Genomic DNA, 57,671 nt, shown 5'->3' with positions numbered 1-57,671 from the left:
CACGTTGTCGGTGATTGAATCATGGAGATGCAGCCCTTGGGTTTTCCGGTCTTCCGTCACCAGCGCGATGCCGAGGCGGCGGGCATCGAGCGGTGAGCGGATGTCGACCGGAGTGCCATCGAGGCTGATCTCGCCGCCGCGCCGGCCATTGCTTGAACCGAAGATCGTTTCCAGGATCTCGGTACGCCCTGCCCCAAGCAGCCCGCCGATGCCGAGGATTTCGCCCGCGCTGACGTCGAAGCTCACGCTCTTCAATACGTCGCGCCAGCCATGCCGACTGGAGGTTGAAAGCGAAAGGCCACGCACCGACAACACGGGGTCGCCTTGTGTCGATCGGTCGAGCCTCTGGGCATCGAGCAGGCTGCGCCCGACCATGGCGGCGATGACCGTCTCTTCATCGAGGTCGGCCCTCGGCCGGGTCCAGACATGGCGGCCATCGCGAAAGACGGTGATGCGGTCGCTCAAGTGCATCACCTCGTCGATTCGATGGGAAATATAGATGATGCCGACGCCATCGGCAGCGAGCTGGCGCATGATCTTGAAAAGCCGCTCGCACTCGCCGGGTGAAAGCGCCGAGGTCGGTTCGTCCATGATGAGAATGCGCGCCTCAAGCGAGAGTGCCTTGGCGATCTCAACAAGCTGCTGCTCACCGACCCTCAGCTGACCCACGCGCGCCTCGGGATCGAGTTCGATGCCGAGACGGCGCAGCAGCACGCGCGACGCATCGAGGCTTGCCTTGCGATCGACGAAGAGGCCGGCGATCACACGTTCGCGGCCGAGAAAGATGTTGTCGGCGACGCGGAGCTCCGGAACAAGATTCAGCTCCTGATGGATGATGGCGATCCCGGCCGCCTCGGCGTCCCTGACTGTCGAGAAGCGCACCGGCGTGCCATCGACGCGCACGAGACCGTCATAATCAGGATAAACGCCAGAAATGATCTTCATCAGCGTCGATTTGCCGGCGCCGTTTTCGCCCATGAGGGCATGGATCTCGCCGGCGCGCAGATCGAAGCGCACATCCTTGAGCGCCGCGACACCCCCGAAGGATTTGGAAACGCCTTCAGCCGTCAGGACGGCACGCTCAGCGCCGCTGTGCGGATCAGAATGAGGCGAGATCGCATTATCATCGCGCATGACATTGGCGGCCTCCCCACCACCGATATCCGACGATCATTTTCGTATGTTTTCTGCAGCGTATTCTAAACGTTTCGAGCGTGTCAAGCGGCTAGAAATCCCGCCGCAGCGCACCTATTGCACAAATTCGCCGGCTCACATAAGGTTTTTCCCAGCCGCATTTCGAAACGTTTTGATCAACGATGCAACGCCGCCGTTCACGAAAATCCACCGCACCCACGATGCTCGACGTGGCGAAGGCCGCGAGCGTCTCCGTGGCGACGGTCTCTGCGGTTATAAACGGGTCTGCTCCCGTCAGCCCCGAACTGCGCAGCCGCATAGAAGAGGCGATCCAGGTCATCGGCTACAAGCGCAACGCGATCGCCCGCAGTCTCAAGCTCGGCACCACGCGCACGGTCGGGCTGATGGTGGCCGACATCACGAACCCATTCTTCACCGACGTCGTGGCAGTGATCCAGGACGTTCTCCATCGCGCCGGCTATGCGGTCATGCTCTGCTGCAACGACGAGGACGTCGAGATGCAGGATGAACAGATCGAGCTCTTGATCGATCGCAGCGTGGACGGCCTGATCATCGCGCCCGCGGGAGACGACGAGACCCTGAAGCGCATTATTGCCGGCGCCAATCTGCCGACCGTCTTGATCGACAGGCTCTTGGACGGAATCGACACCGATGCCGTCGTGCTCGACAACCGCCGTGCGGTTCACGATGCGACCCTCTACATGATCGGCCTCGGCCATCGCCGCATCGGCTATATTTCAGGCTCGCTCGAGACATCGACGGGTCGAGAGCGACTTGCCGGCTATAAGGCCGCATTGGAAGCGGCCGATCTGCCCTACGAGGAAGACCTCGTGCGGATCGGCAATTTCCGAGAGAAAGACGCCTACAAGGCGACGATGCAGCTGCTCACGAGCGCCGAAAGACCGAGCGCGATCTTTTCCGCTAATAACCTGATGGTCATCGGCGTGATGAAGGCGATCCGCGATATCGGTCTTAAGTGCCCGGAAGACGTCTCCGTCGCAAGCTTCGACGATTTCCCCTGGGCCGACGTTTTCCAGCCGCATCTGACGACGATCGCCCAGCCGGTTCAGGCGATCGGTGAGCAGGCAGCGCAACTCATCCTCGACCGTCTTTCAGGCAAGAGCCCGGAGACACCGCGCCGGCTCGTGCTGCAGGGACGCCTGATGATCCGCGAGTCCTGCCGGCCAATCAGCCTTACGCCGCGCGCGATCGCGTAGTGCGTGTCACCCAAAGGCGCAGCGGTTTGCGTGACACCACAGGCCCAAGAACCAGAGACATAAAGTGCATTCGCGTTGACGCGACGCGCTTCACCGCTATCAATCCTCATGCAGCGCACGGGCGATTGGCGGGCCGACGCTAAAGTCGCGGAAGTTTGCCTCGAAGCCTGCGCGTTCCGGAGAGCAGGCCATGACGCCGATCTCCGCATCCGCCGCCGAAAACGGGCAAAGCCGCGCCATCTGCCAGGGCGCATCGCCAAAGCGGAACTGCACCCGCACCGCGTCGCCATGGCGCGTCAGCCGCACCTCGACCGCGTCGGATGGCGTGGCCTCATGGAGAGGGATGACCGACCAGTCCGAAACGCCGCGTGTAACGACGACACTGAAATGCATCAGCCCGTCGGTGTATTCGATGCCGCACTTGATCCAGTTCTCCTCGTCGAGCCGCAACATCAGCCCGGCCTGGTCGTAGAGTTGCTCGTATGCGCCCGTGATCGTGGCGGATGCGGTGAAATCGCCGGAAACCGGTCGGAGATAGGCGTGGCCGCTGTCGCGAACGAACCCGTAGAAGGTCTCGCGCCAGAAATCCGTATTGCCGTCCGTCTTGAGCGACAGCGCCTGTTCGTCGCCTTGCCAGCTTGCCGGCTCGTTCAACCAGCGATGGTTTTCTCCCATCTCTGCCCTCCCCTCCCTCAATGTTCAGCGCGTGCTTACCGCGTTGGCTTCAACGTCATATTGCGGGTTCGCCCTATAAGCCATAGCGTAGGCACATGGCGACGTCGAAGCTACAGGTCTATCGCACGAAAAGGGACTTTTCGAAAACGTCGGAGCCGCCCGGCAGGCTTGCCGGCGAGAGCGGCAACCGCTTTGTCGTCCACAAGCATCATGCGACGGCCGACCACTACGACCTAAGGCTGCAGGTGGGGGACGTGCTCAAAAGCTGGGCCGTCCCGAAGGGGCCATCGCTCAATCCGGCGGACAAGCGGCTCGCGGTCGAGACGGAGGATCACCCGCTGGAATACATCGACTTCGAGGGTGTCATCCCCGAGGGCGAGTATGGCGGCGGCCAGATGATCGTCTGGGACACGGGCGTGTGGGCACCGATGGACGACATCGAGAAGAGCTTGCGGACGGGCGCCTTCAAGTTCCGCCTTGCCGGCGAAAAACTCAATGGTGGCTGGATGCTGGCGCGCCTGCAACCAAAGCCGGGCGAGGAAGACCAGCGCAACTGGCTCCTGTTCAAGGAACGCGACCTGGCGGCCGACACGACTGTCGACATCCTCGCAGCGCGCCCCGAGAGCGTCAAATCCGGACGGCGGATCGAAGAACTGGTCGAGAAGCCGAAACCACCGGCGAAGCCCGCCAAGCCGCTCAAGCTCAATCCCGGCGCACTACCGGGCGCCGTGAAAGGTACAGCGCCCGCCCGCATCGAACCGCAGCTCGCGACGCCTGCTGACAGGCCGCCAGGTGGCGGTGCCACCGAGAGTGGTGACTGGTTGCATGAGATCAAGTTCGACGGCTACCGAACGATGGCACACATCTCCGACGGTGACGTACGTCTCATCACCCGTGGCGGCCTCGACTGGACGAGGCGCTACGGCGACCTGCCAGAAGCCTTTCGCCGGCTGCCATGTCGCGAGGCCATTATCGACGGCGAAATCATCGTCCCCGACGAGAAAGGAATCAGCCGCTTCGCGCTTTTACAGGAGGCGCTGTCAAGTGGCGCAGGCAACAAGCTTGTCTTTTATGCTTTCGATCTTCTGCATCTCGACGGCTGGAATCTCCTGGCCGTTCCGCTCGAAAAGCGCAAGGCACTGCTGGCGCAATTGCTGTCCGCGCATGTATCGGCGCGCTCGGCCATTCAGTTCAGCGACCATGTCCCAGGCGACGGGCGGGCGCTTTACGACCGGGTCTCGGAATTGGGGCTTGAAGGCATCGTCTCCAAGCGCGCCTCGGCATCATACCAGAGCGGACGGTCGAAAACCTGGACCAAGACCAAGGCCTTGCAGCCGGACGACTTCGTGATCGCCGGATACACCACCTCCGAGGCGGCAGAGGGCCTTGCCGCGCTTGCGCTCGGCGAATGGGTCGAGGGCGAACTGCAATATCGCGGCAAGGTCGGAACCGGCTTCGACGCGCAGACGGCGCAAGAATTGCTCGCGCGATTGGAGCCGCTTCGCGCCGGTGCGGCAAAGCTCGAGGGCGCGCCAAAGGAGATCGTCTGGGTCCGGCCGGTGCTGTGGGCGCATATCCATTATGGCAACCGCACGGCCGACAATGTGCTCCGCCATGCCGTATTCAAGGGGCTTCGCGAAATCGAACTGTCGACGCCCGCCGCGCCGCAGCGAAAGCGGCTGATTTCCGATGCCGATCTCGCCAGCATTTCGATCACCAATCCGACGCGTCGCCTGTTCGGCAAGTCCGGCCCCACCAAGCTCGACATCGCCGTCTACTATGCGCTCGTCGGCGATTTCATGCTGCCGCACATCCTCAACCGCCCGGTCTCGCTGGTACGCTGCCCGACGGGAAGAGCACAGGATTGCTTCTTCCAGCGCCATCCTTTCACCGGCATGCCTTCCTCGGTCGAAACCTTTCAATCGACCAACTCGGAAGGCGAGACGAAATCCTACCTTTCGGTGGGAGAGGCCAAGGGATATCTCGCGCTTGCGCAGTTCGGCGTCGTCGAATTTCACACCTGGGGGACCGTTTGCGAGCGGCTTGAAAAGGCCGACCGCGTCGTCTTCGACCTCGACCCCGGTGAAGGCATCACCTGGCGCGAGGTGGTCGAGGCTGCCGTCCATGTGCGCGGCGAGCTGGAAGCGCTCGATCTTGTTCCCTTCGTCAAGACATCGGGCGGCAGGGGCGTGCACGTGGTCGTGCCGATCGTGCCGAAACTCAACTGGAAAAAGGTGCATCAGGCAACAAGCGCGATTGCCACCCGTCTCGCCGCGACCGCGCCCGAGGTCTTCACGACCACGATGGGCAAAGAAAACCGCATTAAGCGGATCTTCATCGACTTCCATCGCAACGCGCGCGGCCACACGGCAGCCGCCCCCTACTCGCTTCGCGCGAGGACGAATCTGCCGGCCTCAACCCCGGTAAGCTGGAGCGATCTTGAATCTATCGACGCTCCGGAGGATTTGAACTATTCTTCGCTGCCTGGCCTCCTGGTCACGTCCGGCGATCCATGGGCGGAAATAGATGCTTTCGCCAGGGATCTGCCGCTGTTGTCCGAGGCGGGGAAGTAGTTTCGTGTTGCCGCGCAGGAGACGATCATGGCGCCCAGGGCAAGTTGGAAAGGTTATCTCAGGCTTAGTCTCGTAAGTTGTCCCGTCAGGCTTTACCCAGCCACCAGTTCAAGTGAACGCATCACCTTCAACCAGCTTCACAAGAAGACCCACAACCGGATCAACATGAAGCCGGTGGATCCGGAGCTCGGGCTGGTCGAGCGGTCCGATCTGGTGAAGGGCTACGAGTACGAGGACAAGAAATACATCATCATCGAGGATGCCGATCTCGAAAGCGTCAAGATCGAATCCAACCACACGATGAACATCGAGGCGTTCGTCGACGAAGGATCGGTGGACGTCATCTACCAGGATGCGCCCTATTATCTTGCACCGGACGGCGCGATGGCGGAGGAAACCTTCATCGTGTTGCGCGAAGCGTTGCGAAAGTCCGGCAAGCTGGCGATCGCGCGCCTCGTGCTTTCCAGCCGCGAACGGGTGATTACCATTGGTCCGCGTGAGACCGGCATGTTCGTCTGCACGCTCCGGAACCCGAACGAGGTGCGCGGCACCGCGGAGTATTTCGGCAATATTCCGGTCGGAAACCCTGACCCTGAAATGCTGCAGCTTGCCGAAGCGCTCATCGAGCAGAAGCTCACGACCTTCGATCCCAAGAATTACGAGGATCGCTACGAGATCGCGCTGATGCAGATGATCCGCGAGAAGCTCAAGGGCCACAAGCCGATCATTGCGGCGGCGCCCGAGCGCGGCAACGTCATCAATCTCATGGATGCTCTGAAGGCGAGCCTTTCTCAATCGAAACCGCCCGCCAAGAGCAAGCCCAAGGCCGAGCCGGCGGCCAAGCGAACGGCGAAGCCAGCAACGACCAGCGGCAAGCCGGCGGCCAAGAAAAAAGTCTGATGGCGGTTGCAGGGCAGACATTCGGCATCGTCGGCGCACTTGCCGCGTTCCCCCGCCGATTGGCGGCGCGCGAGGTCGAACGGCAGTTCGGCCACCTGAGGCGCGGCATCACACGCCAGACATCGCACCTCGTCTTCGGCCGCAGCCTGCTTTCAAAGGCGGGCGAGGCGGAGATCGAAGCCCGGTTTGACTCCGAGATACGCCAAAACAGACGTCCTCTTAGCGAGAACGGCTTTCTTAGGCTGCTGGGACTGATGACCGCACCTGAAGCCTCGGCCTTGACGCGGCAGTCGCTGCTCGATCAATCGCGGCTTGCGGCACGCACCTTCGACCTACTTTCGCTGTTCGACGCCTTCGAGCATGACAGCGAACCCTATTCCTTCCGCGACCTGATCCTCGCCCGGAAATATGCCGGCCTGGTCGAGAGCGGCGCCAGCTGGAGTGCGATCGCACGGTCAGTGCACCGCTCGGGATCCGTGGCGGCGCTCACCGCGCTCTCGCTCCATCACGAAGGAGCGGACACGATCTACGCTCGCCGCGCCGAGGGCCTCAGCGAACTCGACGGCCAGTTATTGTTCGATCTTGGAACGTCCAGCGATGCGGAGCTTGAGGACCTCTTCGTTCGGGCGGAAGTCGCCGAGGAAGAAGGGCTCTATGACGAAGCAGCCGCACTCTATCAGCGCTGTCTCGCCATCGATCCGACGGACTCCGTCGCCGCCTTCAACCGCGCGAACTGCCTGAAAGCAGCGGGCCGACAGGTGGAAGCGGCACATGATTACATACGCGCGCTCAAGCTTGACGCGAGCTTCGTCGAGGCCTGGTTCAACCTTGCCGGGCTCATGAGCGAACGCGGGCGGATCGATGCTGCGCGCCGATATCTGCAAAAAGCCATCGAATTCGACGGCGACTATGCCGACGCTGTCTTCAACCTGGCGAAACTCGAATTCGACGCGGACAATCTCGCCAAGGCGCGACGCTGGTGGAGGCGTTATCTCGAGCTCGACAAGGATTCCGAGTGGGCACGGGCTGCCGAACGCGGCGTGCAGTTCGTCGACCTCCATCTCCTTCCAAGGACGGCTGGCTGAAATGGGCGAAAAATTCCTGTTCGACGGACCGGACGACGCCGCAGTCACCATTCTGCTGGCGCACGGCGCAGGCGCACCGATGGATTCGACCTCGATGACCGCGACCGCGAAGGCCCTTGCCGACGCCGGCTTTCGCGTCGCCCGTTTTGAGTTCGCTTACATGGCGGCTCGTCGGACCTCGGAAGGCCGCAAGCCCCCGCCGCGGGCCGAGACGCTGAAGCCCGAATACGAAGCCGCCGTCGCCGCGCTCGGCGCGACCGGCCCGCTCGTCATCGGCGGCAAGTCGATGGGAGGGCGCGTTGCCAGCATGATTGCCGACGACCTTCACTCGAGCGGAAAAATCGCCGGGCTGCTTTGCCTCGGCTACCCGTTTCATCCACCGGCCAAGCCGGAGCAGCTTCGCACGAAGCATCTCGCCGACCTGAAGACGCCGACATTGATCTGCCAGGGAACACGCGACGAGTTCGGCACCCGCGAGGACGTCGCCGGCTATACGCTCTCCGAGGCGATCGAAATTTTGTGGCTCGAGGATGGCGACCACGACCTCAAACCGCGCAAGAGCGTATCGGGCTTTTCCGCTGCCGACCATCTGAAGACGGTGTCCGAAGCAGTTGCCGCCTGGATCGGCCGGCTGGTGCGCTGAGCGCATGAAGATCGCGACCTTCAACATCAATGGCGTCAACCGTCGGCTCGAAGTCCTGCTCGACTGGCTCGCCACGGCCGAACCAGACGTCGTCTGCTTGCAGGAACTCAAGGCGACGGACAGCCAATTCCCGAAGACTGCAATCGAGGCGGCCGGCTATGGTGCCGTCTGGCGCGGACAGGCGGCCTGGAACGGCGTTGCGATCCTGGCGCGCGACAGCGAGCCGATCCTGACCCGGGCCGAGTTGCCCGGTGATCCGGCTGACACGCAAAGCCGGTACATCGAAGCGGCGGTAAACGGCATTCTGATCGCCTCGCTCTACGCCCCCAACGGCAATCCGCAGCCCGGACCGAAATTCGGCTACAAACTGGCTTGGCACGAACTCCTGAGATTGCATGCTGCCGAACTGCTGGCGACCGGTCTGCCGGTGGTGCTTGCCGGCGACTACAACGTGGTGCCCGAGCCGCGCGACATCTACCCGACCCGCTCCTACGACGACAACGCCCTCGTCCAACCCGAAAGCCGCGCCGCCTTCCGGCGCCTTCTCGACCAGGGCTGGCTGGACGCCCTCCGCAAGATTTATCCGGAGGAACAGCTCTTCACGTTCTGGGACTACCGCCGGAACCGCTGGCAGCGCGACGCCGGACTGCGTCTCGACCATGTTCTCTTGAGCCGGAAGCTCACACGCCGACTGAATGGTGCAGGTATCGACCGAGACGTTCGCGGCGTCGATGGCGCAAGCGACCACGCACCCGTGTGGATCACGCTGCGGGATTAAAACGCGTCGCGTTCAAACGAGTTCATGCAAGACGCTACATCTTTGTTTTGTTTGGCGATGCGTGCTCAATCGTGCAGGATAGCGACGACCGGACATGACCAACGGCAGGGAGGCGACCAATGACGAAGGCGAATGTGGGTTTCATCGGGCTCGGGCTGATGGGTCAGGGCATGGCGACGAACATCGTGAAGAAGGGCTGGCCGCTTGCGGTTATGGCGCATCGCAATCGGGCGCCGGTCGAGGCGCTCCTCGCCGAGGGCGCGACGGAAGTCAAAACGCCGCGCGAGATGGCGGAGCGATGCGACATCATCGTCCTTTGCGTCACCGGCTCCCCAGAGGTGCTGTCGATCGTCGAAGGCGCGGACGGTATCACAGCCGCGGACAAGCCGCTCACCATCGTCGACTGCTCCACCTCCGATCCCTCCGTCACAACGAAACTCGCCGAGGATCTGGCCCGAAAAGGCATCACGCTCCTCGACGCGCCGCTCAGCCGCACGCCGGCCGATGCCGCCGCCGGCACGCTCGATGTCATGGTCGGCGGCGCTGACGACGATGTCCAGCGTGTCTGGCCGGTGCTCGAATGCTTCGCCGGCCGCATCGTCCATACCGGCCCGACCGGCACCGGCCACACGATGAAGCTCCTCAACAACTTCCTGGCGATGGGCTACGCCGCGCTCTATTCCGAGGCTTTGATGCTCGGCAAGAAGGCCGGCCTCACCCCAAATGTCTTCGACAGCGTCATCCGCGGCGGGCGGATGGATTGCCCGTTCTACCAGACCTTCTTCCGCTGGGTGCTGGAACGCGACCCGAATGCGCACAAATTCGCCATCCGCAACGCCTTCAAGGACATGAGCTATCTCGCGGCCTTCGCCAATGCGTCGGGCGCCGCCAATCCGATTGGCGCGGCTGTCCGCAATTCCTTCGCGCAGGCCGTCGGTACCGGCCACGGCGAAGACTATGTCCCGATGCTCTCTGATTTCATCGCCGAAGCGAATGGGATCAAGTGAACCCAAGGAGAATTGATTGAGGAGGCCGAACGATTACCCGCTAGGCCCGCTGGCTCCCGTTGCGCTGACGACTACCAGAAAACTCCGTAGAAGGTGACATACCCTATCACCAGGAGCGAAACTACGAGTGACGATCGCACCATGAAGTCAACAAGCCTGAACTGATATCCGAAACGTCCGATATGCGATTTCATCATTTCTCTCCCTTTTCTTTTTTGCTTTGCGACCGGCAGCCGCTGGCCCTGCTACGAGGCCGGGGCATCGCCTATTCTGCGCCGCCAGGTTCCCGTTCCTGTTCGCGGCAAAACTCGTGAGCGGCGGTCAACAGCGCCTCTTCATCCAATGGCCCGCGGCGGAACTCGCTCATGAGGAATTGCGCCAGCCGTTGAATTTGTTGGCCCTGCCGCGATATTCCGTACCTGGCGCAGATCGCTTCAAATACGCGCCGGAGCACCTCAATTTCAGCCTTGCTCAGTGCAGCCACGATATCATCGGGGAACCCGCGCATAAGAACCTCCTTTCACCTCTCGGATATTTCTGGCGCCGCTGGAGCGCTTAGCTCTTTCTGTTCAGAACAAGAGCGCGGCGCGATCGCCGTCGGCCGCAGATTTCCTTCACATTCTCATGCCGATGAGATGTCACAGCAGCCTGCTGTGCTTGAAGGATCGATGATGGGTGCGTTTGGCGGGGCTAGAGCTTCGGGCGAAGCAAAAAAGCCAAGCTAGCCTAAGAACGATTTTTAACTTCTACCTGACAATCGCTGACTTACCAAGCTATTTTAGGTCGATAAGCCATTTACTAAAAAAATAAGCTGCGAGCGTGCGTTGATTTTCTACCTATAGGCACAATAAAAAATCGCAAACGTAGCGCAACACGCGAGATCAATATATAAAATATATTTTTCTGCAAACATTGCGGATTGGTTGTTTACATTAAATGTTTTATAGCGCAGGATCAAAAATCTGGATTGCCATTGGCTCATGGTCCGAGCGCGGGCCCGCAACGATCCCGATAATCAACCTGATTAGAGGGAATGAAATCATGACATTCGATCAAATCCTTGAACGGACAAAACCCTATGCGATTGGTTTTGTCGTAGGGGCCTTTGCCGCGCCGATCATCGCTTTCAATGCTGGATGGGTCACGACAACCAGTGCCAGCACAATTGCGGCGGAGACGGCCAGAGTGGATGCGTTGACAGGCGTCTGCTCAAGTGCCGCGGGACGAATGGCTACCGCCAGCAGCACGGACCTTGCAGCTTTGAAAGGCTATGACAATCGTGCGAAGCGCGATGAGCTCGTGGCGTTGATATTGGCCGATATTCAAGTTCCTGCGGACATCGTCAGCAAGGTCGGAACGAGCTGCAGCCGCACATTGTCCTGAGATCGCAAACATCTAGCCGCTACTGCATTCCTTAAATCGGAGTCGATTCAAGGACGACCGCATGCAGCGAAGCAAAATGTCGCAGCTTTGTGCGCCTGATGAGACGCACAACGCTGGCGTTGTCGCGTCATGAGGCAGGTCTGCGGTCCTCGCGATTGAGATTCAAGGCTGGCCGCCCTCGTCTCGGCGGGGCGCCGACCACCCCGGTGCTTCTCCGTTTCAGCAAGCAAGGCATCAGGATCGCTCAATCCTTCTTGAAACCTGCCGACGAGGAAATCGGCTGTTGTTTTAAGGCTCTCCTGCTGTCGGGTCACGATGAAACCTTACTGCAAAGTTGGGTGAAAACTCAGCTCAATGGATTTCATCGCTTAGCAGATCGCTGTCCCACCTTTTCAGACCTCTTATTTGGGGTCCGATAATGCTGCTTCACTTCACAGGAGGCACGCATGTCCGCCGGCGCCGACATACCCCCAAACGAAACCTCACGACCATTGCAGCCGCGCGGCACGATCCTCCTTGGACCGCGAATTTTCGGCGCACTGGTCATTTTGTCCTATGTCTGGAGGCTATCTTAGTTCGACTGATTCATATAATCCCCGTTGCTGCTGAGGCGCGATCAGGAATGTTTCAGCTGCCTTAGAGTGAAAGCTCATCTCCAATACGCCGCAGCATTGAACAACAAGAAAGCAATTCACGGGAATGAACTCAGCGACTGCCTTCGGGCCTGCAAACCACCACGGCGAGAAAGCCTGGCTCAAAATCCTTGCGAATTATCGCCAACCCCGTGCCGGTCGAAGTTCATTCGAACTCGCCATTACGGTCATTCCCTTCGCAATGCTGTGGGCTTGCTCCTGGGCGGCTGTTCACTACGGCTTCTGGTTTGGGCTGGTCCTGATCGTCCCCGCAGCCGGGTTCTTGCTTCGCCTGTTCATGATTCAGCATGATTGCGGACACGGTTCGTTTTTTGCCCGCCGCCGCCTCGACGATTGGATAGGACGGTTGATTGGCATTTTGACACTTACTCCCTATGACTATTGGCGGCGTGCGCATGCGGAGCATCATGCATCCGCCGGAAACCTGAACGAGCGCGGTGTCGGCGATATTTCAACGCTGACGGTGTCTGAATACAACGCGCTATCGCGATGGGGACGTCTAGGTTACCGTCTGTACCGGCATCCGCTTGTGATGTTTGGCATTGGTCCAGCATGGCTCTTCCTGTTTAAGCAGCGCCTGCCCTTCGGCATGATGCGCTCCGGAGCCTTGCCATGGGTTTCGACGATGATGACCAATGTGGCGGTCACGATATTGGCAGCCCTGCTGATATGGGCTGTTGGATTGGTCCCGTTTTTGCTGGTCCACCTGTCGATCGTTCTGTTGGCCGGCGCCGCAGGTGTCTGGCTCTTTTACGTTCAGCATCAATTTGAAGAAACGCACTGGTCAAAGCCGCCGCAATGGCAGTTTGCCCATGCTGCTATTCACGGCGCATCGCACTATGATTTGCCGCCGATTTTGCGGTGGATAACCGGGAACATCGGTATTCATCACGTCCATCACCTATCCAGCAGGGTGCCCTACTACCGTCTTCCGGAAGTCCTGCGCGATCATCCAGAGCTGGGCGAAATCGGTCGCATTTCCATCATGGACAGTTTTCGGTGCGTGAAGCTTGTTCTGTGGGATGAAGAGACCGGGCGGCTTGTGTCGTTCGCTGAGGCTGCCCGGTGACGAACCTGACATCACCCCCTCCAAGTCCCGGCCTACAACCGCAAACGGGCGATCGCCATCCTCGGAGCGCCAATGTTGTCGAAGCTCAGTCCGGCGGTCGCGTTAAGCGACCAAAGGCATAGGCCGCGACGCATCTGACACACGGCGTTGCATTCGGCAGAAAGTCGACCGGCCCGGTCAGAGCGGCGACTGCGGCGGCTTGGGAGACGGGGCTCGGGTTGGTGGTGCTCTGTGAACAGCATGGTCGCCATCGACTTGATGCCGTTACTTGACTAGCAATCCCAGCCGGCCTGTCATGACAGAATTCCATCATTAGCAAAATGCAATCTTGCAGAAATGCAAGCCGGCTGCACGCCTATCGCTTTGACTGCCGCCTCCCAAGTGATGAATGTGGCTCCAGGCCTGAAATGGAATAAATGTTCCGATCAGGCGAAAGTCATTCCAAACATTCCTGGAGGATACGCCCAAATGACCGCCATTCCCTTCGCCCTCAATCACATGACCGCGCCCGGCCTGCCGCTTGATGCATTCTTCGCGCTCGCCAAGTCGCTTGGAATATCCGCGGTCGAAATTCGCAACGATCTTTCCGGCAACGCGATCCTCGACGGCACCCGCCCGGATGCTGTGAGGGCGCTTGCTGAAAAGCACGGGCTGACGATCCTCTCGATCAACGCGCTGCAACGCTTCAACGAATGGAACGACGAGCGCGACGCGGAAGCACGCGCGCTTGTCTCCTATGCGCGTGATTGCGGCGCCAAGGCCCTGGTGCTGGTGCCGGTCAATGATGGCAGCGGCCAGAAGGACGGCGAGCGCCAGGCAAACCTCAGGACCGCGCTGAAAGCCTTGAAGCCATTGCTGGAAACGGCAGGCGTTACCGGGCTCGTCGAGCCGCTCGGCTTCGAGATCTGCTCTCTGCGCTCCAAGACCGAAGCCGTCGAGGCGATCCGGGAGGTCGGCGGCGAGGCGACATTCCGTCTCGTCCACGACACCTTCCATCACCATCTTGCCGGCGAGAACGCCTTTTTCCCGGATATGACCGGGCTCGTGCATATTTCCGGCGTCAGTGACAAGGCGGTGACGGTCGCCGATATGCGCGATCCGCATCGCGTTCTCGTCGACGCGGAGGACCGGCTGGACAATGCCGGCCAGATCCGGCGCCTCACCGGTCAGGGATACAAGGGCCCGTTTTCCTTCGAGCCCTTCGCGCCGTCGGTGCACGACCTCGCCGATCCAGCAAAGGCTCTCCGCGAAAGCATGGCTTACCTGCAAGCCAAGGCCTGATCATTCACTAAACACCGAAAATGGCTCGGGCGCCTCAAGACAGACTTGACGGCGCCGAGATAAAATGGAATACATATTCCGTAATCGCAATTTGCTGGTTCGTTTATTCCGTTTTGACCGGACGCGCAGCGGGAGTGCGGCTTCCGGTTTGGAATGGGTGCGGCCACGAAGGTCGCACTTCCGGCAGGAGAAGGTGTCGCCGGGCACCGAATGTGGAGGAGAAAGAAATGAAGAAATTTGTGCTGGGCGCTGCAATGGCCGTCATGATGTCGACGGCTGCGCATGCCGAGACCATCGGCGTGTCGATGGCGCTGTTCGACGACAACTTCCTGACAGTTCTGCGCAACGGCATGTCCGACTATGCGAAGACGCTCAATGGCGTCGAACTGCAGATCGAAGACGCGCAGAACGACGTCGCGAAGCAGCAGAGCCAGATCCAGAACTTCATCGCAGCCGGCGTCGATGCCATCATCGTCAACCCGGTCGACACCGATGCGACCGCCGCCATGTCGAAGATCGCCGCCGATGCCGGTATTCCGCTGGTCTATGTCAACCGCGAGCCCGTCAACGTCGACACCCTTCCTGAGAAGCAGGCCTTCGTGGCCTCGAACGAGCTGGAATCCGGCACGCTGGAAACCCAGGAGATCTGCAAGTTGCTTGGCGGCAAGGGCAAGGCTGTCGTCATGATGGGCGAGCTTTCGAACCAGGCTGCCCGCATGCGCACGAAGGACGTGCATGACGTGCTTGCCACCGAACAGTGCAAGGGCATCGAGATCGTCGAAGAGCAGACGGCCAACTGGTCGCGCACCCAGGGCGCCGACCTCGTAACCAACTGGCTCTCCGCCGGCCTCGAGTTCGATGCCGTCATTTCGAACAACGACGAAATGGCCATCGGCGCCATCCAGGCACTGAAGGCTGCCGGCCGTTCGATGGACTCGGTCGTCATCGGCGGCGTCGATGCCACCCAGGATGCGCTCGCCGCCATGGCGGCCGGCGACCTCGACGTGACCGTATTCCAGAACGCCGCCGGCCAGGGCCAGGGCTCGGTCGACGCCGCACTCAAGCTCGCCAAGGGTGAGCCGGTCGAAAAGAAGGTCTACATCCCCTTCGAACTCGTGACGAAGGAAAACCTGGACAAATACCAGGCGAAGAACTGATCGTTCGCATTGGGGGCGCGGCAAGAGCCGCGCTCCCTCCTGAAATCAGTCCCCGCACCAAGCCCTGACGGTTGGGCTCAATGAGAAGGCGTATTCGCCCGCCGCGGGAATTTTCGGCCCGAGCCGGAAACTGGGGAGGCTATGAGAATGACGCTCAGTCCCACAACCATGGCAGCCGTGCGTGCGAGTGGCGCCATACCGAATGCGGAGTATCTTCTTTCCGCGGAAGGCATACGCAAGGAATTCCCGGGCGTCGTGGCGCTCGATGACGTCGAGTTCAAGCTGAAGCGCGGCACCGTGCATGCGCTCATGGGCGAGAACGGCGCCGGCAAGTCGACGCTCATGAAGATCCTCGCCGGCATCTACCATCCGGACAGGGGCGAAGTGAAGCTCCGCGGCGTCGACATCCAGTTGAAGTCGCCGCTCGATGCGCTCGAAAACGGCATCGCCATGATCCATCAGGAACTGAACCTGATGCCGTTCATGACGGTCGCGGAAAATATCTGGATCCGCCGCGAACCGAAGAACCGGTTCGGCTTCGTCGATCACGGCGAAATGCGCCGCATGACCGCCAAGCTGTTCGAGCGGCTGAAGATCAATCTCGACCCGGAGATCGAAGTCCGTCACCTCTCCGTCGCTAACCGTCAGATGGTCGAAATCGCCAAGGCGGTTTCCTACGAATCTGACGTCCTGATCATGGACGAGCCGACATCGGCGCTGACCGAGCGCGAGGTTGCGCACCTCTTCGAGATCATCCGCGACCTCAGATCGCAAGGCATCGGCATTGTTTACATCACCCACAAGATGAACGAGCTCTTCGAGATCGCCGACGAATTCTCGGTGTTTCGCGACGGCAAATATATCGGCACGCACGCCTCCAGCAATGTCACCCGCGACGACATTATCCGCATGATGGTCGGCCGTGAGATCACCCAGATGTTCCCGAAGGAGGAGGTGCCGATCGGCGACGTCGTGCTGTCGGTCAAGAATCTGACGCTCACCGGCGTCTTTCACGACGTGTCCTTCGATGTGCGCGCCGGCGAAATCCTCGGCGTTGCGGGCCTCGTCGGTTCCGGCCGCTCGAACGTCGCCGAGGCCCTCTTCGGCGTCACACCGGCAAGCTCGGGGACGATTGCGATCGATGGCAGCGAGGTCGCGATCGACAATCCCAACACGGCAATCCGTCATCGCATGGCGTTCCTGACAGAGGACCGCAAGGACACCGGCTGCCTGCTCATCCTCGACATTCTCGAGAACATGCAGATCGCGGTGCTGCAGGACAAATTCGTCAAGCGCGGCTTCGTCAGCGAGAAGGCGATCACTGCGGCTTGCGAGGAGATGAGCCGCAAGCTGCGCGTCAAGACGCCAAACCTGCAGGAGCGCATCGAAAACCTGTCGGGAGGCAATCAGCAGAAGGTGCTGATCGGCCGCTGGCTGCTCACCAATCCACGCATTCTCATCCTTGATGAGCCGACACGCGGCATCGATGTCGGCGCCAAGGCGGAAATCCACCGTCTTGTCACCGAACTCGCCCGCAACGGCGTCGCGGTCATCATGATCTCGTCGGAAATGCCCGAAGTGCTCGGCATGAGCGACCGGATCATGGTGATGCATGAAGGCCGCGTCACCGGCTTCCTCGACCGAGCCGAAGCGACCCAGATCAAGGTCATGGAACTTGCCGCGCGCTAGACGCGCGCAATGCCGACTGCAGGGAGGACAGAAAATGGATACCAATGTCGCCGCACATGGCACGAGCACGACCCTTGTCGGGTCAAGGCGGCGCGTGCCGCCCGAATTCAACATCTTCCTGGTGTTGCTGGGGATTGCCCTTGTCTACGAAATTCTCGGCTGGATCTTCGTCGGCCAGAGCTTCCTGATGAATTCCCAGCGACTGACGATCATGATCCTGCAGGTCTCGGTGATCGGCATCATCGCCGTCGGCGTGACGCAGGTGATCATCACCGGCGGCATCGACCTGTCATCGGGATCGGTCGTCGGCATGACGGCGATGATTTCGGCGAGCGTCGCGCAAGCATCCACCTGGCCACGTGCACTTTATCCGTCGCTCACAGACCTTCCGGCAATCGTGCCGATCGGCCTCGGCGTCGGCATCGGCCTTGTCGCCGGCTATATCAACGGGCAGCTGATCGCCAAGACCAAGATCCCCCCCTTCATCGCCACGCTCGGCATGATGGTCTCGGCGCGCGGCGTCTCCAAGTGGTACACCAAGGGTCAGCCCGTATCCGGTCTCACCGACCAGTTCAACTTCATCGGCACGGGCATCTGGCCGGTTATCGTCTTCCTCGTCGTCGCGCTGATATTCCACATCGCGCTGCGCTACACCCGCTACGGCAAGTTCACCTATGCGATCGGCGCCAATGTGCAGGCTGCGCGCGTATCCGGCATCAATGTCGAGGCGCATCTGATCAAGGTCTATGCAATCGCCGGCATGCTGGCGGGCCTGGCAGGCGTCGTCACCGCAGCACGCGCCCAGACAGCACAGGCCGGCATGGGCGTCATGTATGAACTCGACGCCATTGCTGCGACAGTCATCGGCGGCACGTCGCTGACCGGCGGCGTGGGCCGCGTCACCGGGACCGTCATCGGCACGGTGATCCTCGGCGTCATGACCTCCGGTTTCACGTTCCTCAGGGTCGACGCCTACTACCAGGAAATCGTCAAGGGCGTGATCATCGTCGCCGCCGTCGTTGTCGACGTCTATCGCCAGAAGGGCCGAAAGAAAACCTAAGCTTCAGAAAAGAAGACTGATCCTCCCAGAGAAGTGACTGGCCGGAATGGCGAAAGCCGTTCCGGCTCTTTTCTTTGCTTGTACTGCTAAAGCTCAGCGATTATTCGTGCATCGACGCATGCTTGCCCTGCAAGGCAGCCCCGTAGACTCCGCTCTGGCAAAGGCGCCGTCGATACACTAGAGAGCTAGCATCCAAAACCATTGGAGATTTATGATGTTGTCGCAGCGCAAGCTTGCGAGCCAGTTCCAGCCGCGTTTCGTTCTTCAGCTTTGGAACGCAATGCTTCGGGTTCAGACCCGCGAAACAGCTTCCCTCTTCGGCCCCCGCGATCGCTAACGCATAACGCCTCGCATCCCGTCCGCTCGACTGCCCCGCCTATGCGAGTCCTATAGCATACGCGGCGTGGCACCCACGCTACGGCTCGCCGTGTTCGGCGCTACTGCGCCGTGCGAGCGCTTAATTACGCAGTAACAATTATCATATAATTCTGCTCGTTATACGAGAACGTTGCCAAGTCTATCCCCTTGAGTGGAAGGCTTGATGCATGATGCGGACGTTCCGCGCCGGTCAGTCCGGAATTTTTTCATGACTTATTACTCGCTTGCGGCCTCTTCAGGAGGTTCCGTGAAGTCCATGGCGTGTCCAGCGCAGCAAGGTTTTCCGTGGGAGAGATTGCATGAAACTATCTATTGCGCGCGGTTTGGCGATCTTTGGGGCGATCGTCACCGCCGGCTTGGTAATTTCCATTGGCATCAAGACATACGCCTTCGACAAGCTCAGGGTAAACGGCCCCGTCTATACGCAGGTGGTCTACGGAAAAGACCTGATCGCCGATATCCTGCCGCCACCGTTGTACACGGTAGAGTCATACATGCTGGCGATGGAGGCCGTATCCGATCCCGAACTCGCCAAAGGCAACCTCGACAAGATTGCGACCTTGAAACAAGCCTATGACGACCGGCACGCCTACTGGAAAGCGTCGACCGCTCCCGAAACGCTCAAGGCAAAGCTGGAGAACGATGTTATCGGCAGAGCCGATGCCTATTGGGCAGCGATGGAAGAAAAGTTCCTCGCTCCGTTCCGGGACGGAGATCAGGCTTCTGCGGCGCAGGCAATGGGCGAGTTGAAGGCAAGCTTTCACCACCATGAAGTCGCGGTCAATGAACTGGTCGCGATGGCCGACAAGTTCCTGAAACAGCAGGAAGCAGGTGCAGCTTCGGACACGGCCAGCCTTTCCTGGGCCGCCACCCTGAGCTCGGCGATGTCCGTCCTTCTGCTGCTCGCCGGCCTTTGGTTCTTCCGCCATCACGCGGTGAAGCCTCTGGCCACAATGTCTGCCTATATGCAGACATTGGCCGCTGGCGACTACGACCGCGAGGTTCCCTATGCCGAGCGTCCGGATGAGATCGGCATGGTCGCAAGGTCCGTCGCCGTGTTCCGGGAAGCGGCAATCGAGCGCCGCAATGCGCGGGAGCGGACGGACGAGGAGCGCCGCCTGCGGGACGAACAAGAGGCAGCCCACGCACGAAGAAAAGCGATCGAGGAGAAGGGCAGGCTGCAAGTCATTGAACATCTGACCCGCGGACTGGGACGCCTGTCTGCCGGCGATCTCTCCGTCCGCATCGAGGATCGCTTCTCCGACGAGTACGAGGAGTTGAGAGCTGAATTCAACACGAGCGTTGAACGGCTCGCTGAAACGATCTCCAGTGTCCTCAACGCGACCGCCAAGCTCGGCACGAGCTCGTCGGAGATCGCCGGGGCGACCGATGATCTGGCCAAACGTACCGAGCAGCAGGCGGCCTCGCTCGAACAGACCGCCTCCGCCTTCAACGAGATCACGGCGACGGCACACAATTCCTCGGAGCGCGCGCGAGAGGCAAGCTTGGTGATGGTGGCGGCGAAAGACACCGCCGAAAAATCCGCGATGGTCGTGCGCGACGCAGTGGCCGCCATGGAGCGCATCGCGCGATCCTCCGGGCAGATCCAGCAGATCATCAACGTCATCGACCAGATCGCTTTCCAGACCAATCTCCTGGCGCTCAATGCGGGCGTCGAGGCTGCGCGTGCGGGCGAAGCCGGCAAAGGTTTTGCCGTCGTCGCTCAGGAGGTGCGGGAACTGGCCGGTCGCTCCGCCAGCGCCGCCAAGGAGATCAAAATGCTGATCGAGGCGTCGACACGGGAAGTCGCCGGCGGCGTGGAGCTTGTCAACCAGACCGGTGAGGCGTTGATCGGGATCGAGGGCCATGTGCAGCAGGTGACCGACCTGATCGGCGCGATCGTGACTGCCGCGACCGAGCAGTCGACTGCATTATCCGAGATCGATGCCGCACTTCACAGAATGGATGAAGTGACGCAACGGAATGCAGCGATGGTCGAGGAGACCAATGCGGCCTGCCGCGAGTTGAGCAGCGAGGTGGGCGACCTCAACCGCATGGCGGGCCGCTTTCAGGTACTTGGCCGCGCAAGCAGGCTGGCGGCTTAGGGTCAGGAAGGGCGCGCTGAAAAAGCCCCTCCGCTGAGTGGACCTTGCGCGGAGGGGTGGCTAGCAGGACATACCGTAACCCTATTTACCTATCCATCGCCGCGACGGTGCGGTCACCGAATTGCGGACCACCAGATCCGGCCTCAGGAGGAACTCGGTCTCGGCGGGGCGCCTGTCGGAAAGAAGGTCAAGCAGGAGTGCCATGGCCTGCTTTCCGATCAGCGTGCGCGGCTGGCGGATCGTGGTCAGGGCCGGCGTCATGAACGTCGCCTGCGGCACGTCGTCGAAGCCGGTCACCGAAAAATCATTGGGTATGTCATAGCCGCGCGTCTTAAGCCCGATCATCACGCCGAGCGCCGTCTGGTCGTTGACGCACATGAAAGCGGTCGGCAACGTGTCGCGAACAAAGAGCCGTTCCACGGCCGCCCTTCCACTCTCGAGCGTGCCGTCTCCCTCCTGGACGAGCCGCAACTCCGCCGGCACGCCGGCCGCGTCGAGGCCGGCGTCGTATCCAGCCCGTCGCCTCTTGTAGGCGAGCCGCGTGCGGGAATCGCCGATAAAGGCAATCTTGCGATGGCCTTCGGCAATCAGGAGATCGACCACCTTGCGTGCCCCCTCTATGTCGTCGATGCCGACATAGGGGATGCCGCCGTTGAAAACAGGCTCGAAGATGCCCACGCTCGGTGGCAATCGCGCCGTCATCGTCTCATGGCCGAACGGCAGAATACCGGTGAAGAGGATGAGGCCCGCCGCCTGATTGGAGTTGAGGAACTTCAGATATTCAAGTGCGCGCTGGGCGTCGTTCTGCGTATGGCCGATCAGCACGCCATAGCCGTGCGACCGCGCCTCGTTTTCCAGGCCGACGAGAATGCTGGAAAAATTAGGGTCGCCGATATCCGGGGCAACGACCAGAATCATGTTCGACCGGCCAAGCCTCAGGCTGCGCGCCATGGCATTGGTCGTATAACCGGTAATGGCAATGGCCTGGTTGACTTTCAGTCGCGTGGACTTTGCGACCTTCTCCGGGGTGTGGATTGCCCGCGATACCGTCGCGATCGAAACTTCGGCGATCCTGGCGACGTCTTCGATGGTTGCGGGCGTGGATTCCGACACTCTCGCTCTGCCTTGCGTCTCGTACTGCATGTTTCCTTAAATCGCAGCCGATTTAAGGAAACATGCAGCTATCCAAAGTGCTGCAGCGTCCTTTGCACGTTTGGTAAGACGCGCGGCGCTGCAGGTGGCGGGACACTACACACACTTCCGGCAACGTCAAAGGACACCTCGGAAATTCCTGTGTAAGTCACGATGTAAACCTTTACATGACGTGTGTAAAGGTTTACATAGCCCATAAAGCGGATGGGAGCCGCAAGGGGGAATCGATGAATCCGGAAACGGTCGAGACCGGGAGCGTCGTGCTGGAAGCACGTCGCATCGGCAAGTCGTTCAGCGGCGTCCAGGTGCTCTTCAGCGTCAGTTTCGAGCTTCGCTCCGGCGAGATCCATGCGCTGATGGGCGAGAACGGCGCCGGCAAATCGACGCTCGTAAAAATCCTTTCCGGCTTTGAGCAGCCGTCCTCGGGCGAAATCCTGCTCGACGGCAAACCGGTGACGCTTCCGCCAAACGGTGCCGCCGAAGCGCTCGGCATCGTCATCATCCACCAGGAATTCAATCTCGCCGAACATCTGACCGTTGCGGAGAGTCTCTTCCTCGGCCGCGAGGTAACGCGCTTCGGAGTGCTCGACCGCAAATATATGCGTGCGGAGACACGCCGGGTGCTCGATCTCCTCGGCTGTCATGTCGATGCGAATGCGCTGATCAGCAGCCTGTCGATCGCCGAAAAGCAGATGGTGGAGATTGCCAAGGCGATCAGCCGCGATGCGCGGGTGGTCTTCATGGACGAGCCCACGGCCGTTCTCTCCCGCGAGGAGACCAATTTCCTCTTCCGCCAAGTGCGCAAACTCAGAGACCAGGGCACGAGCTTCGTCTTCGTGTCGCACAAGCTCGACGAGGTCCTCGAACTGACCGATCGGGTGACAGTGTTGCGCGATGGTCAGTGGGTAAAGACCGCCCCGACCGCGATACTCGACGGGGAGTCAATCGCCCAACTGATGGTCGGCCGCGAGATGTCGAGCCTCTATCCCGCCAAGACCGAGCCGGATGTCGACGAAGAGATCGTTCTGCAAGTGGACTCGCTCTCCACCGACTATGTCAAGGACGCCAGCTTTGAGGTGCGCAAGGGCGAAATCCTCGGCTTTTCCGGCATGATCGGCTCGGGACGCACGGAACTGATGGAGGCGGTCGCCGGCCTCAGGCCGCGGCTCTCGGGAGAAGTGACAATCCGCGGCGAAGCCGTGCCGTCGGGCGACGTGCGCGCCGCCAACCGACGCGGCCTCGCCTACATGACCAAGGACCGCAAGGCGAAGGGCCTGCTCCTGAATTCCGGCATGACGGCGAACCTCACCCTGCAATCGCTCGGCCAGCATACCCGCCTTGGCTATCTCGATCCCACGAGCGAGGCCGCGGCGCTCAAAAAGGCCCGTCGCCGCTTCGACATCCGCGTGCGCGACGGCGACGTGGTGGCGAGGCGCATGTCTGGCGGCAACCAGCAGAAGCTGCTGCTCGCCAAGGTGATGGAGACGGAGCCCGAGATCATCATCATCGACGAGCCGACGCGCGGCATCGACGTCGGCACCAAGCAGCAGATCTATCACTTCATTTCGGCGCTGGCGCGCGACGGGCGCTCGATCATCGTCGTTTCCTCCGAAATGCCGGAGGTGATCGGGCTTTGCACGCGGGTTGCCGTGATGCGCGAGGGACGGATCGTCGGCATGCTCGAAGGGGACGATATCTCCGAGCAGGAGATCATGCGCTATGCAGCGGGACTGAAGAGGATGGTTGCCGCCTGACGGTGCATGCCACCGGCGACAGGCCGTCACAGGAATATGGAATTCCCCGGGGCTTCGGGGCGGGAGGTTGGTCTGAACATGAGCGTGAACGAGGAAAGCATCCAAAGCACAAGTCACCGCCGCACCTGGCGGGACGTCGATCTGAGGGCGGTGGCGCCGTTTGCCGCGCTCGCCCTGCTTTTGATCGTCGGTGCGATCGTCAACCCCAACTTCATCGGCCTCAACAATCTCGCCAATGTCGCCACCCGCTGCGCCTTCATTGCCATCATTGCGGTGGGCGCGACGTTCGTCATCTCGGCAGGAGACCTCGATCTCTCCGTCGGCTCGATGGTCGCCTTCGTGGCGAGCTTGATGATCCTGTTCATGAATTCCGGTGTCATCGCCGATCCGACGTTGATGCTGACGGCGGCGGTCGTTTTCGCGGTGGCGGCAGGTGCTGCTTGCGGCCTCGCCAACGGGCTGATCACCACCGTCGGCAGGATCGAGCCTTTCATAGCCACGCTCGGCACGATGGGGATCTATCGCGGCCTCACCACCTGGCTTTCACAAGGCGGCGCGATCACGCTTCGCGAGCCGGAGATTCAGGAACTCTATCGACCGGCCTATTTCGGCAGTATTGTCGGCGTTCCGACGCCGATCGCGATCATCCTCGCGGTTACCGCCGTCGCCGCCTTCATCCTCTATCGCACGCGTTATGGCAGGCACGTGGTCGCCGTCGGCTCCAACAGCGACGTCGCCCGCTATTCCGGCATTGCCGTCAACCGGGTGCGCACCATCGCTTTCGTGATCCAGGGCCTCTGCGTGGCGATTGCCGTGCTGCTCTACGTGCCGCGCCTCGGCTCCACCTCGGCGACGACCGGCATTCTCTGGGAACTGCAGGCCATCACCGCCGTCGTCGTCGGCGGCACGGCGCTCAAGGGCGGCGCCGGCCGCGTCTGGGGCACGATCTGCGGCGCCTTCATTCTCGAATTGGTCGGTAACATCATGCTCCTGTCGAACTTCATCAGCGAATACCTGATCGGCGCGATGCAGGGTGCGATCATCATCATCGCGATGCTCGTCCAGCGCTCGCTGGTACGCAAATCGTGACAATGCCGGATCTCGCGATCCGGCCATATCAGCGAAGACCCTGACACATTGGGAGGAAAGAAGACATGCGAAAGGGATTAATGGGCATTGCTGCCGTCGCGATGATGGCACTGACGGGCGTGGCCCACGCGGAGGAGAAGAAGGTCACGATCGGCGTCTCGATCCCTGCGGCCGACCACGGCTGGACCGCCGGTGTCGTGTTCCATGCGGAACGCGTCGCGAAGCAACTTATGGAACAGCATCCGGGCCTCAACGTCATCGTCAAGACCTCGCCGGATCCGGCGAGCCAGGCTAACGCCGTGCAGGACCTCGAAACCCAGGGCATCGACGCGCTGGTTATCCTGCCGACCGATCCCGATCCGCTGGTCAACGCCATCAAGGAGGTCAAGGGCAAGGGCACGTTCGTGGCGCTCGTCGACCGCGCGCCTTCCGTCAACGACAACAGCGTGCGTGACCTCTATGTCGCCGGCAACAACCCGGCGCTCGGCCAGGTCGCCGGCGAATACATCAAGGCCACGACGCCGGAAGCCAAGGTCGTCGTCATTCGCGGCCTGCCGATCCCGATCGACCAGCAGCGCCAGGACGGCTTCGACCAGGGCGTCGCCGGCTCGAAGGTAGAGATCCTCGACCGCCAATACGGCAACTGGAACCGCGACGACGCCTTCAAGGTAATGCAGGACTACCTGACCAAATATCCTCAGATCGACGTCGTCTGGTGCCAGGATGACGACATGGCCGTCGGCGTCCTTCAGGCGATCGAGCAGGCTAAGCGCACCGACATCCAGTACGTGGTGGCCGGCGCCGGTTCGAAGGATATGATCAAGAAGGTCATGGACGGCGACAAGATGATCCCGGTCGACGTGCTCTACCCGCCGGCAATGGTCGGCACCGCGCTCGAAATGACGGTCGCCAACTTCTACGGACAGGTTCCGGTACGCGGCACCTACACGATCGACGCGACGCTGGTCACCAAGGACAATGCGAAGGACTTCTACTTCCCCGATTCGCCGTTCTGATCGGACGCATCGGCGATAGCCTAAGCGAGACCTGCCCGCGGATTTCGCGGGCAGGTCATTTGTTTTGAGAGTGTACATCGGGCCGATTCCTAATCGGACCCGCCCCCGAACAACGGTGCAAATACCATCTTCGCTCTGCCCAAAGCTGCACCCCCCTCTGCCCCGCCTGAATTCGACGAAGGTGGTTCTGGACGTAAGGTTTGGCAGTTTTGCGCGGCGCTGACGCTGGTTACGCGGCAGCTTTGAGCATGAGTTACTTGTGCTCCTTGCGAGCACCCACGACTTTGAGGCTGCGGAAGACCGCGCCCCTCGCCAATCTCCCCCCTTGTGGGGGAGATGCCCGGCAGGGCAGAGGGGGGTGCCTCCCTGAGCAGTTCGAAGAGCGACTACTTACCGGGCTGTTCCCTCCCGCCCTCACCCCGCCGGGAACGCCACCACGACCTTCAATCCGCGCCCGCCCTCGCCCTCCTGCAGGCGCATCGTCCCGCCGTAAAGCCGGGCGATCTCCTCGACGATCGGCAGACCAAGCCCGGTGCCTGGCGCCTCGTCGCCGCCGCGCCGGAAACGCTTGAGCACCGCTTCGCGCAGTTCCGGCCGGATTCCCGGACCGTTGTCCTCGACTTCAAGCACGACAGCATCGTCGCGCCCTTCGACACGCACCGTGACCTCGGCGCCCCGTCCGGCATAGAGGAGCGCGTTGTCGATCAGGTTCTTCAGTAGCTCGCCGACGAGCAGCGGCTCGGCGCGGATCCAGTGCTCACCGTCGCTGGCAAAACCGAGGTCGATTCCGGCCTCGCCGGCCGCCGGTACATGGTCGGCGGTGATCTCACGCGCGAGCCCGGCGAGTTCGATGCGCTCCGAACCGCGCGCCTCATCCTTGCCCGCCGCGTCGATCTTCGCCATCAGCAGCAGTTGCGCGAGAATGCGCTCTGCATTTGCGACTGCTTCGTCCGCCTTGCGCGCGGCTGCCCGCGTCTCCTCGAGCGTTCCTGCTCTCTGGGCAAGAGCCAGCTGCGTGCGGATGATCGCCAGCGGCGTTCGCAACTGATGGCTGGCGTTGCCGGTGAAATGGCGCAGCGCGTCGAGCGCCGATTGCAGGCGCACCATGAACGAGTTGACCGTGTCGACGAGCCCCTGAACCTCGCTCGGCACCCGCTCGCCGATCGGATGCAGGTCATCGGGGCTGCGCTCGGCGATGGCATCACCTAGCCGATAGAGTGGTCTCAGCGAAAAGGTGACGGCGATCCAGACGATCATGGCCGCGCCGGCGATCATCAGGGTGAGGCGCAGGGCAGAACGCAGAAGGATCGTCTGCGTTAGTTGCCGCCTCGCGATCGTCGTTTCGGCAACAGTCACCACAAAGGGGACGGAACTGACACCGGTCGAGGCGGAACGCCGGAGTGCCGCAATGCGAATGGGCTCACCGCGAAAGACGGCGTCGCCGAATGCCGTCGACTGGTCCTGACCTTCCGCGAGCGACGGCAGCGTCTGATAGCCGGTGATGAACTCGCCAGGCGGCCCGTCCACCCGGTAGAAGACCCGGTCCTGCGCTGCTGACGTCAGCATCTCCAGCGCGACATAGGGAATGTCGACCTGAAGCGAGCCGTCTTCGGCGACGACGACGCGTTCGGCGATCGCCAGCGCCGAACCGGCGAGAACGCGGTCCGAGACGACGTTCGCCGTCTTGACCGCCTCCCGGTAAGTGTCGGTCAGCGCTACCACCCCGATCACGGCGGTGGAAATCAAAAGCCAGCCGAGCAGCCGGCGCCGCAGCGAATAGACGACCGTCCTCATTCGGGGCTGGCCGTCTTGTCGAGATAATAGCCGATGCCGCGCGCGGTGCGCACCGTCAGGCCGTAGGGTGCCAGGCGCTTGCGGAGCCGGCTCACATATTGCTCGATCGCATTGGCGCTGAGATCGTCGTCGAGGCCGGTGAGCGACTGGACGATCGCCTCCTTGGCGACGACCTTGCCGGCACGCATGAACAGAAGTTCGAGCAACCCTAATTCGCGGGCGGGAATTTCGATCGGCGCGCCGGCTGAGGAGAAACTCCGCGACGTGAGGTCCAGGGATACATTGCCATAGCTGACGACGGAGGCGCGCAATCCTGCCTGGCGGCGCAAAAGCACCCGCACCCGCGCCTCGAACTCGGCGATGTCGAAAGGCTTGATCATGTAATCGTCGGCGCCGAGATCGAGGCCCTTCACCCGCTCCTCCGGCGTGCCGCGCGCCGTCAGGATCAGGACCGCCGCCCGGTTCTGCCGCGCCCGCATGGCGCGCAGCACGTCGAGGCCGTCCATTTCCGGCAGGTTCAGATCGAGGATCACCAGATCGAAGCTCTCCGCAGCGGCAACGGCATGGGCCGATGCACCGTCGCTTACGACGTCTACCGCATAACCGCTTCCGCGCAGGATTGCGGATAAGCCCTCTGCCAGGGCCTGATTGTCTTCAACAAGCAAGATTCGCAATGTCGCTCTCCCCCGCTCACTTTATCGGCCGCAAGCTTGCTTGTGAACGGCAGGCGGCTCGGGCATTGTGAATTCATGCGCTATTTGATTTCCTTGGCTTTCTGCCTCTTTCTTCCCGGCCTGGCGCTTTCGGCGCCCGTGTTGTTCCCGGCCCTTTCAGGGGACGATGCGGCCCCCGTTCTCATCGTCTACTCCTCGCTCGACGAACCGCTCGCACGGCCGATGATCCTTGGTTTCCAGAAGGCCAATCCGGACGTGGCGGTGCGTTACGAGGACATGCTGACGGGCGAGATCTACGACCGGATCGTTAAAGAGACGGATGCCGGTGAGAAGACGGCCGACTTTGCCTTCTCCTCGGCCATGGACCTGCAGGTCAAGCTCAGCAATGACGGTTATGCGCAGCGCAGCGACCTGCCGATGAGCGGCCGCTGGCCGGCTTGGGCAAACTGGCGCAACACGGCCTATGCGCTGACCTTCGAGCCAGCCGTCTTCGTCTATCACAAACCAAGCTTCAAGACCGAGCCGCCACCCGCAACACGCGCGGAATTCGTCGACTATCTGAAGCGGCAGGGCAGCGCCGTCTTTGGCCGGATCGGCACCTATGACATCGAGCGCTCCGGCGTCGGCTTCCTCTTCATGTCGCGCGACCAGGAACAATTCGGCGACATCTGGAGTGTCATCCAGGCGATGGGGGCCGCGGGCGTCAAACTCTATTCGACCAGCCAGGCGATCGTCGAACGGGTTGCCGATGGCCGGTTCGTGCTTGGCTACAATATCCTCGGCTCCTATGCCGCCGACTGGGCCTCGCGCCATCCCGATGTCGGGATCGTGCTTCCAAAGGACTATACGGTCGTGATGTCGCGTATCGGCCTCGTGCCGCAGGCGGCCGCCTCCCCCGATCTCGGCCGCCGCTACCTCGAATTCTTCATGTCGAAGGAGGGCCAGACGATCATGGCGCGCGAGTTGCAGATCCCGGCCGTCAGCCCGGATGTCGCGGGCGAGAACACTGCCAACACGATGCAGGAGATGCTCGGCGGGCAATTGCGGCCCGTTCCGGTCAGCCCGGGATTGATGGTCTATCTCGACCAGGTCAAGCGCGCCCGCCTGATCGCGCGCTGGAACGAGATGCTCAGGCTCCACTGAAATTTCGGCAGGCAGAACAAACCATTTACGCAATGCCGACTTGATGTCAGGTTAATGTCAGCTTTCTATGGTGGCTTAGGGATCGCTGATGATCCGTGGAGGCGGGCCGTCAGCAGCGCATCGGGAGGAAATCACCACCACGGTCAGCGGCTGGCGCGCAAAAAACCAGCCACGTGCTTCTCCCGTACGCGACGATAATCAACGCACGCGCGATTAAACGCGCCCTACGGAGGACCGACCTTGAAACACTTCTTCCTGGCATCCATTCTCGCTGGCGCCTTGGCGCTTCCGGCATATGCCGCCGACTATACGATCATTGCGCCGGCCAACCCCGGCGGCGGCTGGGACCAGACGGCCCGTTCGCTGCAGACCGTCATGCAGCAGGAAGGCATTTCCGGCAATGTCCAGGTGCAGAACGTTCCCGGCGCCGGCGGCACCATCGGGCTTGCTCAGTTCGCCAGCCAGCAAAAGGGCAATCCGAATGCCCTCCTCGTCGGCGGCTACGTCATGGTGGGCGCCATCCTTACCAACAACTCGCCGGTGACCCTGAAAGACGTGACACCGATCGCACGGCTGACGGGCGAATACGAGGCGATCGTCGTCCCGGCCGCGTCCGAGATCAAGACGATGGGCGATCTCGTCGAGGCGCTGAAGAAGGATCCGGGCGCCGTTTCCTGGGCCGGCGGCTCCGCCGGCGGCACGGATCACATCGCAGTCGGCCTGATTGCCAAGGCGGCCGGCGTCGATCCGACGAAGATCAACTACATTGCCTATTCCGGTGGTGGTGAAGCGCTTGCCGCGATCCTCGGCAGCCAGGTGACCGCAGGCATTTCCGGCTACGGCGAATTCGAATCGCAGATCAAGGCCGGGACACTCCGGCTGCTCGCCGTTTCGAGCGGAGAGCGCCTCGAAGGCATCGACGCGCCGACGCTGAAAGAGTCGGGCCTCGACGTCGTGGTGGAAAACTGGCGCATGGTCGCAGCCGCCCCTGGCCTTACTGACGAGCAGAAGGCTCAGGTTTCGGGCGACATCGAGAAACTGGCGAAGTCTGCCGGCTGGCAGGAAGTCCTGAAAACCAAGGGCTGGCAGGATTCCTACCTCTCCGGCGCCGCCTTCGACGAACAGCTCTCCAAGGACATTTCCGCAACCGAAACCGTCCTCAAGGACATCGGGCTGGTCAAATGAACAAGGGGAACCACCCTTCCGTCGAAACGCGCCGCCCGGACAGGGCGGCGCTCATCATCGCCGTCGTGCTGGCCGTGATCGCCGGCCTGATCTTCTGGGACGTCTCCCGCCTCACCGGGCTCGCCGGCTATTCGCAGGTCGGGCCGACGACGGTCCCTTACGTGATCGCCTGCTGTCTCGTCGGGCTCGCCGTCTGGACCGCCATCGAAGCGGTGAGAGGCGACTTCGGTCACGAGCGAGAGCGCCAGGAGTCCGGGCCGGTCCTCTGGATCGTCGGTGGCCTCGCCGCCCAGATGCTGCTGCTCAACACGCTCGGCTTTTCGATCGCAACCGGCATTCTTTTTGCCATGACGGCGCGCGGCTTCGGCAAGCGCATGCTCTGGCTCACCGTGCCGGTCGGCATCGCCTTAAGCTTCGTCGTCTGGCTGATCTTCGCCAAGCTCCTGCAATTGTCGCTGCCCGCAGGGCCGCTTGAACGCCTGTTCTTCTGAGGGGGCCGCCGACCATGGGTACTTTTGATTTCCTGCTGCAGGGGCTGCTGGTCGCTGCCCAACCGATGAACCTCGTCTATGCGCTGATCGGCGTCACGCTCGGCACCGCGGTCGGCGTTCTTCCTGGCATCGGCCCAGCCCTGACGGTGGCGCTGTTGCTGCCCGTCACCTACAAGCTCGATCCGGGCGGCTCGCTGATCATGTTCGCCGGTATCTACTACGGCGGCATGTATGGCGGATCGACCACTTCGATCCTGCTCAACACGCCTGGTGAAAGCTCGTCCATCGTCACGGCGCTCGAGGGCAACAAGATGGCGCGCGCCGGACGCGGTGGCCCGGCCTTGGCGACCGCGGCGATCGGCTCGTTCGTTGCCGGTCTGATCGCGACGCTGGCGCTCGCTTTCATCGCGCCGTACATCGTCAAGCTCGCACTCGTCTTCGGCCCGCGCGAATATTTCGCGCTGATGGTGCTGGCTTTCGTCACGGTTTCCTCCGCCTTCGGAGACTCGACGCTCCGCGGCCTGACCTCCCTCTTCGTCGGTCTGACGCTTGCCTGCATCGGCATCGACCAGTTGACTGGCCAGACGCGCCTTGCCTTCGGCGTGCCCGACCTGCTCGACGGCATCGAGGTGACGACGCTTGCCGTCGCCATGTTCGCGATCGGAGAGACGCTTTACATCGCCGCCCAGGGCGATCGCGGCCCGGACAAGGTCGAAGCCGTCAAGGGCTCGGTCTGGATGAGCGCGACGGACTGGGCGCGCTCGTGGAAGCCCTGGCTTCGCGGCACTGCCATCGGCTTTCCGATCGGCGCGATGCCGGCCGGCGGCGCCGAAATCGGCACCTTCCTTTCCTATGCGGCCGAAAAGCGCCTGACCAAACATCCGGAAGAGTTCGGCAATGGCGCGATCGAAGGCGTTGCCGGACCGGAAGCGGCCAACAACGCGTCTGCCGCCGGCACGCTGGTGCCGCTGCTCACCCTCGGCCTGCCGACGACGGCGACTGCGGCAATCATGCTGGCCGGCTTCCAGCAATACGGCCTCCAGCCGGGACCGCTATTGTTTGCCACCAACCCGCAACTCGTCTGGGGCCTGATCGCGAGCCTGCTCATCGCCAACTTCATGCTGCTGGTCCTGAACCTGCCGCTGATCGGCCTCTGGGTGAAGCTCCTGACCATCCCGAAGCCGTGGCTCTACGCGGGCATTCTCCTCTTCGCAACGCTCGGCACGATCGGCGCCAACCCGTCGGTGTTCGAACTCGGCATGCTGCTAGCCTTCGGCCTGCTTGGCTACGTCATGCGCGTCTTCGGCTATCCGATCGCGCCGGTCGTCGTCGGCCTGATCCTTGGGCCGCTCGCCGAACAACAACTGCGCCGGGCGCTTTCGATCAGCCAGGGTGATATCACAGTGCTCTTCACCTCGCCGATCGCGGCGGTGCTTCTGGTCATCGCCGCCCTCGCCCTTATCGTGCCGCTCATCCTGAGAGCGCGTGGGCGCGGCCAAGTGCTAGCGCAACTCGCCGCCAGCGAGGACTGACCCTTTCGCCTCCCAAGGCGATTCAAGGAGCGGGAAACGGGAGGGGCAGCCCGTTTCCCGCTCCAACTTTCTTCCTCCTCCAGCCTTTGAGGCCGGCTCGCCCGCATCATTCGCGGACGTGCTTGCGCTGCATGGCTGGGGTGAGGTTTTGTGCATTGCAAAAACACGTGCTCAGGCCCATCTTTTGCTCAACGAATAGAAAACGAAAGTGATCAAAGAGATGACTGCCACCAGCAAAAACCGCATGGGTTTCATTGGCCGCGCCTTCGCCGTTCTGGGTGCCGCGAACGCTGCTGCCGCCGCCGTCGAAGGCCACCGCCGCCCGAACGCGCGCGACCTGCGCACCCTCGGTATCGACCCGGCAAACTTTCCGGATATGCGCCGCGGCTAACGCCGGACTGCCCTCGCCACGGAGCGACGACATGCTTCGTAGCATGTAACGATCACGGGCGGGCGGCCTCGCATAAGACGGCCCTTCTGACGCAGGTCGCACCTGCGCCAGTTACTCGAAAACAATTTGCCCATTGCTATGACCAGCATCGGGCTCCCCTGGAAGATCTAACCCGATCGCGTAGCGCGCTGGCGCGCTAATTTTTGATAACAACAAACTATTTACGCTAGCCGCGACCCTTGGTTGCGCCAGCCTTCTTCGCTTGCTATGAGTGCACCCCATTCCTGATTAGATGGGGTTTGAATGACATCCTATACTGTAAGAAGCGGCGATCCCCTCAGCGTCATTGCAGCCCGCTACAACACTACCGTCGAGGATCTCGCAAGGGCGAACAATATCAAAAATCCTAATACCTGGACGGGCCAAAAGCTTCTGATCCCTGATGGCTTCGAGCCAGCGCGCACCGGCGGAACATCCGGCAATGACACAATCACAGGAAGGTCCGGCAGCGACACATTAAATGGTGGCGCGGGCAACGACCGGGTCTCCGGCGGTGACGGCAACGACGCGATCATCGGCGGACAAGGCGCCGACGCTCTTTACGGCGGTGCCGGTGCAGACAAATTCGTCTTCAAGTCACAGATGGACTCAACCACAACGTCGCGCGACACGATCTATGATTTCAACTATGCCGCTGGCGATCGAATAGATCTCTCGGCAATAGACGCCAATACCGCTGCAGCGGGGAACCAGGCCTTTGTCTTCATCGGTTCTAGCGCATTTAGCGGAAAGGCCGGCGAACTGAGATATGTGAAGCAAGATAGCGACACCTATGTCTATGCCGACCTCAACGGGGACAAAAAGGCTGACTTTTTGCTGCACCTGGATGATCCGCTGACGATCACTGCAAGCTACTTCCTCCTCTAGCAGGCGCTATTTCACGCCGAGGTCCGCCAAGCCTCGGCAGCGATTTCCCGCACCTCCCGGTTCGTCACCCTCACATCGCCTGCGCGCTGGTTGGCCCGTCCTTGGTGCATCTTGACCCCCCGCACCTCCATGTCATCCTGATCGAATGATAAATGGTGTGCTTCTGGATCTTGCCGGCGTCATCTATGACGGCGAAGTGGCTGTGCCTGGCGCAACGGAGGCCGTTCGCCGACTGCGCGACGCCGGTCTTCCTATCCGCTTCGTCAGCAACACCACCCGCTCCACCAAGCCAGCCGTTCTTGACCGACTTACCCGGCTGGGCCTTTCAGTGGCACCCGACGAAGTCTTCACGCCGGCTGAGGCAGCGCGCCAATGGCTTGCCGAACATGGCCGATCGCCACATCTGCTCGTCCATCCCAATCTCGTGCAGGAATTCGACGATCTGACACGCCGCCTGCCGAAGGCCGTCGTTGTCGGCGATGCGGGGGAGGCTTTCGATTACCGGGCGCTCAACGCGGCGTTTCGAGAATTGATTGCCGGCGCGGAACTGCTGGCACTCGCCCCAAACCGGACCTTCAAGGATTCCGATGGCAAACTCAGCCTCGACGCCGGAGCGTTCGTAACGGGACTGGAATTCGCCAGCCAGAAGAGCGCGATCGTGCTCGGGAAGCCGTCGCAGCCGTTCTTCCGATCTGCGCTCGCGACGATCAATTGTCCGGACGCTCAAGCCGTCATGGTGGGTGATGACGCCGAAACAGATGTGGCAGGCGCGCTGCAGGCAGGTTTAGCGCAGGCCCTGCTGGTACGCACCGGCAAGTACCGCGAAGGCGACGAAAAGCGTTTCGAGCCGACGCCGACCGCGACGGTTCGCGATATTTCCGAGGCAGTCGATTGGATCATCGACGCAAGAAAGAGGTGAAGGCGGTATTCGGGACTCGCTGACCGTGGCAAAGCCATCAGCGTCCAAGAATTCCCGGCGAGGATCACACCGACAACGAAAAGAGGCACGGCGCCGACATTCGCGTCGGCGCCGCGGGGAGTATTACTATGCTACTTTCGCGACGCTGCCTTCGGTCGGAACGGTCGAGATCGTCTTCAGCACCTGCGAAGCGATCTGGTAGGGGCAGCCCTGGGAGTTCGGGCGGCGGTCTTCGAGATAGCCGCGGTAGCCGTTGTTGACGAAGCTGTGCGGAACGCGGATCGACGCACCGCGATCAGCAACGCCGTAGCTGAACTTGTTCCACGGTGCCGTCTCATGCTTGCCGGTCAGGCGCATGTGGTTGTCGGGGCCGTAGACGGCGATGTGCTCGTGCAGGTTCTTCTCGAAGGCAGCCATCAGCGCTTCGAAGTAGTCCTTGCCGCCGACTTCACGCATGTGGGCGGTCGAGAAGTTGCAGTGCATGCCCGAACCGTTCCAGTCGGTGTCGCCGAGCGGCTTGCAGTGCCATTCGATATCGATGCCATATTTTTCCGTCAGGCGCTGCAGCAGGTAACGAGCCAGCCAGACTTCGTCTGCGGCCTTCTTGGAGCCCTTGCCGAAGATCTGGAATTCCCACTGGCCCTTGGCGACTTCGGCATTGATGCCTTCATGGTTGATGCCGGCCGCCAGGCAGATGTCGAGATGCTCTTCGACGATCTGGCGTGCGATGTCGCCCACGTTCTTGTAGCCGACGCCGGTGTAATACGGGCCCTGCGGTGCCGGGTAGCCATGCTCCGGGAATCCGAGCGGACGGCCGTCCTTGTAGAAGAAGTATTCCTGCTCGAAGCCGAACCAGGCGCCCTCGTCGTCGAGAATCGTCGCGCGGCTGTTCGACGGATGGGGCGTCTTGCCGTCCGGCATCATGACTTCGCACATGACCAGTACGCCGTTGGTGCGAACCGGGTCCGGATAGACCGCGACCGGTTTCAGCACGCAGTCGGAGCTGCGGCCTTCGGCCTGCATCGTCGAGCTTCCGTCAAATCCCCAGAGCGGGAGCTGCTCGAGCGTCGGGAACGCATCGAATTCCTTGATCTGCGTTTTTCCGCGCAGGTTCGGTACCGGGGTGTAGCCGTCGAGCCAGATATACTCGAGCTTATACTTTGTCATTGCGAATCTCTCATAACGTGGTGTTGCGAGGCTTTGAGCAAATCCTAACGGAACGACACACTTGCGAAGCGCCGACCGCCAAGGGATCCGGAACTGCTCAAGCATTTTGCGTGCCAGATCGGAGATTGTGGCATGCTGGCAGTGAAAGAATTGATCAACGGCCGGATCCGTGTTTGGGCGCGGAACCATCCGCTCGCCGCTCGTGCCGCTGGAACGCTGTAATAGAGTCAAACGGTTAGCTGATTGCGGTTCGGGCTCCGCCTCGCACCGGGCCACTCCCCCGCCGCGTCAAACCTGCGCCATCGAACGGTACGCCCGAGAAGCCAGATCGCATGCGAATGCTGTGCCCAGCCGTAAAAATTCCGAGGGCGGCGTCTAATTTTTCATCGCGCGAAAGCGCGTGCCCACAAATACGGCACACAATTGATTGCGTTTTCATCATTTCGCGCAAACCATGTGCAAATCGGATGCGATGCGCTATGCTCCCTCTCAGAACTCAAGGGAGACCAGACGATGGCCGAGAGTTTACACCGAAGATCGGCGACGATTTATCCTTTCCCCGCGAAACCCTTCAGAAGGGCGGAGAACCGCCGGGAGGAGAAACCGGATCTCGACGCGCAAGACATTTGCGCCGCCGCAATAGACGGTTGCTGGTATCACGAAGAGGCCATTCGCACCGAAGCCAAAGAGCATCCAGGCATTCCGGGCAAGTTGAATTAGCGCGAACGCACCGCCCATTTTTTGATCATCTGCATGAATCGCGGGCGACGCCTGCTTGTCGACGACACAACTATCCTTTCACGGCACCCGACGTCAGGCCAGCGACGATCTTGCGTTGGAAGATCAGCACCAGCACCAACAGCGGTAACGTGACGGTCACCGACGCGGCCATGATCTGGCCGAACGGATATTCGTAGCGGCTGCTGCCGGTGAGCAGGCCGATCGCAACCGGCACGGTCCGGTTCTCGTCGGTCAGAATAAACGTGAGCGCGAAGAGGAATTCGTTCCACGCCAGAATGAACGAGAGCAACCCGGTGCTGGCGATCGCTGGCCCCATCAGTGGCAGCAGCACATGGGTCAGGACCCTCAGCCGCGAACAACCATCAATAAGCGCCGCTTCCTCCAGTTCCGTCGGCAGATCGCGTATGAAGCTCGTCAGGATCCAGGTGGTGAACGGCAGCGTGAGGATAAGATAGGAGACGATGAGCGCCGACGGGCGATTATAGAGCCCAAGCCAGCCGATCACTTCGAACATTCCCGACAGCACGACCACCTGCGGGAAAATCGAGATCATCAGGACGGCGATCAAGATGATCCGGCCCGGAGCAAAATGCAGCCGCCCGAGCGCATAGGCCGCGAGAATGCCGATCACCAGCGAGATCATCGTGCTCGCGAAAGCGACGAGGCTGGAATTCACGAGCGCGCCCATGAAGACCGGGTTTTGGAACAGATGCCAATAGTTGCTGAAGTCCAGCGATGGCAGGAGACTGAACTGGTAGAGCGCCTGGCCGGATTTGGTCGACGAAACGATCGCCCAGTAATAGGGAAAGAGCATGTAGGCGAGGACGGCCGCTACGCCGACATAGAGACCGAACGTCCTCAGGCGCCCGATCGTGCGATAGGTGCTGTTGGAATAGCGTTTTGCAGGGGCAGTCGTCGTCATTGCCATTTTCGTCATCCCGTCGCGCGATCGAGGCGCAGGACGCCAACAATAACGATCGCGATCAGCCCGATGATCATGAACACCCAGGTCGAGGCCGCCGAGCCTAGGCCGAGGTCCTGGAAGCTGATCAGCTGGTCGCGCGCATAGATCGACATCGTCATGGTGTTTTCATTGTTGGCCGCGAGCACATAGCTCAGGTCGAACATTCTGAGCGCATCGAGCGTACGAAACAGCATCGCAACGCCGATCGCGGGTGTGGCGAGCGGCAGCGTTATCGACCAGAAGCGCTTCCAGTGCGGCACGCCGGAAACCTCGGCGGCCTCGTATATCTCCTCAGGGATCAACTGCAGCCCGGCGAGAATGAGCAGCACCATGAACGGCGTTGTCACCCAGACATCGATGAAGATCACCGTATAGAGGATAAGCGAGGGCTCGGCCGTCCAGGCAATGCCCTTCTCGACGAGGCCCAGCGTCACCAACAGCTTGTTGACGAGGCCGAACTGGTCGTTGAGCATCCATTCCCATATCCGGGTCGAGACGACCATCGGCATGGCCCAGGGAACGAGAATGGCGGCCCTGACGATGCCGCGGCCGACGAAAGCCCGGTGGAGCAACAGCGCGATCGCGAGCCCCAGCAATGTCTCCAGACCGACAGATACGACGGTAAAGAACAGCGTGTTCCTGACCGCGCGCCAGAACACCGGATCTTCGGCCACGGCTATGAAATTATCGATCCCGACAAAGCCGTAGTTCGCCGGCGCATCGAGAAAGGCGTCGGTGAAGGAAAAGAAGATGCTGCGCGCGAGCGGCCAGATCGCGACGCCGACGAGCGCGATTATCAGCGGCAGCAGAAACAGCCACGCGGTGCGGTTCTGCTGCCGTTGCATCTTCTCGGCCGCACTCACAGCGAAGCTCCCAATGCCAATTGCACGGCGCCGCCGTGATCGATCCGCCGCCCGTCTTCGCCGAAGAGATAGAGGCTTTCAGGCTGCCAGCCGAGGCCAACCACCTCGCCCTCCGTGAATGGCGGCGGGCTTCCGGTCGAACGCACCGTCCAGACCAGCGCCTCGCTGAGCCGCACATAGCAGACATATTCGTAGCCGAGGTCCTCCATGCGCTCGAACGTTCCGCGGATCGCGCCCTTGGTCTCGGCGCTGACCAGCTTGAGGGCTTCGGGCCTGAGACCGATCTCGACGGGGCTGTCGGCGCCAGTAAGTTCGGCAGCATGATAAAAGCCGCCGACGCCCCGGAGCGCGCTGCCCGACGAGGCGGCACGGTCGAGCGGCGCGAAGTTCATCCGCGGGCTGCCGAGAAAACCGGCGACGAATCTGTTTGCCGGCCGGTCATAAAGCTCCCGCGGCCTGCCGACCTGTTCTATGCGCCCCTGATTGAGGATGACGATGCGGTCGGCGAGCGTCATCGCCTCCGTCTGGTCATGCGTCACATAGATCATTGTCGTGTTCACATCGGCATGCAGCTTGGCGATCTCGAAGCGCATTTCCATGCGCAGATCGGCGTCGAGATTGGACAGCGGCTCGTCGAAGAGGAAAACCTCGGGCTCACCGACAAGCGCGCGGCCGATCGCTACGCGCTGCCGCTGGCCGCCGGAAAGCTGTCGCGGGCGCCGGTCGAGCAGATGTCCGATTTTCAGCATCTCCGCGACCTTGGTCACACGGCGGCGAATTTCGTCCTTGCCGAGGCGCGCGGTTTCGAGCGCGAAGCTGATATTGCGCGACACGTTCATATGCGGATAAAGCGCGTAGGACTGGAAGACGAAAGCAAGCCCGCGCTTCGATGCCGGCACGTCGGTCACCTGCTCGCCACCGATGAAGACGTCACCCTCGGAAGCCGGGACAAGCCCGGCGATCAGGCGCAGAAGCGTCGACTTCCCGCAACCCGACGGGCCGACGAACACCATGAACTCGCCGTCCTCGATTTCCAGGTCGATCGACCGGATGACATCGTAGGCGCCAAAGGTCTTGCTGACGTTTTTCAAGGTGACTGAAGCCATTCCGCTACCCTTCAAAGGCCTGCCGCGGCGCGGTCGGCCAGGATTCCTCTGTCGCTGCATTCGTGCACAATGGTCGGCGGCCAATCGGCGGTAAAGCCGCCAGCCATCGCCACGCGCTTCAGCGCTTCCTTCTTACCGCTGCCGCTCAAAAGCAGCCAATGCCTGCCAGGATCTGCTCGGCAACATAGGAGCCCATTTCATCAGGCCGTCGAAGACAGGCTTCGCCATCAGGAACTCGTCGCGTCGAACTGCATGTTTGCGGAAAGGCACCTCCGGGCTTTCCCGGAGGTGCCGCCTTGATCATTCGCCGGCTTTCACATCGCGCTGCAGGCGCCGTTCGAGATCGGCGAGTTCCTTGGCGACATCGTCCTTACCGGAGATGATGTCATGAACGGCCCGGTAGAACGTGCGGGAAATCCGGTTGTAGTTCTTGCCGGTCGCGGCGGACGGACGGGCGACCGATTCCTCGAAGGCCGTCTTTGCCATGCCGAGGAAGGGAATCTTCGCCAGGACGTCGGCGTCTTCGTAAAGTGCCTCGACTGTCGGGTTGTAGCCGCCTTCGATCGCGCGCATCTTCTGGTCCTCGAAGCCGACCATGTAGCGTAGCAGGTCAGCCGCAAGCTCCTGCTTCCCAGAATATTTCGAGACACCGAGATAGGCCGTGCCGAGCGTTCCGCTGGACTTCTGTCCCTCCGCGCCCAACGGAAGGGCGGAGACGCCAACCTTGCCGACGAGCTTGCCGCCTTCCGCCTGAGACGTGCCCCAGACGTAGGGCCAGTTGCGGTGGAACACGGCATTGCCGCTTTCGAAGAGGGCGCGCGAATTCTCCTCGTCGTAGTTAAGCACGCCCTCGGGCGAAATCGTGCCGATCCAGCCGCGCGCACGGGTCAGCGCCGCTTCCGTCACGGGGCTGTTGATGGTGACCTCGCCGTCGTCGGAAATGATCTTTCCGCCGCCGGCCGAGGCGATCCATTCCAGCGCATCGCAGGTGAGTCCCTCGTAGCTGCGGCCCTGCCAGGCATAGCCCCACATATCCGGGTTTCCGGCCTTGCGCTCCGCGTCCTGGATCTCCTTCGCGGTCGCGGTCATTTCATCCCACGTCTTCGGCGGCTCTTTGCCGTATTTCTCCAGCAGGTCCTTGCGATAGAACATCAGCCCGGTGTCGATGTAGAAGGGCATCGCCAGTAGCTTGCCATCGAGACGCGCGGCATCCGTGGCCGAGGCAAAATGCGCCTTCACCTCGTCCTCCGGGATCATCGACGTGACGTCGAGCAGATGATCCTTGAACATGCCAAGCCAGATGACATCGATATAGAGCACGTCGATGTCTGACGATTGGGCAGCGAAGAGCTGCTGGTAGATCGGGATCGCATCGTCGAGGTTCTGCGGCATCCGGTTGAGCTTCACCTCGTTGCCGGTCTTCTCCGACCACTTCGCGATGGCCTTTTCACACAATTCGTAGTCGGTCGCGGAGCAGAACATCGAGACCGTTTCAGCTTTTGCCGGGAGCGCCGATGCGATAGCCACCACGGCCATGCCTGCCAGCATTTTCAGTTTGTGTTTCATGTCGTTCCCTCATTCGTTCTCTTGTGAACGTCGCTATATCGCGGCCTCCCGCCGCCGATATTTCGTAAGATCTTGTGCAAAAGGCAGATTGCGCCCGCCATAGCCCGTCACCGCGAGCGAACCGCAGATGACGGCGATTTCGATTGCGCCCCGCAAGTCCGGCTCGTTGAGCAAGCCGTGGACGAAGCCCGCGTTGAAGCAATCGCCGGCACCGGTCGTGTCGAATACATCGACGGCGAGCGCCGGCACGCGGCAGATCTCTCCCTTCGAAGAGGCGATGGCGCCGTCCGCGCCGCATTTGACCACCACCGTCGGGCAGAAACGGGCGATCGAGGCGAGCGCGTGCTCGATGTCATCTTCGCCGGTCAATGCCTTCGCCTCGGAGGAATTCGGCAGAAAGACGTCGATCAGCCTCAGCATCTCTTCGATGCCGGGCGTCGAGAGCTTGTAGTCCACGTGCTGCAAGTCGGAGCAGACGACAATGCCGAGATCACGCGCCGCCCGGATGAGCGCGCGCCGCTCCTCGTCGAGCGAGAACCCCTGCAGCAGCAGGATTCGCGGCCTGATGCGATCGAGATCCTCCGGCTTTGGCAGCGGGTCCGGCTGCTCGGCATAGCTGATGAAGCCGCGGTCATGCGCGAACGAGAATGCCGCGCTCACCCGGCGCAACGGCTTGTCCAGGTGGATGAAAAGGCCGTCGTCGATATTTTCCCGCCGCGCTTCATCGATGATCATGCGGCTGAAGATGTCGTTGCCGAAGGTACACCACCACCCTGCCTTGGTTCCAAGCCGGGCAAGCGCCAGTGCTGTCGAGTAGGCAGCACCCGGCACCCACTCGAACTCCTCGGCCCAAAGATCGGCACTGATCTTCGGCACATCCGGGAGACCGCGGAAGATCAGGTCGAAGTAGTACTCTCCGACCACCATCACGTCGTAGCGGGAGCCAGGTGCCTCACTCACGACCAGTCACCTGCATATTGCGTGTGCGCCGCAAGATATTCGTCGACCAGAGGCACGGCACGCGAATAGGAGAGCACGAGCGGATGCGCCATCAGCGCCTCGACGGCGAGTTCGCGGCTCCGCTCCTTGATTGCACGGACGGCCAGGCGCTCGTAGCGCTTGACGTTCTGGACGAGCTGCGCCTGGGCCTCGGGCATGGCGCCCATTTTGAGCGGCCTGATGCCGCTCTTGTCGACCACGCAGCTCACCTCCACGACATCGTCCGCGCGCAGGCCGTCGATCGCGCCTTCATTGCGGACGTTGAGGCCTGTGTAGCAGGGCTTTCCGGTCTGCAGCGCATCGACGAGGTTGAGCGCGACCCCGGCATAGCCTTCACCCTCTTCACCGGTTTCGCCGGCCGCAACGCTTTCGACGAGCTTGTCGGCCTCTTCCATGCTTGGCGCGTCTGACAGCGCGTAATGCATGTAGGTCGCGTTGCGCCGCCGCTCATAGGCATAGTAGGCGGCCAGCGCTCCCTCGGCGTCGGCATCGAGATCGATCGTGCCGAGCTTGGCGATCAAGGCCGCGTTCAGGTCCTTGACTTCTTCGCCGCGCGTCCGCTCGTCGGACTTGAGCGCTTCGACCGCCCTTTCCGCATAGTAGTAGTAATAGAGATATTCGTTGATCCAGTTGCGCTGGTGGCGGATGAGCTTGCTGTCGAACATGCGCTGCGACGTGGCGTGGATGAAGGCGTCGTCGTCAAGCAAGGGCTGAAGCACTTCCTTGCCGTCGATCTTTGCACTCCTCGTAAAGGAGAGGTGGTTCAGGCCATAGACCTCGGCATGCACATCATTCTGCGGCACCTTGTACCACCGCGCCAAGGCTTCCTGCGCACCGTTCGCGCCATCGCAAATGCCGACGGTGCGGTGATAGCCTTCGTTCTGCAGGGCCTGTGCGACCAGGCCGGCCGGATTGGTGAAGTTGAACAGCCAGGCGTCGGGGCTGACCTTCTTCAGGATTTCCGCGTATTTGAGGATGACCGGAATGCTGCGGAGCGCCATCGCAAAGCCACCCGGACCCGTGGTCTCCTGACCCAGCACGCCATGGGCAAGCGCGATGCGTTCGTCCTTGATCCGGCCCTCTTCGTTGCCGGGGCGGACCGTTGTCACGACGTAGCTCGCCCCTTCGAGTGCCCGTTCCGCATCGACGGACGTTGTGATCCTGACCGGGGATTGCATGCGCCGCGCCAGCTCCTGGCTGATCCGCCCGAAAAGATCGAGCTTCTGCTCGTTGATGTCCTGCAAGCAGATCTCGGTCAGACCGCTTCTTTCCGCGCGCCGCAGCGCAGATCCGACAAACAGTGGTGCCCGGACTCCGCCGCCGCCAATCAAGGTCAGTTTCATGCTTTACTCCGCCGTTCCGATTGTGATATCGCTACTGGATATAACCAGTTATGTCAATTCGGCCTACAGACGCTTTTCTCGCGATCCACAAGGTGGGCCGAAACCAGTTATGAGGGGCGAAGCTGTTTCCTTAATCGTCGCCGACTAAGGACAACAATATGCAGCAATTTCAACGCACTACGGTGTCCCTTGCCCGTTTGAAAGGACACTCGGCGCTGTGGTGCATGCCGTCCCAAGTGTGCAACGGTTTCGGGACATCTGACGCGTGTCGCATCGCTCCAATTGAAGGCGACGCACTTTGAGTGGAACGGAAACGCGCCGGGCTCTTGTCTTAGACCTTGCCAGGTGCAATGCAGAAGGGCATCCGGCAACTGGCCGCTGAAACGAACGACTGATGACGCGACACGCAAATCTCCCGGACGAGAGTTCCATCGATCGCAACCATCCGGATGCGCTCTACGTGCAATTGCGGAACCTGCTCAGGGGCATGATCGACAGGCGGGAACTTGCGGTCAACGACAAGCTTCCGTCCGAGCGCGAACTGGTCGCCGCCTATGGCGTCAGCCGCATTACCGTGCGGCAAGCGGTGAAGGACCTCGAGAATCTCGGCTATCTGCAGACGCGACCCGGCAAGGGCATTTATGTCACCGAACCGACGCCGATCTATGAGCTCGAGGTCGTGCGAAGCTTCACCCAGACGGCCTATGCGAACAATCGAAAGCCCGGCATGCGCCTTCTCTCGGGCAAGATCATCCGGGCCGACGCCGAAGTCGCGCGGCCGCTATCCCTGCCGACAGGAGCCGATGTCGTTTTCCTCGAGAGATTGCGCCTCCTCGACGACGTGCCGGTGGTCATCCAGCGGGACTGGTTTTCCGCCTCGCTAGCGCCCGGCATCCTCGACATCGACTGGACGGTCGAGAACCGGTCGCTCTATGCGGAGTTCGAGAATCGCTACGGAATTATCCCGTCGCGCGGCCAATCGACCTTGAGTGCCCGGCTCGCCACCGACATGGAGGCTTCATTCCTCCAGCTCGATGTTCCTGCTGCAGTGCTGACGCTGGACCAGATCGCCTACGACACGCACAACCGCACGGTCAATGTAAGTGCTGCCGCCTACCATCCGACACGCTATCCGCTGTCGTTGACCCAGTCCCACAGAAGGCTGTGATCCGTTCTCATTCGTCGGCCCTTCTCTGCAACCATAGATCTGCGTATCGATCCGCGAATCTACCTGTTTGGTCTGTTCCCGCGGAAACACAAAACGCTCTCGAACTCGTCGATATATGGCAGCGGGAACGGCAGGGAACGTTCTTCAAGTCACGCAATACCGCATGACTTGTGAGGGGTTTGGCTGGGGAAGACACTCCATGAAACGGCACCGCGTCTAGTCCATCGACGTCTTTTCGCTCGCGACGATGAGCGAACGCCCGTCATGGGCGTCTCCTTCAAAAAGGACCATCCATCACCACGCCGAGGCAGCCGCCTCTGCGAACAGCGACGCATGTCCCGATGCATAGCAACAAGGAAACAGAAATGGCGAATATCTTCGGAACTGCCGGCAAGGACATTTTGACCGGCAGCGATCTTGAGAATGATTTTATCATGGCACTTTCCGGCGACGACATCGTCAACGGCGGCATGGGCAGCGATACGGTGAACGCCGACGAGGGCAACGATACCGTCAGCGGCTCGTTCCAGAACGACAGCCTCATGGGCGGCGACGGCAATGACACGCTGAACGGCAACAGCGGAAGCGACATGCTGAACGGGGGCGCCGGACAGGACAAGCTCAGCGGCGGCAGCGGTCGGGATATGATCACCGCCTTTGAGCTCAGCGAAATCTCCGGCGATGTGGTCGATGGCGGCTCCGGCACCGATATGGCCATGATCGATTACTCTGAACATGGCGCAAAGCTCAATATCGCGATCAAGGATTGGATCGCACCGCAAACACTGACCGGAGGCATCCAGACGACAAATGTCGAGTCGTTCAGCATCACCGGAACGAGTTTCGATGACGTCATTACCGGCGGCAACTATTCCGACATGCTGATGGGCGGACTCGGACACGACCGGCTTTCGGGCGGGCGCGGTCACGACATGCTCCAAGGAGGAGACGGCAACGATACGCTTATCGGCGGCTACGGCTTCGACTTCCTGAGCGGCGAAGTCGGCAATGATAACGTATACGGCGACGCCGGCACCGATTACCTGAGTGGCGGCGACGGCGACGACAAGATCTACGGCGGCGACGGCGGGGACTCCCTCTCGGGAGACGCCGGCAACGACCTGCTTTCCGGGGGCAACGACGGTGACGCCATGACCGGCGGTGCGGGTGCCGATAGCCTGGCAGGCGACGCCGGCAACGACACGCTCGATGGCGGCATCGGCGACGACAAGCTCGAAGGCGGCACCGGCGACGACACGCTCAGTTACACCTACGGCCAGGGGAAGGACACGATCACCGACGTGAGCGGCAGCGACCGGCTGGTCGTTCGCAACTTCACCGGAAACTTCACCGCCAAGGCATCGACCGAAATCAATACGCTTGCCGGCGGCACGACGTTCAAGGGCGTCGAGCACTACTCGATCTACGCGACCGGTTCGACGGTCAACAAGGTCGTGACCGGAAGCGGCAATGATTATGTCGACGCCGCAGCCGGTGACGACTATGTCGACGGTGGTGCCGGCAACGACACCCTTCTCGCTGGAATTGGCCGTGACACCGTCAATGGCGGCATCGGCAACGACTCCGTCACACTGGGCGACGGCGGCGCCGACAAGGGCGACGGCGGCACCGGCACCGACACGGTCGCGGTGGACCGCCGCTCGCTGACAACCGCGCAGACCTTCTCTGCCACCGGCGCCGCGGCAACGCTCTCCGATGGTACAAGCCTCAAGAACTTCGAGCACTATCGCGTCGAATTCGGCTCCGGCAACGACGTGGTCAAATCCGTCGGCTCCGCGCTCAACGTTGCTTTCTACGGCTACGGCGGAAACGATACGCTGATCGGCACCAACGGCAACGACACGCTCGATGGCGGAGAGGGAAGCGACACGCTCAACTCGGGTGCTGGAAACGATGTCATCCGCGATTTTGGCGGTAAAAACTCGATCACTGCCGGAGACGGCAATGATGTAGTCACTGTCGGCGACAGCGCGACGGGAGCGGCCAGCTACAACTCGGTCAATCTCGGAACCGGCAACGACAGCTTAACGCGCACCGCCTCGACGGGCACGCTGATCGTCGACGGTGGCACAGGCACCGATTTCGCCTCCATCAATTTCAGCAAATACACCCAGGGCATCACCTTCAAACTCGCGCCCTCGGTGACAGCGACGAATGCTCCGGTCACGGCGAAAAACGTCGAACGGGTCGCGCTCGTCGGCGGAACGGGCAACGACGTCTTTGTCGGCGGTAGCCTCAACGACGATCTGCGCGGCGGCGCCGGTCACGACAGTCTCAGCGCCGGGGCGGGCAACGATCTACTGTCCGGCGACGTGGGCAACGATACGATCCGTGGTGGAACGGGCAACGACACCATCTACGGTGACACTGCGACCACCAGCGGCGGCAGGGATGTGATCTACGCCGAGGATGGCAATGACAAAGTCTATGCCGGTATCGGCGACCGTTCCGACGGTGGCACTGGCACGGACGTGCTCAGGCTGAACGTCTCCGAGCAGACGAAGGATATCGCGTTCAACTTCTCGACCGGCACGGTCAATGTCGATACGGCGACATCCTTCAACGCCTTCGAAGCGCTCGACTATGTCGGCAGCAAGGGCAAGGATACGGTTACCGGCGGTACCCTCAATGACATCCTCGACGGCATGTCCGGCAACGATGTCCTCAGGGGCGGCAACGGCAACGACACGCTCCGCGACGGCGCCGGTGACGACCAGCTCTTCGGCGACGCCGGGAACGACATTCTCACCCGCACCGTTCATTCCGGCAAGGATCTCTTCGATGGCGGCGTCGGTGTCGATACGCTGAGCTTCGCGGCGGGAGCAACGTCGGTCGTGCTCGACCTCCAGACCCAGGCCAAGAACAAAGGGCTGGCGCTCGGCCTCACCGTCAAGAACTTCGAGACCATCATCGGCAGCGCGGCGGATGACGAAATCCGCGGTGATGCGACCGCCAACACGCTCTATGGCAAGGGCGCCGATGATATCCTCGATGGCCGCGACGGAAACGACATCCTGGTTGGCGGAGCAGGAGACGACTGGCTGACGGGCGGCACGGGCAACGACCGGTTCGTCTTCGACCGCGAAGGACGCGACGGTGAAGGCGATGTCATCACCGACTTCGTCCGCGGTCAGGACAAGCTCGTCATCGATCGCGCCGCCTTCGGCATCGCCGCCAGCGACACGACGGTGACGCTGGTCACAGGCACGGACCCGGTTGCGACAAGCAGCAAGGGCACGTTCCTGTTCGAGAGCGACAACGGCCGTCTCTGGTACGATGCCGACGGCAATGCCGCGACGGCGGACCTGGAGTTGGTCGCAATCCTGCAGAACGTCAAGGCACTCTCGGCGAGCGACTTCTCCTTCCTCTAAGGAAGGGCGTCGCCTGGATGCCCGTCCCGCGAAAGCGGGGCGGGCGTTTCCTTGTTTCAGGGCCAGACCAATTGCGTCGGACCGCCGCTGTTTACGCTGGTTCTCTGGAGCCGCGCTTCGGCTGCGGCTTTTCGATCCCCGGGATGAGGCCGATTTGCTGGACGAGAAAGTCGACAAGCAGCCGCACCCGCGCAACGCTCGCGCGTTCCGGAACGATCAGCATGCTCAGCGGAACGGGCGGAAGCGAATAGTCGGGCAAGATCGCCGTCAATTGTCCGGTCGCCAGGAGGTCGTCGACCAGCCATTGATGCGCGGGCGCAATGCCGCGTCCAGCAACAAGAGCTTCTCGCGCTGCGAGCCCGTGATCGACCCGGAACCGTCCGCCAATGGGCACCGCGTGGATCTCTCCGCTCGGCCCCTGCAAGGTGAGGATGTCGCTTCCCGCCACGTTCGACATCCGGATACCCTCATGGCCAGAAAGATCCTGCGGGACGGCCGGTACACCCCGCGCCGCCAGATACCTCGGCGCCGCCACCAGCAAACGCCGGGACTGGCCTAGCGCTCTGAGCGTCATGGAACTGTCGGCCAGCGGACCCAGGCGAAGCGCGATATCCACTCCCTCGCGCACGAGGTCGATCCGCTCGTCGGTGAGGCTGAGGTCGACCCCGATATCGGAATAGCGATCCTGAAAAGCGAAAATCAGACGGCTGACGTGTGTGACCCCGAAGGCCGCTGTGCAGGATAGACGGATCGTGCCGGCTGGCGCGCCACGCGTTCCGCGCGCCTCGTCCACGGCTTGCTCAACGAGGCGAAGGACCTGAACGCTGTTGGCGTAATAACGGCTGCCCTCATCGGTCATGGTGACGCGCCGCGTGGTCCTGCTGAGTAGAGGTACGCCGACGGCCTCCTCGAGTTCTCTGAGATGCCGCGTGACCGTCGACTGGCCCACTCCGAATTCCCGCGCAACAGCAGACAGGCTCCCGCGTTCGGCCACCCGGACGAAGGTGCGCATACGTTCCAGCGTGACGTCGGACCTATCCATTATTCGGCACAATCATATCCATTATCTACATCTACCGGATCATCACCGCGTTGGCTACCTAAGCATCGATTTTCCAATTGAGGGCCAATGTCATGAAAGTTCTACTCGTCTTCGCCCATCCCGAACCGCGTTCGCTCAACGGCGCGCTGCGCGACGTCGCCATCAAGGAGTTACAGGCCCAAGGCCACGAGGTGCGGATGTCGGACCTCTATGCCGAGCGCTGGAAATCCGAGGTCGATCATGCCGATTTTCGATCGCTGGTCCCCGACGCGCGTTTGAAAGTTGCGAAGGCCTCGGGAGAAGCTTTCGCCACCAACGCTCTGACCGAAGACGTAAAAGCCGAGCACGAGAAGCTGCTGTGGGCCGACATCCTGATCCTGCAGTTCCCGCTGTGGTGGTACAGCATGCCGGCGATCCTGAAAGGCTGGGTGGATCGGGTGTATGCCTACGGCTTCGCCTATGGTGTCGGCGAGCACAGCGACAAATATTGGGGCAACCGCTTCGGAGAAGGGACCCTTGCGGGCAAACGCGCGATGTTGCTCGTCACCACTGGCGGCTGGGAGGAACATTACTCCGCCCGCGGGGTCAACGGTCCGATCGACGACCTCTTATTCCCGATCAATCACGGGATCCTCTTTTATCCGGGTTACGACGTGCTTCCGCCGTTCGTCGCCTATCGGGTCGATCGTCTCGATGAGGCTGGCTTCCATGCAGCGGCCGAACGGCTGCGCGAGAGGATGCGAACGCTCGATTCCACGCCGCCTATTCCCTATCGGCGGCAGAACGGCGGAGACTATGTGATCCCAAGCCTTCAGCTTCGACCTGGTCTGGGCGATCCGGGCGCGAGCGGCTTCGCGCTCCATCTGAACGGAGCAGACGAAGCCGACCGGTCTAGTCCTCTCGGAATGCGTGCCGCATCTGGTCGGTGAGCGGCTTTGTCAGGTAGGAGATCACCGTGCGATCGGCGATCTTGATGAATACCTCGGCCGGCATGCCGGGATAAAGCGAGAGCCCCTTGAGCTTGGCGAGGCTCTCCTGCTTCGGCCGGATGCGCAAAGGGTAATAGCTGGCGCCGGTGCGCTCGTCGGTGACGAGGTCCGGCGCGATGGTTGCCACCTCCGCCTCGACCTCCGGCGTCGTGCGCTGATTGAAGGCGCTGAAGCGGATTTCGACCGGCTGGCCGACATGGATCTGATCGATGTCATGGGTCGCAACCCGGGCCTCCACCGTCAGGTCGTCGGCCTCGGGCACGACGAGCATCAGCGTCTCGCCGGGATTGACCACGCCGTTTACCGTGTGAATGGCGAGCTGATAGACCCGGCCCGAAAGCGGCGCGGTAATATCGAGCCGACGCAACTGGTCGGATGCGGCGGTCCGCCGCTCCTCGTATTCGGCGATCTTCGCCTCGACATCCGTCAGCTCCTTGGAGATTTCCGTGCGCCGATCCTCGTCGAGCTGGAGGATCTGCAGGTCGATCTCGCTCGACTTGCCGCGTGCCTGGGCGCGGGCGGCGATGCGCTGTCCGCGATCGCCCTCGAGTTCGGCGCGCTGGCGCTTCAGCGTCGTAACACGCTGCATCGGCACCAGGCCCTGGCCGTAGAGCGAATCGACGCCGGTCAGTTCCTCCGCGATCAGCTTGAGCGCGTCCTCGATCGCCTGCAGCTGGACGGTAAGCCCCTCGATCTCGTCGGCCAGTTGCGCTTTACGGGAGGCAAGCTGGTCCTTCATGCCGATGAGCGCCGACCGACGGCTGGCAAAAAGCCTCTGCTCGCCATCGACAAGCTTTGTCGCCGCAGCACTGGAGATGAATTTGTCGAGATCCTTATCGACCTCGAAAGAGACGGCACCGATGCGCTCCGCCTGAAGGCGGGCACGGCGGGCATAGAGTTGCGCCAGCGAGCTTTCGACAATCGCCAGATTGGCGCGAACGGTGGTGCCGTCGAGACGGATCAGCACCTGCCCCGCATTGACCCGGTCTCCCTCGCGGACCAGGAGTTCACCGACGATCCCCCCGGTGAGGTGCTGGACCTTTTTGACATTGTCGTCGACGACGACGACGCCACCGGCAACGACCGCGCTCGACAACTCCGTCGTCGCCGCCCAGCCGCCCACGCCGACGACAAGGGCGATAGCCAGCGTGGAGACCGCGATCATATGGCGCCCGAGCGAGCGGCGGGCGCTCGGCATCTCTTTTTTCCCGTCGCTCATTTCGCCACCTCCTGGCCGTCACCGACAATCTTCAGCGGCGCCGGCCGTTCCGCCTGCTGCGCGCGTTCCCGGCGCAAAACCTTGCCGAGCACTTCATCCTTCGGGCCGAAGGCCTGCATGCGCCCATCCTGCATCATCAGGACGAGGTCGGCGCTCGCAAGCGCGCTCGGCCGATGCGCAACAACGACGACGATGCCGCCGCGGGCGCGAACACTCATGATCGCCTCGCTGAGCGCCTGCTCGCCTTCGGCGTCGAGGTTGGAATTGGGCTCATCGAGCACGACCAGGAAGGGATCCCCATAAAGCGCCCTGGCAAGGGCTATGCGCTGGCGCTGTCCGGCCGAAAGCGCCGTGCCCCCCTCGCCGATCTCGGTTTCATAGCCGTTCGGAAGGCGAAGGATGAGGTCGTTGACGCGCGCCGCGGTGGCCGCCGCGACGATCGCCTCGGGCGTCGCGTCCTCGGCGAAACGGCAGATGTTCTGTGCAACCGTTCCGGCGAAAAGCTCCACGTCCTGCGGCAGGTAGCCGATGTGCTTGCCGAGAGCATCGCTGTCCCACTGGTCGAGAGCCGCGCCGTCAAGGCGCACGGAACCGCGATAGGCGGGCCAAACGCCAAGGATGGCACGGGCAAGCGACGACTTGCCCGACGCGCTCGGGCCGATGATGCCGAGCGCACTGCCGGCGTGAACGGTGAAACTGATGTCGGTGAAGATCAACCGCTGGGCCGCCGGCGGCCCGCTCGCCAGTCCCTCGACACTCAGGCGGTCGCGCGGGGCAGGCAGTGCCAGCGGCGCCTCGGCCTCCGGCAGCGCCTTAAGCAGTTCCTTCAGCCGTTGCCAGCTCTGCCGCGCGGAGACAAGACCACGCCAGTTGCCGATGGCGAGTTCCACGGGCGCAAGCGCGCGTGCGGTCAGGATGGAGCCGGCGATGATGATGCCCGGCGAGGCCTGGCCCTTGATCACCAGAACCGCGCCCGCCGCCAGCACACCCGACTGCAACGCCATGCGGAAGACCTTCGACACCGCGCCGTAACCGTTGCCGATATCGGACGTGCGACGGTTTTCCAGGCGGAACTCCTCGTTGCGCCGTTCCCAGAGGTCGGTCATGCGGCCGGCCATGCCCATGGCCTGGACGACCTCGGCATTGCGCTGGGACGCCTGGGCGAAGGCATTGCGCATGCCTCCCGCCTCCGCCGCCTTCTTGGCCGGCGCCTGGGTGCCGCTATTGGTGAGATAGGTCAGAAGCGTGAGGATCAGCCCGCCGCCGATTGCTATGTAGCCGATGACGGGATGGAAGAGAAAGCAGATGGCGATATAGAAGGGCAGCCACGGCAGGTCGAAAAGGGCCGCCGGACCGGCGCCCGACAGGAAGGACCGCACCTGGTCGAAATCGCGCAGCGCCTGCAGGCCATCCCCCTGTATCCTCAGCTTCAAGGGTGCCTTGACCAGCGCCCGGTAGATCCGGCCGCTCATCGTTTCGTCGAGGGCACCGGCGATACGCACCAGCATGCGTCCGCGGATCAGCTCGAACGCGCCCTGGAAGCCATAGAGCAGCAGTGCCAGGAAAGAGAGTGCGACCAGCGAGGGAATGCTTCGGCTCGGCAGCACCCGGTCGTAGACTTCGAGCATGAAGAACGAGCCGGTGAGATAGAGAACGTTGACGAGCGCACTGGCGATACCAACGCCGATGAAGGCCGCGCGGCAGTCGCGCAACGCATCCGCGGGCTCGATGCTCTTTCGATTTGAAGCTGCTCTTGATTTAGGCACTGACTGAAATCTCCGCGTCGGCCGTTCGGGCCGCTTGAACTCTGCTGACCGATCTATTCAGAGGCAGCAATGTAGAGTTGTTCCCCGGGAAACAATGATCCCTTCGAAAGCTTAAATATTGACTGCTGTCGGGGCGGGTGTTTAGCCCGGCGTCGCCGGCAAAGCGCCCCTTCGGTTTTCCCGCAATCGGTGCACCCTTCTGTATATCCCCGCCGCGCACACACGCCCGCGATAAACTATACCAAACGCAAGATTGGACGGACAGCGGCGCCGATCTTGTGCTATCGGATGAATCGCACGTCCCATCCGCCAATCCGATACTTTTCGGCACCATCGACCGAACATGAAATACTATCTCCGCAACCTGACTGCGAAGGAACGCAATGAGGCGACCGATCGCCATCTCGCCTCTGCGGCGCTTTTTCTTGCCGCGCCCTTGATGCTCATCGCGGCCCTCCCCGTGATCGAGGATGTCCGGTCGGCCTTGAACCGATAAGGTGGTCACCCCACAGCGCCGCGTGTCTCGGACGCAAAGACGCTGTAGCACCTCAATCCAAGGACAACTGGAAATCCGAAAACGGGGCGACCTTGGCCACAGCCGCTTTCGACGCAAGCTGCTGGGTTTCGATGTTGCCGCCCCTGCCCCAGGTCGCCGCCAGGCTCATCAATTCATCCATCTCCTTCCTCAGCTGGTGCCACGCCAGAATGTCTTCGGCGTGGGTCGCATTCGTGCGCGGGTCGTAGAACCGGCTGATTTCCTCAGCGCTGTCCTTCCGGGCGGCTTCCAGACGGGCCTTCAAGGCACTGACTTCATCTTTCACCAGGAAATAGCGCCGCATCACCGCAAGAAGCGCAAGATCGTTCGGATTGACGCTCAAGGACATCCCTCCCCCGCCGTTTCATGACCGTCGACCACGGTCGAGCGGATCGGTATCCCCCGCAGCCGCCCGCCGGGCACGCCCCCAATCACGCGAAACTTTGACGCTTTTCCGGCAACGGCCAAAGAAAAATCCCGACGTCGTCAGACGCCGGGCCGAAACCTGCCGGAAAGCCACAGCGCCGCGCGTCTCATTAGACGCGCAAAGGTCGCTATAGCACCTTGAATCGCTGCATGATTTTCTCCTCAAATCGATTCCGATCTAAGGAATCATGCAGTAGAGAAAAATCGTGTCGCTTGACCGCTTCGCTCGCTACTTTTTCCTGTAGATGAGCACGGGGATCGTCGAATGCGTCAGCACTTTTGCGGCGACGCTACCGATGACCAGGGCGCCGACGCCGCCACGGCCGTGCGACGCCATGATGATGAGATCGGCGCCGATATCGTCCGCTTTCTTGATGATCGCACGATAGACCTCGTGGCTACGGGCGTGATCGGATTCGCACGGCACGCCGACATGCTCAGACTTGGCCACGGCGGCAGCAAGTATTTCCCCGGCGTGCTGACGGGCCAGCGCTTCATATTCTTCCTTCGTGCTGGCGAGCTGTTCGGTATTGGTCGAAAAGAGGTGAAACGGCTCCGTCACAGTCAACACCGTGATCTTCGCTTCGGCTTCCTTTGCAAAGGCAATGCCGGCGTCCAGGGCGAGCGTAGCGAGCGGCGAACCGTCGGTGGGGATGAGAATGTTGCGGAACATGAAAACCTCCCGTTGACTTCGGAGTTCAAGCTAGCCGCATCGCTGTAAGTCACATTGACCCAGATCAATGTTTTAGATATCGCTTATTTACACAACATCAAGCCACAGCAAGAACGGCCCGGCGGGTATCCGCCGGGCCGTTTCTCGACAACGATTCTACAGCGCCGCGCGTCTAATTAAGGCGCGCGGCGCTGTAGCACTTTGAATTGCTGCACGTTTTATCCTTAGATCGGCGACGATTTAAGGAAACATGCAGTGGCGCTTGGCCTCGCTCTTACGCCTCGACGCGAAACCGCGCGTGCGGCTGGTCCTCACGGGCCTCCGCGTCGCGCCGATTGTGACGGATCGACGACCAGAGCGAGAGACCGATGAGGCCGGCGCCACCGAGACCGGTAATGACCTCCGGAATGTGGATCAACGTCTGGAAGTACATCACCACCGAAAGGATCAGGATCGCATAGAAAGCACCATGCTCCAGGTAGCGAAATTCGTTGAGCGTGCCCTTCTCGACCAGCATGACCGTCATCGAGCGGACATACATGGCGCCAATGCCGAGGCCAATCGCGATGATGAACAGGTTCTGCGTCAAGGCGAAGGCGCCGATGACACCGTCGAACGAAAAGCTGGCATCGAGCACTTCCAGGTAGAGGAACGCACCGAAACCGCCCTTCGCCGCCGCGCTCATCGTCTGTTGCGAAGCATCGAGCAGACCGCCGACGACCTCGACGATGAGGAAGGTGAGCAGACCATAGATGCTGGCATAGACGAAGGTGTGCACGTGCTCGGCTTCGAGCAAGGTCGAGAACGCCAGGATGACGCTCAGGACAAGGGCGATTTCGATGCCCTTGATCGTTGCGAAGCGCGCCATCTTGCGCTCCAGCCAGGCGATCCAGTGCACATCCTTCTCCTGATCGAAGAAGTAGGTGAGACCGACCATCATCAGGAACGTTCCGCCGAAGGCGGCGATCGGCAGATGCGCGTCGTTCATGATGCGGGCGTATTCTTCGGGGCGGACCGCCGCAAGGATTACCGCGTCGATCGGCCCGATATTGGCGGCTATGACGACGATCAGCAGCGGAAAGACGATGCGCATGCCGAAGACGGCAATGATGATGCCCCAGGTCAGAAACCTATGCTGCCAGGCCGGTGTCATGTCCTTGAGCTTGTTGGCGTTGACGATGGCGTTGTCGAAGGAGAGCGAGATTTCGAGGACAGCGAGCACCGCACAAATGAAGAAGACAGTCATCGTGCCGCTGAACGTACCGGTCGACTGCCAGCCGAGCCAGACGCCAAGCAGCAGACCGAGGGCCGTTACGATGAAGGCCCATCTGAAATAACCGAGTGCGGGCGAGTGCGAACGGGGCCGGATCATGGACGATCCTCCCCGGCACGAGGTGCCTCGGTGATTGCAAACGAGAGGTCTCCTGTGAGGAAAAAGCGCACAGCCGAACAGGCACATGCGTTGGGCATGAGTTGGGTTTTCATGGTAGCTAAATCCGCCGGCTTATTTGCTGGCGGTACCGACATCACGAGAGCGCCGTAAAACTCTCGCCAGAGGGGCCCGGCACCAAAGTTCATCCCGCGGTTCGATGTCTAAAAGGCGGGACGCCTTTTTACTTAGCGATGCGAAACGCCTCGTCAAGGGTGGACTGGCAGTCGGTGCCTCATAGGGCGTGCATGACGCTGGAATTGCGCGACACATTCACGCCGTTCTGGCAGCATGGATGGAACCAAAGCCGGCTAAACGGGTTTAAATTCCAGCAATAACAACCCTGTGAGGCAACGCGCCATGCACAGTTTCTGGTGGGACAAGAGTGTCCGGTTGGAACTCGGTGACGCAGGCAAATTTCGCGACGTGAAAAGCACGCGCGAGGCCGTCGAGTGCCTGATGCTGCGGTGGCCCCATCAGGACGGGCGCGCCCTTGCCGCTGCAAAACGCGTCTGCCTGCAGGCGCTCGAGGGCAAGGTCAAGACCGAGAGGGCACGAAGGGCATTTATCAAGGCTGCCGAAGAGGCGCACATCTCCATCCGGAGCCAATAGGCATTCGCAACCCGGAAGCCTGTGGCTCCGCCGCACAAGAGCATCAGCCCGAAAGTCGGATTCGATCTTTCGGAAATCATGATGCCACAAGTTAAAAGTCGTCCAGCATGATCCGGACCAGCTGGTCTGAAAGTATTCGGCCAAACGGCCTAAACCATTCCAGCACGCGGGATGCGCGGAATCCCATTTCGCTCGTTCCTCACCCCCGCGCCGATGCCCCGCTCGGGGCAGGAAAGGAAAGCGATGTACGAAATTCCCTGGAAGGCGCCGGTCAGTATCAGCATGCTGGACGGGAGATGTCGCACGGTCATCGGTCCGCTCGACGCAATGAAGTGTCTGCAGAGCGAATGGCCCGTTCGCGGTGGCGCCTATTACAGCTATGCGGTGCGCACCTGCGAGGCGGCGCTTAAACGCCAGAAAAGCCCGAGCGAAGCACGCGCGGCCTTCATTTGCGCTTCGCGGGAGGCCTTTCTGACGATCCTCGCAGGTCCGGCGCCGGAGGGCAGAACCAATGGATTCCGGCCCCTGGAATGAATGCGTTCCCATCGGCATGCCCGGCGATGCGACGCGTAAATCTCCTGATCTGAGCTTGGATCGTGAGCGGCTTTACCGTGCCGCGACGCAGTGGAGGCCCATCAGGCTGGATGATGCAGCACGCTGAGACCGCCATCGACCGTCAGGCAGGTGGCATTCATGAAGGTGCACTCATCGGAAATCATGAACAGGGCGGCGCGGGCGATCTCTTCGGCGGTGGCGATGCGCCCGCCCGGATGCAGCTTCATCGTTTCCGCTTCGG

51 protein-coding genes (2 of these 51 cut by a window edge) are annotated in these 57,671 nt (G+C 61.6%); 30 read left to right on the top strand and 21 right to left on the bottom strand.

What is annotated here, in order from left to right; all coding sequences use genetic code 11:
- Positions 1-1,134, bottom strand: the 5' portion of a protein-coding gene (locus PZN02_RS28985) for a sugar ABC transporter ATP-binding protein (RefSeq protein ID WP_280662386.1). It extends 456 nt beyond the left edge of the window; 1,134 of the gene's 1,590 nt are visible here — the first part of the coding sequence; its start codon is at positions 1,132-1,134; its stop codon lies beyond the left edge, outside the window.
- A 221-nt stretch (positions 1,135-1,355) separates the two neighbouring features.
- Between PZN02_RS28985 and PZN02_RS28980 the strand changes: the two genes are divergently transcribed.
- A complete protein-coding gene (locus tag PZN02_RS28980) occupies positions 1,356-2,372 on the top strand; it encodes a LacI family DNA-binding transcriptional regulator (RefSeq protein ID WP_280663312.1) in 1,017 nt (338 codons plus the stop codon).
- A 99-nt stretch (positions 2,373-2,471) separates the two neighbouring features.
- Here the strand turns inward: PZN02_RS28980 and PZN02_RS28975 are convergent, their stop codons facing one another.
- On the bottom strand, positions 2,472-3,047 hold the full coding sequence (locus PZN02_RS28975; RefSeq protein ID WP_280662385.1) for a DUF1349 domain-containing protein: 576 nt from the start codon (positions 3,045-3,047) through the stop codon (positions 2,472-2,474).
- A 95-nt stretch (positions 3,048-3,142) separates the two neighbouring features.
- Between PZN02_RS28975 and ligD the strand changes: the two genes are divergently transcribed.
- The 6 genes from ligD (at position 3,143) to PZN02_RS28945 (ending at position 10,033) form a co-directional block, all read left to right on the top strand.
- Entirely contained in the window at positions 3,143-5,620 is a 2,478-nt protein-coding gene (gene ligD, locus PZN02_RS28970) for a DNA ligase D (protein WP_280662384.1), read from the top strand.
- Between the two features lie 27 nt (positions 5,621-5,647).
- Positions 5,648-6,520 (top strand): non-homologous end joining protein Ku, encoded by an 873-nt coding sequence (gene ku, locus PZN02_RS28965; protein WP_280662383.1) that lies wholly within the window; start codon positions 5,648-5,650, stop codon positions 6,518-6,520.
- Complete coding sequence (locus tag PZN02_RS28960; RefSeq protein ID WP_280662382.1) at positions 6,520-7,605, top strand: tetratricopeptide repeat protein; 1,086 nt, start codon at positions 6,520-6,522, stop codon at positions 7,603-7,605. The genes ku and PZN02_RS28960 overlap by 1 nt, the downstream gene beginning before the upstream one ends.
- A gap of 1 nt (position 7,606) precedes the next feature.
- A complete protein-coding gene (locus PZN02_RS28955) occupies positions 7,607-8,248 on the top strand; it encodes an alpha/beta hydrolase family protein (RefSeq protein WP_280662381.1) in 642 nt (213 codons plus the stop codon).
- 4 nt (positions 8,249-8,252) lie between these two features.
- A complete protein-coding gene (xth, locus tag PZN02_RS28950; RefSeq protein ID WP_280662380.1) occupies positions 8,253-9,026 on the top strand; it encodes an exodeoxyribonuclease III in 774 nt (257 codons plus the stop codon).
- Positions 9,027-9,145: 119 nt separating this feature from the next.
- Positions 9,146-10,033 (top strand): NAD(P)-dependent oxidoreductase, encoded by an 888-nt coding sequence (locus PZN02_RS28945; protein ID WP_280662379.1) that lies wholly within the window; start codon positions 9,146-9,148, stop codon positions 10,031-10,033.
- Between the two features lie 265 nt (positions 10,034-10,298).
- On the opposite strand, the gene PZN02_RS28940 is transcribed toward PZN02_RS28945, so the two are convergent.
- Positions 10,299-10,541, bottom strand: a complete 243-nt coding sequence (locus PZN02_RS28940) for a hypothetical protein (RefSeq protein ID WP_280662378.1) — start codon at positions 10,539-10,541, stop codon at positions 10,299-10,301.
- A 533-nt stretch (positions 10,542-11,074) separates the two neighbouring features.
- Here PZN02_RS28940 and PZN02_RS28935 point away from each other — a divergent pair.
- From PZN02_RS28935 to PZN02_RS28905, 7 genes are all read left to right on the top strand, one after another.
- Complete coding sequence (locus tag PZN02_RS28935) at positions 11,075-11,416, top strand: hypothetical protein (RefSeq protein WP_280662377.1); 342 nt, start codon at positions 11,075-11,077, stop codon at positions 11,414-11,416.
- 699 nt (positions 11,417-12,115) lie between these two features.
- Positions 12,116-13,138: a fatty acid desaturase gene (locus tag PZN02_RS28930; RefSeq protein WP_280662376.1), complete on the top strand. Its 1,023-nt coding sequence runs from the start codon at positions 12,116-12,118 to the stop codon at positions 13,136-13,138.
- Between the two features lie 468 nt (positions 13,139-13,606).
- Positions 13,607-14,419, top strand: a complete 813-nt coding sequence (locus PZN02_RS28925; RefSeq protein WP_280662375.1) for a TIM barrel protein — start codon at positions 13,607-13,609, stop codon at positions 14,417-14,419.
- A gap of 227 nt (positions 14,420-14,646) precedes the next feature.
- Positions 14,647-15,576 carry a sugar ABC transporter substrate-binding protein gene (locus tag PZN02_RS28920; RefSeq protein ID WP_280662374.1) on the top strand — a complete coding sequence of 310 codons (930 nt, stop codon included), beginning with the start codon at positions 14,647-14,649 and terminating at the stop codon, positions 15,574-15,576.
- 147 nt (positions 15,577-15,723) lie between these two features.
- The gene (locus PZN02_RS28915; RefSeq protein ID WP_280662373.1) at positions 15,724-17,265 is read left to right on the top strand and encodes a sugar ABC transporter ATP-binding protein; all 1,542 of its coding nucleotides are present in this window, start codon (positions 15,724-15,726) and stop codon (positions 17,263-17,265) included.
- A gap of 34 nt (positions 17,266-17,299) precedes the next feature.
- Positions 17,300-18,325, top strand: coding sequence for an ABC transporter permease (locus tag PZN02_RS28910; protein ID WP_280662372.1), 1,026 nt, complete (start codon positions 17,300-17,302; stop codon positions 18,323-18,325).
- A gap of 677 nt (positions 18,326-19,002) precedes the next feature.
- Positions 19,003-20,808 (top strand): methyl-accepting chemotaxis protein, encoded by a 1,806-nt coding sequence (locus PZN02_RS28905; RefSeq protein WP_280662371.1) that lies wholly within the window; start codon positions 19,003-19,005, stop codon positions 20,806-20,808.
- A gap of 81 nt (positions 20,809-20,889) precedes the next feature.
- On the opposite strand, the gene PZN02_RS28900 is transcribed toward PZN02_RS28905, so the two are convergent.
- Complete coding sequence (locus PZN02_RS28900) at positions 20,890-21,921, bottom strand: LacI family DNA-binding transcriptional regulator (RefSeq protein WP_280662370.1); 1,032 nt, start codon at positions 21,919-21,921, stop codon at positions 20,890-20,892.
- A 266-nt stretch (positions 21,922-22,187) separates the two neighbouring features.
- Here PZN02_RS28900 and PZN02_RS28895 point away from each other — a divergent pair, with 266 nt between their 5' ends.
- The 3 genes from PZN02_RS28895 (at position 22,188) to PZN02_RS28885 (ending at position 25,819) form a co-directional block, all read left to right on the top strand.
- On the top strand, positions 22,188-23,714 hold the full coding sequence (locus PZN02_RS28895) for a sugar ABC transporter ATP-binding protein (RefSeq protein WP_280662369.1): 1,527 nt from the start codon (positions 22,188-22,190) through the stop codon (positions 23,712-23,714).
- Positions 23,715-23,792: 78 nt separating this feature from the next.
- Positions 23,793-24,803, top strand: coding sequence for an ABC transporter permease (locus PZN02_RS28890; protein ID WP_280662368.1), 1,011 nt, complete (start codon positions 23,793-23,795; stop codon positions 24,801-24,803).
- A 65-nt stretch (positions 24,804-24,868) separates the two neighbouring features.
- Positions 24,869-25,819 carry a substrate-binding domain-containing protein gene (locus PZN02_RS28885; RefSeq protein WP_280662367.1) on the top strand — a complete coding sequence of 317 codons (951 nt, stop codon included), beginning with the start codon at positions 24,869-24,871 and terminating at the stop codon, positions 25,817-25,819.
- Positions 25,820-26,233: 414 nt separating this feature from the next.
- Here the strand turns inward: PZN02_RS28885 and PZN02_RS28880 are convergent, their stop codons facing one another.
- Both PZN02_RS28880 and PZN02_RS28875 read right to left on the bottom strand, forming a co-directional pair.
- Positions 26,234-27,613: a sensor histidine kinase gene (locus tag PZN02_RS28880; RefSeq protein ID WP_280662366.1), complete on the bottom strand. Its 1,380-nt coding sequence runs from the start codon at positions 27,611-27,613 to the stop codon at positions 26,234-26,236.
- Positions 27,610-28,287 (bottom strand): response regulator, encoded by a 678-nt coding sequence (locus tag PZN02_RS28875; RefSeq protein ID WP_280662365.1) that lies wholly within the window; start codon positions 28,285-28,287, stop codon positions 27,610-27,612. The genes PZN02_RS28880 and PZN02_RS28875 overlap by 4 nt, the downstream gene beginning before the upstream one ends.
- Positions 28,288-28,362: 75 nt before the next feature.
- On the opposite strand from PZN02_RS28875, the gene PZN02_RS28870 reads away from it, so the two are divergent.
- The 4 genes from PZN02_RS28870 (at position 28,363) to PZN02_RS28855 (ending at position 32,638) form a co-directional block, all read left to right on the top strand.
- Positions 28,363-29,430: an ABC transporter substrate-binding protein gene (locus PZN02_RS28870; protein WP_280662364.1), complete on the top strand. Its 1,068-nt coding sequence runs from the start codon at positions 28,363-28,365 to the stop codon at positions 29,428-29,430.
- A 240-nt stretch (positions 29,431-29,670) separates the two neighbouring features.
- Positions 29,671-30,615, top strand: a complete 945-nt coding sequence (locus tag PZN02_RS28865; RefSeq protein ID WP_280662363.1) for a Bug family tripartite tricarboxylate transporter substrate binding protein — start codon at positions 29,671-29,673, stop codon at positions 30,613-30,615.
- Positions 30,612-31,106, top strand: coding sequence for a tripartite tricarboxylate transporter TctB family protein (locus PZN02_RS28860; protein WP_280662362.1), 495 nt, complete (start codon positions 30,612-30,614; stop codon positions 31,104-31,106). Before PZN02_RS28865 ends, PZN02_RS28860 begins: the two co-directional genes overlap by 4 nt.
- A 14-nt stretch (positions 31,107-31,120) precedes the next feature.
- Entirely contained in the window at positions 31,121-32,638 is a 1,518-nt protein-coding gene (locus PZN02_RS28855) for a tripartite tricarboxylate transporter permease (RefSeq protein WP_280662361.1), read from the top strand.
- A gap of 106 nt (positions 32,639-32,744) precedes the next feature.
- Here the strand turns inward: PZN02_RS28855 and PZN02_RS28850 are convergent, their stop codons facing one another.
- Positions 32,745-33,062, bottom strand: coding sequence for a hypothetical protein (locus tag PZN02_RS28850; RefSeq protein ID WP_280663334.1), 318 nt, complete (start codon positions 33,060-33,062; stop codon positions 32,745-32,747).
- A 270-nt stretch (positions 33,063-33,332) separates the two neighbouring features.
- Here PZN02_RS28850 and PZN02_RS28845 point away from each other — a divergent pair, with 270 nt between their 5' ends.
- Positions 33,333-33,956, top strand: a complete 624-nt coding sequence (locus PZN02_RS28845) for a M10 family metallopeptidase C-terminal domain-containing protein (RefSeq protein ID WP_280662360.1) — start codon at positions 33,333-33,335, stop codon at positions 33,954-33,956.
- A gap of 145 nt (positions 33,957-34,101) precedes the next feature.
- Positions 34,102-34,875, top strand: a complete 774-nt coding sequence (locus PZN02_RS28840) for a TIGR01458 family HAD-type hydrolase (protein WP_280662359.1) — start codon at positions 34,102-34,104, stop codon at positions 34,873-34,875.
- 126 nt (positions 34,876-35,001) lie between these two features.
- Here the strand turns inward: PZN02_RS28840 and PZN02_RS28835 are convergent, their stop codons facing one another.
- Positions 35,002-36,042: a glutamine synthetase beta-grasp domain-containing protein gene (locus PZN02_RS28835; RefSeq protein WP_280662358.1), complete on the bottom strand. Its 1,041-nt coding sequence runs from the start codon at positions 36,040-36,042 to the stop codon at positions 35,002-35,004.
- Between the two features lie 513 nt (positions 36,043-36,555).
- On the opposite strand from PZN02_RS28835, the gene PZN02_RS28830 reads away from it, so the two are divergent.
- A complete protein-coding gene (locus PZN02_RS28830) occupies positions 36,556-36,762 on the top strand; it encodes a DUF2735 domain-containing protein (protein WP_280662357.1) in 207 nt (68 codons plus the stop codon).
- Between the two features lie 70 nt (positions 36,763-36,832).
- Here the strand turns inward: PZN02_RS28830 and PZN02_RS28825 are convergent, their stop codons facing one another.
- From PZN02_RS28825 to PZN02_RS28800, 6 genes are all read right to left on the bottom strand, one after another.
- A complete protein-coding gene (locus PZN02_RS28825; protein WP_280662356.1) occupies positions 36,833-37,720 on the bottom strand; it encodes a carbohydrate ABC transporter permease in 888 nt (295 codons plus the stop codon).
- Positions 37,717-38,610 carry a carbohydrate ABC transporter permease gene (locus tag PZN02_RS28820; protein WP_280662355.1) on the bottom strand — a complete coding sequence of 298 codons (894 nt, stop codon included), beginning with the start codon at positions 38,608-38,610 and terminating at the stop codon, positions 37,717-37,719. The genes PZN02_RS28825 and PZN02_RS28820 overlap by 4 nt, the downstream gene beginning before the upstream one ends.
- A complete protein-coding gene (locus tag PZN02_RS28815; protein ID WP_280662354.1) occupies positions 38,607-39,716 on the bottom strand; it encodes an ABC transporter ATP-binding protein in 1,110 nt (369 codons plus the stop codon). Before PZN02_RS28815 ends, PZN02_RS28820 begins: the two co-directional genes overlap by 4 nt.
- A 300-nt stretch (positions 39,717-40,016) precedes the next feature.
- The gene (locus tag PZN02_RS28810) at positions 40,017-41,282 is read right to left on the bottom strand and encodes an ABC transporter substrate-binding protein (RefSeq protein ID WP_280662353.1); all 1,266 of its coding nucleotides are present in this window, start codon (positions 41,280-41,282) and stop codon (positions 40,017-40,019) included.
- A 33-nt stretch (positions 41,283-41,315) separates the two neighbouring features.
- A complete protein-coding gene (locus PZN02_RS28805) occupies positions 41,316-42,209 on the bottom strand; it encodes a carbohydrate kinase family protein (RefSeq protein ID WP_425336369.1) in 894 nt (297 codons plus the stop codon).
- A gap of 29 nt (positions 42,210-42,238) precedes the next feature.
- Complete coding sequence (locus PZN02_RS28800; RefSeq protein WP_280662351.1) at positions 42,239-43,624, bottom strand: family 4 glycosyl hydrolase; 1,386 nt, start codon at positions 43,622-43,624, stop codon at positions 42,239-42,241.
- A 394-nt stretch (positions 43,625-44,018) separates the two neighbouring features.
- On the opposite strand from PZN02_RS28800, the gene PZN02_RS28795 reads away from it, so the two are divergent.
- Together PZN02_RS28795 and PZN02_RS28790 are read left to right on the top strand one after the other, a co-directional pair.
- Positions 44,019-44,792, top strand: coding sequence for a GntR family transcriptional regulator (locus tag PZN02_RS28795; RefSeq protein ID WP_280662350.1), 774 nt, complete (start codon positions 44,019-44,021; stop codon positions 44,790-44,792).
- A gap of 365 nt (positions 44,793-45,157) precedes the next feature.
- Positions 45,158-48,184, top strand: coding sequence for a calcium-binding protein (locus tag PZN02_RS28790; RefSeq protein ID WP_280662349.1), 3,027 nt, complete (start codon positions 45,158-45,160; stop codon positions 48,182-48,184).
- 91 nt (positions 48,185-48,275) lie between these two features.
- On the opposite strand, the gene PZN02_RS28785 is transcribed toward PZN02_RS28790, so the two are convergent.
- Positions 48,276-49,226, bottom strand: coding sequence for a LysR family transcriptional regulator (locus PZN02_RS28785; protein ID WP_280662348.1), 951 nt, complete (start codon positions 49,224-49,226; stop codon positions 48,276-48,278).
- 92 nt (positions 49,227-49,318) lie between these two features.
- Between PZN02_RS28785 and PZN02_RS28780 the strand changes: the two genes are divergently transcribed.
- The gene (locus PZN02_RS28780; protein WP_280662347.1) at positions 49,319-50,155 is read left to right on the top strand and encodes an NAD(P)H-dependent oxidoreductase; all 837 of its coding nucleotides are present in this window, start codon (positions 49,319-49,321) and stop codon (positions 50,153-50,155) included.
- Here PZN02_RS28780 and PZN02_RS28775 read toward each other — a convergent pair.
- Positions 50,118-51,434: an HlyD family type I secretion periplasmic adaptor subunit gene (locus PZN02_RS28775; RefSeq protein WP_280662346.1), complete on the bottom strand. Its 1,317-nt coding sequence runs from the start codon at positions 51,432-51,434 to the stop codon at positions 50,118-50,120. The genes PZN02_RS28780 and PZN02_RS28775 overlap by 38 nt on opposite strands.
- Complete coding sequence (locus PZN02_RS28770) at positions 51,431-53,200, bottom strand: type I secretion system permease/ATPase (RefSeq protein ID WP_280662345.1); 1,770 nt, start codon at positions 53,198-53,200, stop codon at positions 51,431-51,433. Before PZN02_RS28770 ends, PZN02_RS28775 begins: the two co-directional genes overlap by 4 nt.
- A 343-nt stretch (positions 53,201-53,543) precedes the next feature.
- On the opposite strand from PZN02_RS28770, the gene PZN02_RS28765 reads away from it, so the two are divergent.
- A complete protein-coding gene (locus PZN02_RS28765; protein ID WP_280662344.1) occupies positions 53,544-53,696 on the top strand; it encodes a hypothetical protein in 153 nt (50 codons plus the stop codon).
- 52 nt (positions 53,697-53,748) lie between these two features.
- Here PZN02_RS28765 and PZN02_RS28760 read toward each other — a convergent pair whose 3' ends face one another.
- The 3 genes from PZN02_RS28760 to PZN02_RS28750 all read right to left on the bottom strand — a co-directional run bounded on the left by PZN02_RS28760 (position 53,749) and on the right by PZN02_RS28750 (position 56,206).
- Positions 53,749-54,084, bottom strand: coding sequence for a hypothetical protein (locus PZN02_RS28760; RefSeq protein ID WP_280662343.1), 336 nt, complete (start codon positions 54,082-54,084; stop codon positions 53,749-53,751).
- Positions 54,085-54,390: 306 nt separating this feature from the next.
- Positions 54,391-54,834 (bottom strand): universal stress protein, encoded by a 444-nt coding sequence (locus PZN02_RS28755; RefSeq protein ID WP_280662342.1) that lies wholly within the window; start codon positions 54,832-54,834, stop codon positions 54,391-54,393.
- A 274-nt stretch (positions 54,835-55,108) separates the two neighbouring features.
- Positions 55,109-56,206, bottom strand: coding sequence for a DUF475 domain-containing protein (locus PZN02_RS28750; protein WP_280662341.1), 1,098 nt, complete (start codon positions 56,204-56,206; stop codon positions 55,109-55,111).
- A 417-nt stretch (positions 56,207-56,623) separates the two neighbouring features.
- Between PZN02_RS28750 and PZN02_RS28745 the strand changes: the two genes are divergently transcribed.
- Both PZN02_RS28745 and PZN02_RS28740 read left to right on the top strand, forming a co-directional pair.
- The gene (locus tag PZN02_RS28745; RefSeq protein WP_280662340.1) at positions 56,624-56,875 is read left to right on the top strand and encodes a DUF982 domain-containing protein; all 252 of its coding nucleotides are present in this window, start codon (positions 56,624-56,626) and stop codon (positions 56,873-56,875) included.
- 243 nt (positions 56,876-57,118) lie between these two features.
- Positions 57,119-57,409, top strand: coding sequence for a DUF982 domain-containing protein (locus PZN02_RS28740; protein WP_280662339.1), 291 nt, complete (start codon positions 57,119-57,121; stop codon positions 57,407-57,409).
- A 101-nt stretch (positions 57,410-57,510) separates the two neighbouring features.
- Here PZN02_RS28740 and PZN02_RS28735 read toward each other — a convergent pair whose 3' ends face one another.
- Positions 57,511-57,671 carry the final stretch of an SDR family oxidoreductase gene (locus PZN02_RS28735; RefSeq protein ID WP_280662338.1) on the bottom strand. Its footprint extends 619 nt past the window's final position, so the window shows 161 of its 780 coding nt (coding positions 620-780); its start codon lies beyond the right edge, outside the window; the stop codon is at positions 57,511-57,513.

Source organism: Sinorhizobium garamanticum, from assembly GCF_029892065.1.
GTDB lineage: Bacteria > Pseudomonadota > Alphaproteobacteria > Rhizobiales > Rhizobiaceae > Sinorhizobium > Sinorhizobium garamanticum.
Note: the sequence above shows the minus strand (reverse complement) of the source record. Positions and strands in the feature narration are given on the sequence as shown.

Bases quoted from the DNA above. Each gene is read 5' to 3' on its own strand.
- PZN02_RS28860 (WP_280662362.1), top strand. From the start codon at position 30,612: ATGAACAAGGGGAACCACCCTTCCGTCGAAACGCGCCGCCCGGACAGG.
- PZN02_RS28910 (WP_280662372.1), top strand. From the start codon at position 17,300: ATGGATACCAATGTCGCCGCACATGGCACGAGCACGACCCTTGTCGGG.
- PZN02_RS28740 (WP_280662339.1), top strand. From the start codon at position 57,119: ATGTACGAAATTCCCTGGAAGGCGCCGGTCAGTATCAGCATGCTGGAC.
- PZN02_RS28810 (WP_280662353.1), bottom strand. From the start codon at position 41,282: ATGAAACACAAACTGAAAATGCTGGCAGGCATGGCCGTGGTGGCTATC.
- PZN02_RS28795 (WP_280662350.1), top strand. From the start codon at position 44,019: ATGACGCGACACGCAAATCTCCCGGACGAGAGTTCCATCGATCGCAAC.
- PZN02_RS28925 (WP_280662375.1), top strand. From the start codon at position 13,607: ATGACCGCCATTCCCTTCGCCCTCAATCACATGACCGCGCCCGGCCTG.
- PZN02_RS28850 (WP_280663334.1), bottom strand. From the start codon at position 33,062: ATGTCGTCGCTCCGTGGCGAGGGCAGTCCGGCGTTAGCCGCGGCGCAT.
- PZN02_RS28890 (WP_280662368.1), top strand. From the start codon at position 23,793: ATGAGCGTGAACGAGGAAAGCATCCAAAGCACAAGTCACCGCCGCACC.
- PZN02_RS28825 (WP_280662356.1), bottom strand. From the start codon at position 37,720: ATGACGAAAATGGCAATGACGACGACTGCCCCTGCAAAACGCTATTCC.
- PZN02_RS28955 (WP_280662381.1), top strand. From the start codon at position 7,607: ATGGGCGAAAAATTCCTGTTCGACGGACCGGACGACGCCGCAGTCACC.
- PZN02_RS28940 (WP_280662378.1), bottom strand. From the start codon at position 10,541: ATGCGCGGGTTCCCCGATGATATCGTGGCTGCACTGAGCAAGGCTGAA.
- PZN02_RS28960 (WP_280662382.1), top strand. From the start codon at position 6,520: ATGGCGGTTGCAGGGCAGACATTCGGCATCGTCGGCGCACTTGCCGCG.
- ku (WP_280662383.1), top strand. From the start codon at position 5,648: ATGGCGCCCAGGGCAAGTTGGAAAGGTTATCTCAGGCTTAGTCTCGTA.
- PZN02_RS28920 (WP_280662374.1), top strand. From the start codon at position 14,647: ATGAAGAAATTTGTGCTGGGCGCTGCAATGGCCGTCATGATGTCGACG.
- PZN02_RS28880 (WP_280662366.1), bottom strand. From the start codon at position 27,613: ATGAGGACGGTCGTCTATTCGCTGCGGCGCCGGCTGCTCGGCTGGCTT.
- PZN02_RS28750 (WP_280662341.1), bottom strand. From the start codon at position 56,206: ATGATCCGGCCCCGTTCGCACTCGCCCGCACTCGGTTATTTCAGATGG.
- PZN02_RS28835 (WP_280662358.1), bottom strand. From the start codon at position 36,042: ATGACAAAGTATAAGCTCGAGTATATCTGGCTCGACGGCTACACCCCG.
- PZN02_RS28755 (WP_280662342.1), bottom strand. From the start codon at position 54,834: ATGTTCCGCAACATTCTCATCCCCACCGACGGTTCGCCGCTCGCTACG.
- PZN02_RS28885 (WP_280662367.1), top strand. From the start codon at position 24,869: ATGCGAAAGGGATTAATGGGCATTGCTGCCGTCGCGATGATGGCACTG.
- PZN02_RS28745 (WP_280662340.1), top strand. From the start codon at position 56,624: ATGCACAGTTTCTGGTGGGACAAGAGTGTCCGGTTGGAACTCGGTGAC.
- PZN02_RS28765 (WP_280662344.1), top strand. From the start codon at position 53,544: ATGAAATACTATCTCCGCAACCTGACTGCGAAGGAACGCAATGAGGCG.
- PZN02_RS28785 (WP_280662348.1), bottom strand. From the start codon at position 49,226: ATGGATAGGTCCGACGTCACGCTGGAACGTATGCGCACCTTCGTCCGG.
- PZN02_RS28790 (WP_280662349.1), top strand. From the start codon at position 45,158: ATGGCGAATATCTTCGGAACTGCCGGCAAGGACATTTTGACCGGCAGC.
- PZN02_RS28760 (WP_280662343.1), bottom strand. From the start codon at position 54,084: ATGTCCTTGAGCGTCAATCCGAACGATCTTGCGCTTCTTGCGGTGATG.
- PZN02_RS28855 (WP_280662361.1), top strand. From the start codon at position 31,121: ATGGGTACTTTTGATTTCCTGCTGCAGGGGCTGCTGGTCGCTGCCCAA.
- PZN02_RS28915 (WP_280662373.1), top strand. From the start codon at position 15,724: ATGACGCTCAGTCCCACAACCATGGCAGCCGTGCGTGCGAGTGGCGCC.
- PZN02_RS28975 (WP_280662385.1), bottom strand. From the start codon at position 3,047: ATGGGAGAAAACCATCGCTGGTTGAACGAGCCGGCAAGCTGGCAAGGC.
- PZN02_RS28805 (WP_425336369.1), bottom strand. From the start codon at position 42,209: ATGGTGGTCGGAGAGTACTACTTCGACCTGATCTTCCGCGGTCTCCCG.
- PZN02_RS28815 (WP_280662354.1), bottom strand. From the start codon at position 39,716: ATGGCTTCAGTCACCTTGAAAAACGTCAGCAAGACCTTTGGCGCCTAC.
- ligD (WP_280662384.1), top strand. From the start codon at position 3,143: ATGGCGACGTCGAAGCTACAGGTCTATCGCACGAAAAGGGACTTTTCG.
- PZN02_RS28935 (WP_280662377.1), top strand. From the start codon at position 11,075: ATGACATTCGATCAAATCCTTGAACGGACAAAACCCTATGCGATTGGT.
- PZN02_RS28905 (WP_280662371.1), top strand. From the start codon at position 19,003: ATGAAACTATCTATTGCGCGCGGTTTGGCGATCTTTGGGGCGATCGTC.
- PZN02_RS28830 (WP_280662357.1), top strand. From the start codon at position 36,556: ATGGCCGAGAGTTTACACCGAAGATCGGCGACGATTTATCCTTTCCCC.
- PZN02_RS28895 (WP_280662369.1), top strand. From the start codon at position 22,188: ATGAATCCGGAAACGGTCGAGACCGGGAGCGTCGTGCTGGAAGCACGT.
- PZN02_RS28800 (WP_280662351.1), bottom strand. From the start codon at position 43,624: ATGAAACTGACCTTGATTGGCGGCGGCGGAGTCCGGGCACCACTGTTT.
- PZN02_RS28980 (WP_280663312.1), top strand. From the start codon at position 1,356: ATGCTCGACGTGGCGAAGGCCGCGAGCGTCTCCGTGGCGACGGTCTCT.
- PZN02_RS28945 (WP_280662379.1), top strand. From the start codon at position 9,146: ATGACGAAGGCGAATGTGGGTTTCATCGGGCTCGGGCTGATGGGTCAG.
- PZN02_RS28780 (WP_280662347.1), top strand. From the start codon at position 49,319: ATGAAAGTTCTACTCGTCTTCGCCCATCCCGAACCGCGTTCGCTCAAC.
- PZN02_RS28930 (WP_280662376.1), top strand. From the start codon at position 12,116: ATGAACTCAGCGACTGCCTTCGGGCCTGCAAACCACCACGGCGAGAAA.
- PZN02_RS28840 (WP_280662359.1), top strand. From the start codon at position 34,102: ATGATAAATGGTGTGCTTCTGGATCTTGCCGGCGTCATCTATGACGGC.
- PZN02_RS28845 (WP_280662360.1), top strand. From the start codon at position 33,333: ATGACATCCTATACTGTAAGAAGCGGCGATCCCCTCAGCGTCATTGCA.
- PZN02_RS28775 (WP_280662346.1), bottom strand. From the start codon at position 51,434: ATGAGCGACGGGAAAAAAGAGATGCCGAGCGCCCGCCGCTCGCTCGGG.
- xth (WP_280662380.1), top strand. From the start codon at position 8,253: ATGAAGATCGCGACCTTCAACATCAATGGCGTCAACCGTCGGCTCGAA.
- PZN02_RS28870 (WP_280662364.1), top strand. From the start codon at position 28,363: ATGCGCTATTTGATTTCCTTGGCTTTCTGCCTCTTTCTTCCCGGCCTG.